Genomic DNA, 56328 nt, shown 5'->3' on the forward strand with positions numbered 1-56328 from the left:
CCTGGAGTGTGGCCTTCTCGCTGCTGACCGACATCAACGACCAGCTGTCGCACACCCTGGCCCTGGAGTACCAGAACGAAAGCGTCGACAGCCCCTACTGGGGCAGCCCGGTACTCAACCCGCTGGGTGGCGAAATGAAGGTCGACGAAAGCCGCCGCTTCGAAAACTACAACGTCGAGGACGGCCGCTACGAACAACGCGTGCGCTGGCTGCGCTCGATCACCGAATACCGCTTCAACGACGACACCTCGCTGCGCAATACCCTCTACCACTACAACACCGAGCGAAACTTCCGCAACCTAGAGACCTACGCCTACAACGCCGACAACACTCAGGTCAAACGCTCCAACGCGCTGCTGCAGCGCCATGACCAGGAGCTCAACGGCAACCGTATCGAACTGCTGCACCAAGGCCAGTTGTTCGGCATGAACAGCCAGTGGTCGAGCGGCGTCGACTACAGCCACAACGTGCAGATGAACTATCCGCGCTCGGTCACCGGGGTGTTCGACAGCGTCGACCCGGCGCACTTCGAGCCCGGTCATTTCTACGACCTCAAAGGCATGGTCCCGGGCTATCAGAAGAACCGCCAGAACACCGTCGACACCTGGGCTGCGTTCCTTGAAAACCGCCTGCAACTGACCGATCGCCTGTCGCTGCTGACCGGCCTGCGTCACGACCACATCGACCTGCAGGTCCACAACTACCGCACTGTCGATGCCAACAATCCGCGCGACTTCAAGCGCATCTACGAACCCACCACCGGACGTGTTGGCCTGGTCTACGAACTGACACCGGCGGCCAACGTCTACGTGCAATACAGCACCGCCGCCGACCCGCCCGCCGGCATCCTCACCACCGCAACGTTCGCCCAGGTGCGCGACTTTGACCTGAGCACCGGCAAACAGGTCGAAGTGGGCAGCAAGTTCAGCTTCCTCGACGGCCGCGGCGCTGCCACCGTTGCCGCCTACCACATCGAGCGCAAGAACCTGGCCACCGCCGACCCGGCCAACCCCGGCGTCACCCAGCCGGTGGGCAAGCAATCGTCACGCGGCATCGAACTGGCCGCCTCCCTGCGCGTTACCCCGCAACTGCTGGCCGAGGGCAACTTCGCCTACGTCGATGCCCAGTACGACGAGTTCAATGAAAACGTCGGCGGCACCAGCGTCTCGCGCAAGGGCAATACCCCGACCAACATCCCCGAGCGAGTCGCCAACCTGTGGCTGACCTACGACATCGACCCCAGCTGGCAAGTGGGCGGCGATAGCCGCTACGTGTCGTCGGTGTATGCCGATGCGGCCAATACCCGTTATGCACCGGCCTACACCGTCTTCGGCGCCTTCGTTGGCTACAAGGTCGATGACGACACCCGCATCACCGCCCGGGTGCGCAACCTGACCGACGAGGTGTACGCGCGCTGGACCAGCTCGAGCATGCTCTACCTCGGTGCGCCGCGGACCCTGGAGCTGGCCGTGCAGACACGTTTCTAGGACGCCGACGATGAAACGTTACCTGTACCTGTGGCACCGCTGGCTGGGCATCGGCCTGTGTCTGTTCATGGCCCTGTGGTTTTTCTCGGGCGTGGTCATGCTCTACGTTGGCTATCCCAAGCTGACACCGCGAGAGCACCTGAGCCATCTGCCGGTGCTCAGCCTGCAGGACTGCTGCGTCGACCTGGCCGTCGCGCTGGCCGCAGCCGATCCGCAGCGAGCCCCCGCAAGCATTCGCCTCAGTACCGTGGCGGGTGAGCCGCGCTACCTGTTCAGCTATCCGGGCCGCAGCAATGTCGCGGTAGATGCCCGCACGGGCCAGCGCGTGGGCTTCACCGACCGCGAGTGGGCCCTGGCCGCTGCTCGCCAGTACGATCCATTGGCAACACCGGTTTATCGGGGGCCGGTGCAGGAAGACCTCTGGAGCCATTCCCGTGCGTTGGATGCCGACCGTCCCTTGCAGCGGGTGCAACTTGCAGATGCCGACGGCACCCTGTTGTACATCTCGGGGCAAACCGGCGCAGTGGTCCGCGATGCCAGCGCGCTGGAACGCGGCTGGAACCGGGTCGGCGCCTGGCTGCACTGGTTGTACCCGTTGCGTGGCATCGGTGTGGATGGGTGGTGGAGCAATCTGGTGATCTACCTGTCGCTGACGGCCACGGTCATGGCGGTGCTTGGGGCGGTGATCGGTGTGCTGCGCTGGCGCATCAGCAAACCCTACCGCAGCGGCTCGCGCTCGCCCTATCGGGGCTTTGCCCGCTGGCACCATATCGGTGGTTTGCTGTTTGGTGTGCTGGCGATCACCTGGATCTTCAGTGGCTTGATGTCGATGAATCCCTGGCGGATTTTCAGCAGTTCAACGCCACTGGATACAGCGGCGTATCAAGGTGGGCCGTTGCAGGACCAAGCCTTTCCTGTTTCCGCGCCCGAGGCGCTTTCAAGGTTTGCCGATGAAGGATTGGTGGCGCGGGAGCTGGAGTGGCGTCTGGTCGGTGGTCAGGGTTATCTGATCGGGCATGACGGTGGGGGGCGTACCCGGGCGCTGTCGATGGTCGACGGGCAGGTGCATAACCGCTTGCCGAGGGAAGTGCTGGAACGCGCTGCGCAGGCGATTTTGCCGCAGGGGCGGATGCACAGTGAGTTACTCGATAGCTACGACTTTTACTACTACGCACGGGCTGAGCAGAGCATGCTCGGGCATCTGGAAAAGCGTTTGCCGGTGTTGCGGGTGCGCTTTGATGATTCGCAACAGACATGGTTGCATCTGGATCTGTACACCGGGGAAGTGCTTGGTGTGCTCGATCAACCCAAGCGGGTATCACGCTGGTTGTTTGCCTTGTTGCATAGCTGGGACTGGTTGCCGTTGCTGCAGCGGCGGCCGGTTTGGGATATCTGGATGATCGTCTTCAGCGTTGGAGGGCTGGTTCTCAGCGTCAGTGGGGTGGTGTTGGGATGGCGGCGATTGCGTAAGTAGTTGAGTTTTTTTGGGGGGGCGTTGGATTTTTTGAGCTGATCCATTTGCCATGGCGGCTTTGAGTCACCTTTCCGCCCTTACGGCGGGTCCCTTTGGCAAACGCCGGTGTGCCGGCCCAGCCCAAAGGAACACAAAGGGCTTGCCCCACCAGGGGCCCTACGCTGCGCTTCGGGTCCCCTCGCTGCGGCGTCGCTACGGGGTATCGCGAGCTACGAGTTGCAAGCAACTCTACGCTTCGCGACTTCGGCTACGCCGAAGGTGCTGCGCACTCACCCCTTCGCAACGCCTCCGCTCGGCCCTTCTGGTTAACGGGGCAGTAGATCAAGATCAAAAGCACAATTCGCTTCGCTCTTGCCTATCGCAGGTGTGCCGACAATCTGTGTGGCTACCGCTCTGAGAAAAGACAACTGGCTCAATATAAAACGGAGCCCTCCACCAAAAACAAGAGCGCAGCGAATTGTGCTCTTGATCTTGATCTGCTTTTGATCTTGATTTTGATCCACCGGCCCCGTTAACCAGTAGGGCCGAGTGGAGGTGTCGTGGAGGGGCTAGCGCGCAGCGCCTTCGGCGTAGCCGAAGTTGCGAAGCGTAGAGTTGCTTGCAACTCGTAGCTCGCAATGCCCCGTAACGACACCGGAAGGAGGGAACCCGGAGCGCAGCGCAGGGCCCCTGGTGGGGCGAGCCCTTTGCGTTACTTTGGGGCGTTTGCCAAAGTAACCCGCCGTAAGGGCGGAAAGGTGAATCAGCGCCACCATCGCCAATGGATATGCCCACAAACCGAGGGGCCTCATCGCGGGACAAGCCCGCTCCCACCCTAGCGGAACACCAACGCCTTGAGCCCACCCTCGGGATCGTTATCGGGAAACTCCGGTGGGTTGGCCAAACGCTCAACAAACACCAGATCCGGCGCCTCCTCAGCCATACCTTCAATCAAAAACCCAGGCCCGATGGCCGGATCATTGACACACGCCAACACCGTCCCACCCTCAGTCAACAACTCAGGCAACCGCCGCAAAATCTTGCGGTAATCCTGAGTCAACACAAAGCTGCCTTTCTGAAAGGTCGGCGGATCGATAATGATCAGATCATAGGGCCCGGACTTACGCACCTTGCCCCACGACTTGAACAACTCATGCCCGAGAAAACTCACCCGCCCCAGGTCATGACCATTGAGCCGATGATTATCCCGCCCGCGGCTCAGCGCCGAACGCGCCATATCCAGATTGACCACCTGCTCGGCCCCACCGGCAATCGCCGCCACCGAAAACCCACAGGTATAGGCAAACAGATTCAACACGCGCTTGCCCGCCGCCTGCTCACGCACCCAGCGCCGCCCGTAGCGCATGTCGAGAAACAACCCGGTGTTCTGCTTCAAACCAAGATCCAGTTGATAGCGCAAACCGTCTTCATCAATCAGCCAGTGCTCACTTGGTGAGCCCAGCAGCCACTGCCCGGGACTGTCGGGCAGGTAGCGATGCTGGATCAGAATGGCTTGCCCACTCCAGCACGGCGCCTGGGCCAGCGCCAACAGCATCTGCTCCAGCTCCGGCAATTGACCCTCCGGTGGCTCGCGAAACAGCGACACCAGCAGCACACCCTGCAACCAGTCCACAGTGATCTGCTCAAGCCCCGGCCAGCAGCGCCCGCGGCCATGAAACAGCCGGCGGGTTTCGGCCGGCGCCGGGTCAAGCGCCGCAAGCAGGTGTTGCTGGAGGGTGTCGATCACAGAATTCATGGATAGATTCTATAGGGCAAAGCTGACTATTCTACCCTACCCAATAGCCAAGCTCAGCTCGGCTGATTTCATTGATCTGCCTAGCTCTGAAAACGCCGCAAAAGAGATGGCCGATGAGGCGGTGCAGACCCTATACACAGAGTCCGTCAACGCCTCGTTTGATATCACCCGTAGTATCTTCAACTACTGATTGGTAATGGCAAGACCATCTGCTTTGAATTGAAGGCCGCCGTTCGGCGCCAACTTCACCGCCACCACATCATTAGAGATGTTAATGCCAGGACCCGCTTTCAACTCGGCCACCGCAGCGTTACCTTTCACCAGCAATTTGTGGAGACATTCTAAACTTTCAATAACTTTCCCAGAAACTTCCTCCTTCAAAACCTTCCCACTTTTCAAATTATCGATTATCTCTCGGCTCTTGGCTTCAAGCTCGGAACTACTCATAGACTGACTCATGCAAGCTCCTTTTATCCATAATTATTTAAACACCATAAATTTCGCCTTGGTGTGACATATCTATAAACACGATAACCCGCTATCGCAACTGACATAATTGTCAGCTATCCAACTCCCTATCCCCATGAAATACTGGCAAGGACCGCGCCCTATAGAAAGTTCGTTGAAAGTTTCCAGACATTGCCCAAGTGATGGTCTTCACCTTGGCCTCTGAGCAACAGCTATCCACCCGGTGTGATCCTTCAACCGCACACAGAAGCATCTACACTGCCTATCCCACCCTCATCTGCTGGACAACCACCATGAGCGAAAAACCTAGCATTGTCCTGGTCCACGGCTTCTGGGGCGGCGCCGCCCACTGGAGCAAAGTCATTCTTGAATTGTCGCGCCTGGGTTACCGCGACCTGCACGCCGTGGAAATGCCCCTGACCTCGCTGGCCGATGACGCCGAACGCACACGCAAAATGGTCGCGTCCATTCCTGGCAAGGTGCTGCTGGTCGGTCACTCCTATGGCGGCGCGGTGATTACCCAGATGGGCAATCTGCCCAATGTCACCGGCCTGGTGTACATCGCCGCCTTCGCCCCTGACGACGGCGAAAGCCCTGGCAGCATTACCGGACAAAACCCGCCTGAGGCAGCCGCCAACTTGCAGCCGGACGCTGACGGCTACCTGTGGATCAAACCGGATAAGCTCCACGAAAGCTTCTGCCAGGACCTGACCAAGGACGAAGGGCTGGTCATGAGCGTGACCCAGAAAGCCCCGCTGGCCAGCACCTTCGGTGACACCATCAGCAACCCGGCGTGGAAGCACAAACCTACCTGGTATCAGCTCTCCACTCACGACCGGATGATCGCCCCGGCCAATCAGGAAATGATGTCCAAACGCATGAACCCGAAAGAAGTGCTGCGTCTGGACGCCAGCCACGCCTCGCTGGCCTCGCGGGCTGCCGAAGTGGCAGCGCTGATCGACCGCGCGGCGCTCAGTCCGGCTTGACCGCCGCAACCTTGACCGCTGGTTTGAACCACCAGCCTTGCTGCATTCCGGCGGCGGCCAGCAGGATCGTCGCCACCCCCAGCCACTGCAGCGGCGCCAGGCGGTGGTCGAAGGCGAACCAGTCAACGAAGATCGCCGCGATCGGGTAGATGAACGACAACGCTCCGGTCAACGCAGTCGGCAGTTTCTGGATGGCACCGTACAGCAGCACATACATCACCCCGGTGTGAACGATCCCTAGTGTGACCAGTGAAGCCAGCGCACCGGCCTCGCTGGGCAGGCCCGAGGTGTTGGCCCAGGGCGCCAGCAACAGGATGCCGGTGCACACCTGGATCAGTGCAATCAGGTGCGGTGGCGTGCCGCTCAAACGCTTGATGATCAACGCTGCCACGGCATACAGGAACGCCGCGCCCAGGGCCAGGCCGATCCCCAGCAGATAGTCATTGCCGCTGCCGCCCTGGCTGCCGTGGGCGCTGACAATCGCCAGCATTCCGGCAAACGACAGCGCCAGCCAGAACAGCTTCTGCACGGTGATCTTCTCACCAAGAAACACTGCCGCCAGCCCCACCAGCATGAACGGCTGGACGTTGTACACCGCCGTACCGATGGCAATCGAAGCCCGTGAGTAGGAGGCGAACAACAACACCCAGTTGCCGACGATCGCCACGCCGCTGAGCACTGCCAGGGCGAAGCTGGCCAAGGTCAGAATACCGGGCTTGAGAAAGCCCATGGCCAGGCAGATCAACAGCAAGGTGCCAGCGCCAAACACGCAGCGCCAGAACACCACATCCAGCACCGGTTGCCCGGACACCAGCACAAACCAGCCAATAGTCCCCGAGATCAGCATCGCGGCGACCATTTCCAGCGAACCACGGCGTATTGAACTGTCCATCACTCACCTCCTGAACGATGGCTAAATTATGCGAGCCTGGTGCTGCCTGCTCCAGTGGATTAAACAAGCTAAACTGCAAAGACACCTTTACTATCAAGGCAGATTTCGCAATCTGCCTAACGAGACTGAGATGACCGACGATATCGACCAGTTGTTGATAAAGGCGCTGATGGAAGACTCGCGCCGCTCGCTCAAGGCCCTGGCGCAGCTCAGCGGTTTGTCTGCACCCAGCGTCAGCGAACGCCTGCGCCGCCTGGAAGAACGCGGTGTACTCAAAGGCTACACGGTCGAAATCGACCCGCGCTGTTTTGGCTATCAACTGCAGGCAATCGTGCGGGTGCGACCGTTGCCGGGGCAGTTGCAGGAAGTGGAGCGGCAGATCATGGCGATCCCTGAGTTCACCGAATGCGACAAGGTCACCGGTGATGACTGTTTTATCGCCCGCTTGCATGTGCGCTCGATGGAGCAGCTGGACACGGTGCTGGACAAGCTCAACAGCCATGCCGAGACCAACACCGCAATCGTGAAAAAAACACCGGTCAAGCGGCGCTTGCCGCCGATGGGGTAACCCGCTCCCAGCCTTTGATCAGCTTGGGCAACTATGCTCGCCGTTGTTCAGGCCTTGCTTGTAGTTGCGGCTAAGCAGACTGGCCTTGCCGTCGTGCCAGGTCAGGGTCAGGACGTACAGCGAGTCAAAATCGTCGCCATCCCAGTCCTCTGTAATCACCCGCTTCTCACCCAGGGCCTTGCCGGCCACGGTATTGATCAGTTCGGGCAGGTAACCGTGGGACCAGGCGGTGTAGACGGTGGCATTGCGGTATTTGTCCTGCAGCAACTCGTCGGCCAGTGCGCCGGTGTCGTTGGCGCCAAAGTCGATGTTCACCGGCAGGCCAAGCTTGATGGCGCTCGGGCTGATGGTCATCAACGGGCGGATGTAGCTGTAGGCGTCGTCCTTGCTGCCTTCTTCAACATGGCGAGACGGGTTGGCGGCGAACACATAGTCGGCCTTGCCGAACTTCTCCGGGAGCAAGGTGGCCAGGTCCAGGGCGCGATTCAGGCCTTGGCAGTTAAGCTGCCCCAGACCTTCCCCCGGCTTTTCCGCATGGCGCAGGAACACCAGGGTCTGGATGCCGTCCACTGGCTCGGCGCGGCTTTCGACGGCCTCCACGGCCAGCAGCGTGACACCACCGAGCAGGGCCATAGAACACAAGGCATGGCGGTGGCGTTTGAACAGGGTCGACAACTTCATGGTGCGGGCTCTTTACGACAAAAAGGGATAACGCTGGCCCGCGTATGACACGCCGCGGCCGAGGCCGCGGGTGATCCCTGTCTGTTGTTCCATCCGTGGAGCGGGCTAACTGAGAGTGCGAGAATCCCGTTTGGTTCGATCCCTGATTGCTCAACCCTGAGCACGAGTGACTTTAGTGCCGTGATGTTGCCGGATTAAGACAGGCGCCTGTCACTCGTCGCGGGTCAGGACTTCCAGCAACTCGATCTCGAACGTCAGGTTCGAATGTGGCGTGATCGCCCCCATGCTGCGCTCGCCATAAGCCAGGTGAGACGGCACCAGCAGCTTGCGCTTGCCGCCGACCTTCATGCCCATCAGGCCCTGATCCCAGCCCTTGATGACCCGGCCAGTGCCGATCACACACTGGAACGGTTTGCCGCGATCGTAGGACGAGTCGAATTTCGTGCCGTCTTCCAGCCAGCCGGTGTACTGGGTGGTAATCAGCGCGCCCTTGACCGCTTCCTTGCCTTCGCCCAGCTGGATATCGATGATTTGCAGTTCGCTGCTCATGCGTGACCTCGTTGATGCATGTTTCGTGGCTGCCTTTTCTCAGGAATGCACGGGTTTGGCAAGGTTTGCCGGTGTGCCGTGCTGACGCATCGACCAGCAAACGCCGCCGATCACCAGGAGGATTGCCGCAGCCTCCAGCAGGCTCGGCCCGCTTTGCCGCCAGATGAAGGCGTAGAGCAAGGCAAACAGGGTTTCGAAGACGATCAGTTGGCCGCTCAAGGTCAATGGCATGCGTTTGGACGCGGCATTCCACAGCAGCGCCGCCAGCCACGAGCCAAAAACCGCGCAGCCCAGGCTGTAAAGCCAGAACAGCCACCAGCGCTCGGCCGACGCCTGCACCTGAAGCTGTGACGGCTGCCACAGTGCGATAACCGCCACCAACACCAGGCTGAACACCCCGGTCATCACGCCGCACAACACCGACCACTGATGGCTGTCGAAATGCCCGCACTGTTTGAGATAACGGCTGTTGTTAACCGCGTACCAGGTCCAGCAAGCCAGGGCTGCCAGGGCGTAGAGCACACCCGCGACTTTGTCGCCCACCGCACCCGGTTCAATGGCAAAGGTCTGCAGGTTGATGCACAGCATCCCGGCAAGAATCAGCAATAGCGGCGCGAACAGCTGTTGGAGCGTTACCCCGCCGCTGTCATGGCGACCATAGAGGGTGATGGTCAGCGGCAACACTCCGACAATCAGCGAAGCGGGCGCTACGCCAAGGCGCTGGATAGCCGCCACCAGACAAATGAAATACAGCAGGTTGCCGACCAGGGCCAAGCGCCCTAGCATCCACAGGTCGGCCAGGGTCAGTTTTCCGAGGGCTTTGCGCATCGGCAGCGCGAGCACCAGCGTCACCCCCCCGAACAGCACAAAGCGCGCACAACAGAGCAGCACCGGACTGAACTCTGGCAACAACTGCGGCACCATCAGCACCAGCCCCCACATCGCCCCGGCTACCCCGGCGTAGGCCACACCCTGTTTCACTTGCCTGCTCCTGTTCAAAGAAGTGCGCAGGCTACCGTTTGGCCGTCGTCCGGACAAAAGATCATTAGGCATGCAGGCATTCCTGCAGAGAATGTCTTTCAGCCTGAAAGCATCGACTTTATGATGCAGCCATTCCTCAGAACGGATTGCCAGCATGAGTCGTTTCAGCCGCCACCTGCCCCCGCTGGACACCCTGATCGCTTTTGAAGCAGTGGTGCGCACCGGCAGTTTCACCCGTGCCGCCAGCGAGCTTTACCTGACGCAAAGCGCAGTGAGCAAACAGATCAAGCTGCTGGAACAACACCTCGGCGCCGTGCTGTTCGAACGCCGGGCCCGCGGCATCGCCCTGACCTCGGCCGGAGAAGGCTTCAACGCAATTGTCGAACCGATGCTGGAGAGCCTGCTGGCCAACGTGCTGCGCCTGAAAGCCGGCCATAGCAGCCGCAATGTCAGCGTCATCTGCACCCATGCCGTCGCCCAGTACTGGCTGTTCCCGCGCCTGCTGCGCTTCAACGAACAACACCCTGAACTGACCGTGAACATCCACGCCAGTAACGAGATCAGTGAAAGCGATATTGCCCACTACGATTTCGGCATTCTCTATGGCCATGGCCACTGGAGTTCACTCAAGGCCGACAAGTTGTTCGACGAAACCATCTACCCGATCGCCAGCGTCAAGCGCGCCCTACCCGCGATCGACTCGCTGCAGGCGCTGCAAACCTTGCCGCTGATTCAACTGGATGCCTCGGCCTGGAACTGCCTGGACTGGCAGGACTGGTTCAGCCACCAAGGGCTGCGCTACCGGGCGCCCGCCGATGCGGTGACCTTCAACCAGGTCAATCTGGTGTTCGAAGCAGTGCTGCAAGGCATGGGGGTGGGGCTTGGCTGGGAATTCATGGCCCGCGAGCGCATCGACCAGGGTTCGATCCGCCAGGTATCGGGCTTTGTCGTGCACACCGGGCAAGCCGACTATCTGGTGCACGACAAACAGGCCCCCTGCTCGTCAGCGGCGCAGGTGTTTGCAGACTGGTTGCTGGCGCTCAGTTGAACTGCGCTTCGACTTCGGCCCGGGTCATGGTTTTCGTATCGTTGGCAAAGCAGTAGTACGCTGGCTTCTCGTCGATGTACACCTGCAGGTCGAAGACCCAGTCGGTATCACCTTCCAGCGCCCCCACCGATACCGACTCGAACTTGCCACTCTTCAAGCGGTACAGCAGATGCGTACCGCACTTGCCGCAAAAACAGCGCTGCGCCCACTCGGAAGAGTCATAGAACACTGGCGTCCCGGCCGTAAATGTCACCGGTTCCGAACAGAGCACCGAAAACAGCGGTCCACTACCCCATTTGCGGCACATGCTGCAATGGCAGGCGTCGACACTGGCTTTTTCCAGGCTGACACTGAATTTGACGGCGCCGCACAGGCAGCTGCCGTGTTTGATCAGGGACATGATCAAGGCTCCTTGCTGGGATGGAGGGACTCAGTCTAGCAGCTGACTGGACGCCCCCTTCGCCGGCTAAGCCGTCACGGGCGTCAGTACCGGTTTACCGGCAAAGAATGCCTGCAGATTTTTCAGCACCAGCTGTACGGTGTCGTGAGCCGCATCCGGCGACTGTCCTGCTACATGCGGGGTCAAGACCACATTGCCCAGGGCCTTGAGGGCCTCCGGCACCGCCGGCTCGTCATCGAACACATCCAGCGCCGCCCCGGCAATGACACCCGTGCGCAGCGCCTGGACCATGTCTGCAGTACTGACCACACTGGCGCGGGCGATGTTGACCAGAAAGCCATCCGCGCCCAGCGCTTCAAGCACCGGGGTGTCGATCAATTGACGGGTAGTGGCGCCACCGGGCGTCGCGACAATCAGAAAGTCCGAGGCCTGAGCCAGCGCCAGCGGGCTCTCGCAGTAGTCGTAGGGCACATCCTGGCGTGGATTGCGATTGTGATAGTTGACCTGCATGTCGAAGCCCAGCGCAGCGCGTTTGGCGATAGCCAGGCCAACAGCGCCGAGACCGAGGATACCCAGGCGCTTGCCACTGACCGACGGGCTGATGACCCGGTTCCATTCGCCACGACGGGTCGAGGCATCGGCACGCGGAATGTCACGGACCACCGCCAGCAGCAGCGCCATGGCATGGTCAGCCACCGCATTGGCATTGGCACCGGCGCCATTGGTGACGGTGATGCCACGCGCTGCCGCTGCCGCCAGGTCCACCTGTTCGTAACCGGCGCCGATCACACAGATGATTTTCAAATTCGGCAAGGCCGCGATTTCATCGGCGGTCAGGCCCAATGGGCCACGGGTCAGCACGGCGTCGATTTCATTGGCGTGGTGGGCGATGGCCTCGGCGCGCCGTTGTGGCGTCTGCGCGCGGATCAGGCGATAACCCGCCTGTTCCAGTAACGGCAGGTAATCGTCAACGGTTTCCACCAGTACCAGGACTGTCTTGCTCATGCCACCCTCCGGCTCAATGCGAGGGAGCATTATGCGCAGCTTGGGCTATTGCGCGAAAGCCCGGCCCAGACCGCCTGGCACACCACTGCTGTCGGTTTCCTGCCAGGGGCCGTTGAGGTTGGTCGACCAGCTCCAGCCGTTGTTCCAGCGGTAGTAGGTACGCTGGCGGTAGAAGGTATTGGTCTGGCCTTCAAGCACATACACGCCCAGGCGCGGATCCCAGTGGCTGGCACCACCGGGTGGCGGTGCGAAGCTGGCGGAGGTGCGCGGCATGGGTTTGGGCGCCGGGGTGCTTACCGCCGGCTTGCTCGGTACTGTGCTTGGCCGCGGCGCCGGTTTGGTGCTCGGCCCCGGCGGCAGGCTTTCGATCGGTGGCGCCGTCGGTTCCGAGGGCTGATGAACAGTACACGCGCTCAGGCCTACGGCCAGGGAAAGAAGGGCAAGGCGTGCGATGCTGTTCATAGTGATTCTCTTACTGGTCCGGGCTGTCGATGGTCAGGTGCTGCGCGGCAGTGGTGCTGCTGGCCAGCGGGCTGCTGTGACCGATCCACTCGCCCTGGGTCGGCTTGCCAGCACGCGAGACGCGCGCAACCAGTTGGACTTCGGGAAAGCTCGACAGTTTCATGCTCGGCATCATCGCATCGCTGTCGCTGAGCTCCACTTCAATCGGCAACTGCGCCACGGTCACGCGCTTGGCCGCCAGCGGCATGGGCGGGCCGGAACTGGCGCGGGCGAAGATGAACACCGTGTCGTCAGGCTTGACCTTGTCTTTGAGCGCTGGCGCCAGCTCGACCCGTACTTTCAGCCGTGCGCCAGCTGCAGCCACTGCCGGTGCAGAGGCGACTTTGCCTTCGCCCGCCTTGAGTTTTTCCTGTGCGCGCTCGATGCCGCCCTGCAACGCAGCCCGCGAGGCATCGCCTTCAGGCAATTGCACCAACAGGCGATTCCAGTAATCAATGGCTTGCTGGTAATGCTCGCTCTCGAAGGCTGCGATACCGAGCAGTCCCAGGCTGGTGACCTCGTTAGGGTCGGCCTTGAGCGCCTCGTCGGTCAGAGACTGCAATTGCGCAGTCCACTGCTTGTCATTGGCGAAGTACAGCGCCTGGGCCCATTGCCCGAGCAGCTCGGGTTGCCGATCGGCCAGGGCGGCGGCACGTTCGAAGACTTTGGCGGCATCGGCTGGGCGCTCCTGGGCCATATAGGCGCGACCGAGGAAGTACAGGCCTTCGGCCGAATCCGGTTGCGCTTCGACGGCACGCTCAAGACGCGTGGTCATCTCTTCCATCGACTGCGGCGCCTTGGCGAATTGCTGGGTCAGTTCGACCTGCTCGCTGGCACCGAAATGCAGGTACAGGCCCAGGCCCATCAGCGGCACCAATACGGCGGCCAGCAACGGCAGCGGCTTCCCCAGACGGCCCAGGCGCTGGGGTTCGGCGTTTTCGGTGTCGGCCAACAGCTCGCGGGCAGCTTCATCCCGGCCTTTGGCCAGTTGCGCCTGATCAAGCACGCCAGCCGCCTGTTGGGCAGTCAGCTCGGCAACGCGCTCCTGGTACAGGGCGACGTTGAGTGCGGTGCGGTCTTCTTCCAGTTGCGCACGACGGCCGCGCAACACCGGGATCAGCAAAAAGCTCAGGGCCACCAGCAACAGCAGGCCTGCAGCAAGCCAGAAATCAGTCATGGGTCTGTTCTTTGTCCAGCAATTTGGCGAGGCGCTCGCGCTCCTCGGGGGAAAGGTCGACAGGGCCACCAGTGCTCTGCGCCCGACGCTTGCGCACGATCAGCGCGAGCAGGCCGAAGCCGCCCACCAGCAACACGCCAGGGCCGAACCACAGCAACCAGGTGCGGGCGCTCAGCTCGGGCTTGTAGCGCACGAAATCACCGTAGCGATCGACCATGAAGTCGATGATCTGCTGGTTGCTCTTGCCTTCGCCGAGCATCCGGAAGATCTCCCGGCGCAGGTCGGCGGCAATCGGCGCGTTGGAGTCGGCAATGTCCTGGTTCTGGCACTTGGGGCAGCGCAGTTCCTTGGTCAGGTCGTGGTAACGCTCGCGTTCGGCGTCATCGGCGAACTGATAGGTATCGATCGCCGCCTGAGTCACCCCGGCCAGGCTCAGGCCGAGCACAGCGGCTGCTAGCCAGCGCTTCATGGTTTGGCCTCATCGACCAGGCCCTGATACAGCGGCGCCAGCTGTTCGCGCCAGACTGTAGCATCAACCACACCGACGTGCTTGTAACGGATGATGCCCTTGGCGTCGACCAGGAAGGTTTCCGGCGCGCCGTACACCCCCAGGTTCAGGCCCAGGCTGCCTTGGTCGTCGCTGATATTGAGCTGATAAGGGTTATGGAACTCGGCCAGCCACTTGATCGCGGCCGCGTTGTCGTCCTTGTAATTGACCCCATGGATAACCACGCCCTGCTCGGCCAGCTTGTTCAGGTACGGGTGCTCGACCTTGCACGACGGGCACCAGGTGGCCCAGACATTGACCAGCGCCGGCTTGCCGATCAGGTCGGCCTGGGTCAAAGGTTTGCCATCCTGCACCGTTTTCAGCGCAAAGGTCGGAAACGGCTTGCCGATCATCGCCGACGGCAACTCGGTGGGGTCGAGGAACAGACCGCGGTAGAGAAACACCGCCACCAGCAGAAACACCGCCAGCGGCAGCACCATGATCCAACGCTTCATGCAGTTGCTCCAGACATGCCCAGTACTTCACGCACCCGGGCTTTGACCTTGACTCGATATCGTCCATCCATGGCCGCCAACAGGCCGCCCAGGCCGGTCAGCAGACCGCCCAGCCAGATCCAGCGCACGAAGGGTTTGACGTGTACACGCACAGCCCAGGCGCCGTTGTCCAGCGGCTCGCCGAGGGCGACGTAGAGGTCGCGGGTGAAACCGGCGTCGATGCCGGCCTCGGTCATCATCGACTGCTGCACGGTGTACAGGCGTTTTTCCGGATGCAGCACGCTGATTTCGCGGCCGTCTTCGACGACCCGCACGGTGCCTTTGTCGGAGGTGAAGTTCGGCCCTTCGAAGTGCTTGGCGCCTTCGAAGATGAACTGGTAACCGGCCAGCTCAACCGACTCGCCCGGCGCCAGGCGCAGGTCGCGCTCGGCACTGTTGTTGCTCGACAGCACCACGCCCAAGGCACAGACCGCCAGCCCCAGGTGGGCGACATGCATGCCCCAGTAGCTGCGATTGAGACCGCGCAGGCCCTTGAACAGCCCCTTGTGGCGAGTTTTGTCGAAGATGTCGCGCACACCGGCCAGCACGATCCACGCAGCCAGCGCAAAAGTGGTCAGCACCTGCCAGTCGAAGTCATCGACCAGCAGACCGCCGATCGGTGCCAGCACGGCACTGGCAATCAGCACCGGGGTCAGCATGCCCAGCAGCCATTTGCTTGGCGTGTCTTTCCAGCGCACCAGCACACCGATGGCCATCACCGCCATGAGCAAGGCCATCAGCGGGATGAACAGCGCGTCGAAGTACGGCGGACCGACCGACAGTTTGGCGCCGGTCAGGGCATCGAGGATCAGTGGGTACAAAGTGCCGAGGAGGATCATCGAGGCGGCGACCACCAGCACGATGTTATTGGCCAGCAGCAGTGTTTCACGCGACCACAGGGCAAAACCGACCTGGCTCTTGACCACCGGTGCGCGCAGGGCGAACAGGGTCAGCGAGCCACCGACGACAAACAGCAGGAAAATCAGGATGAACACACCGCGCTCCGGATCGGAAGCGAAGGCGTGCACCGAGGTCAGCACCCCGGAACGAACCAGGAAGGTACCGAGCAGGCTCAGCGAGAACGCGGCGATCGCCAGCAGTACGGTCCAGCTCTTGAACACACCGCGCTTTTCAGTAACCGCCAGCGAGTGAATCAGTGCGGTGCCTACCAGCCAGGGCATGAACGAGGCGTTTTCCACCGGGTCCCAGAACCACCAGCCGCCCCAGCCCAGTTCGTAGTAAGCCCACCACGAGCCGAGGGTGATACCGATACCCAGAAAGGCCCAGGCAACCAGGGTCCAAGGCCGCGACCAGCGCGGCCCAGGCGGCGTCCAGGCGACCACCGAGCAAGGCGGCGATAGCGAAGGCAAAGGCCACCGAGAAGCCCACATAGCCCATGTACAGCATCGGCGGGTGAACGATCAGGCCGATGTCCTGCAGCAGCGGGTTGAGGTCGGCGCCGTCAGTCGGCACCTGCGGCAGCAGGCGCGTGAACGGGTTGGAGGTGACGATCAGGAACGACAGGAAGCCGACGCTGATCATGCCCATCACCGCCAGCACGCGGGCCAGCATCACCTGTGGCAGTTGTCGGGAAAACACCGATACCGCGAAGGTCCAGCCGCCGAGGATCATCGCCCAGAGCAGCAAAGAGCCCTCGTGCGCGCCCCATACCGCGCTGAACTTGAAGTACCAGGGCAAGGCGCTGTTGGAGTTGTTGGCGACATAGGCGACCGAGAAGTTGTCGGTCATGAACGCATGGGTCAGGCAGGCAAAAGCAAACGCCAGGAAGGCAAACTGCCCCCAGGCTGCAGGCCGTGCCAGGCTCATCCACAGGCTGTCGCCGCGCCAGGCACCGAGCAACGGTACCGTGGCCTGGACGGCGGCAAAGCAGATCGCCAGGATCATGGCCAGCTGGCCGAGTTCGGGAATGATCAGCGCGGCGTTCATGGCTTGGCTCCCGCATCGGTGGCAACCTGACCGCTTTCCTTGAGGGCTTTGGTCACCTCTGGCGGCATGTACTTCTCGTCGTGCTTGGCCAGCACTTCATCGGCCACCACCACGCCCTCGGCATTGAGCTTGCCCAGGGCAACGATGCCCTGCCCTTCACGGAACAGGTCGGGAAGGATGCCGCGATAGGTGATCGGCACCGACTTGTTGAAGTCAGTGACCACAAAGCGTACGTCGAGCGAGTCGCCCGAACGTTGCAACGAGCCCTTCTCAACCATGCCGCCGGCGCGAATACGGGTATCGAGCGGCGCTTCGCCGTTGGCGATCTGGGTCGGGGTGTAGAACAGGTTGATGTTTTGCTGCAGGGCGCTCAAGGCCAGGCCCACGGCGATGCCAACCCCGACCAGCAGGCCGAGGATGATGAACAGGCGCTTCTTGCGTTGCGGATTCACTGGTTGTTCTCCCGGCGCAGACGACGCGCCTCTTCTTGCAGGTAACGGCGCCGGGCCAGCAGGGGCAAGGCAACGTTGACGGCCAGCACCAGCAGACAGATGCCGTAGGCCGACCAGACGTACAGGCCGTGATGGCCCATGGCGAGAAAATCACTGAAAGAGGCAAAACTCATCGTGCCATCTCCCGACCCAGGCTGCTCAATACCTCCTCCCTGACCCAACTGGTGCGCGCTTCGCGCTTGAGCACTTCAAGGCGCATGCGCAGCAACAGCACGGCACCGAAGAAACAGTAGAAACCCAGCACGGTCAGCAGCAGCGGCAGCCACATCTCCGCCGGCATGGCGGGCTTTTCGGTAAGGGTGAAGGTGGCGCCCTGGTGCAGGGTGTTCCACCACTCCACCGAGTATTTGATGATCGGGATGTTGATCACCCCGACAATCGCCAGCACTGCGCAGGCCTTGGCCGCGCTCTCGCGATTGCTGATGGCCTGGCCCAGGGCAATGAGACCGAAGTACAGGAACAGCAGGATCAACATCGACGTCAGGCGCGCATCCCAGACCCACCAGCTGCCCCAGGTCGGCTTGCCCCAGATGGCCCCGGTGACCAGCGCCACGGCGGTCATCCAGGCGCCGATCGGCGCGGCACACTGTAAGGCGACGTCGGCAATCTTCATCTTCCACACCAGCCCGACCACCCCGGCCACGGCCAGCATCACGTAGCAGGACTGCGCCAGCATGGCGGCCGGTACGTGAATGTAGATGATGCGAAAACTGTTGCCCTGTTGATAATCCTGGGGGGCGAAGGCCAGGCCCCAGATCACGCCGATGCCGATCAACAGGATCGCGGCCACCGTCAGCCACGGCAGCATGCGCCCGCTGATGGCATAGAACCATTTGGGCGAACCCAGTTTATGAAACCACGTCCAGCTGATAACGCTGCTTTTCATCACGGTACATCCAGGGTCTTTGCTGGGCAGGGCCCAGACCTCATTATTCGCCGACGCTGATCTTCAGGCCAGCCGCTATTGCAAAGGGTGCCAGAGTTACTGCCAGGGCGGTCAGGCTACCCAGCCAAAGCAGATAACCGGTCGCCGGCATAGCTTGCAATGCCGCCTGCAAGGCGCCACTGCCCAGGATCAATACCGGGATATATAACGGCAGAATCAGTAGCGCCAGCAGCAGGCCGCCACGTTTCAGACCGACTGTCAGGGCTGCACCCACAGCGCCCAGCAGGCTCAGTACCGGAGTACCGAGCAGCAACGATGCCAGCAGCACCGGCAGGCAGGCCGAAGGCAAACCTAGCATCAGTGCCAGCAAGGGTGCCAACAATACCAGTGCCAGGCCGGAAAAGGCCCAGTGTGCCAGTACTTTTGCCAGTACCAGAAGAGGCAGGGGGTGCGACGAAAGGACCCACTGCTCCAGCGAACCATCCTCGAAATCACTGCGGAAAAGCCCGTCCAGCGAGAGCAAAACCGATAAAAGGGCCGCTACCCAGACCAGTCCCGGAGACAAGGTTTGCAACAATTGAGTCTCGGGACCGACCGCCAACGGGAACAGTGCGATGACGATGGCGAAAAACACCAGCGGGTTGGCCAGCTCCGCCGGACGGCGGCACAACAGACGTGCTTCACGACGCAACAACAGGACAAAGACACTCATGCGGCCCACTGCCCCAGGTTCAGTTCACGGTAACCGGACGGTTTGCGCTCCAGCGTGTGGTGGGTGGTCAGCACGACCATCCCGCCCTGCTCGCAGTGCGCTGCCAGGTGCGCCTCAAGCTGGGCCACGCCCTGCTTGTCGAGGGCGGTAAAGGGTTCGTCGAGAATCCACAACGGCGGACTGTCCAGATACAGGCGCGCCAGCGCCACCCGGCGCTGCTGGCCAGCCGACAGGGTATGACAGGGAACATCCTCGAAACCGCGCAGGCCGACCGCCTCAAGGGCTTTCCAGATCGCCTCAGGTTCGGCCGGGCGATGCAGGGCGCAGAGCCAGGCGAGGTTCTCTTCGGGGCTGAGCAGGTCTTTGATACCGGCGGCATGGCCGATCCACAGGAGGATCTTCGCCAGCTCGTGGCGCTGTTCAACCAGGGGCTTACCGTCGAGGCGAATCTGCCCGGCAGTCGGGCTCATGAGCCCGGCCAACAGGCGCAACAAGCTGGTTTTGCCGCTGCCATTGGGGCCGCTGATCTGCAGCATGTCGCCAGCAGCCAGGTGCAATTCGAGGTTTTCGAACAGCATTCGCCAGTCGCGCTCGCAGGCCAGGCCCACGGCTTCGAGATGAGGGGTCACAGTTTCGCCTTATGCTTGGGATACCTGTCTCAAGTCGGCCCCGGCGCTGCCGTTATACTGGCAGTGCAGATACAGCCCGGCCGCTCTGATCGCGAAAGATCGGGCGGCATTATACATGTGATGTCCTACTGCAAAGAGGGCTATTTCAACAGGTTGCCAGCTGATGACAGGCGAAATTAACAACCTTGGCGCGCAGATTCCGGCCGCCCCCCAGTTGCGTTCGGCGATGACCGGCGAACTGTTGCGCCTGCTGCAACCGCAACAAGCCTTGCTGGCCCCCGGTGAAACCGCCAAGGCCGAAGTGCTGGCGCTGCGTCAGGTTGGCCAGGACTTCCAGATGCTGCTCAAACTGACCCAGGACAACGGCAAGCAGACCAACATCCAGGCCAGCAGCAACCAGCCACTGGCGCAAGGCAGCCAGCTGGCGGTGAGCCAGAGCAGCAGCTCGAACCTGACCATCAGCGTGCAACAGGCGATCGCCAGCAACGTTGCCAGCCTGACCCGCATCGATACCCGGGAAATGCCCGTCGGCACCTTGCTGCAAGGCAAGGTCCTGACCAGTCAGGCGCTGCCTCAGGTGGTCGGCCAGCTCGCCCAGTTCCGCTCGCTGGTGAGCCTGCTCAGCGGCCCTCAAGCAGGCGCCACCCTGACCATCGACAGCCCACGCCCACTGCCGGTGGGCAGCCTGCTCAGTGCCCGGGTGCAGGGCGATCAGTCGCTGACGTTCGTGCCGTTGAGCGGGCGCCAGGAGCAGTTGGCTATCACCCAGCACTTGAGCACCCAGCAGAGTCGCCAGGCGTCGCTGCAAGGCTTGCTCAGCGCCCTGCAGCAGGTGCGCGACGACAACAGCTCGTCCAGTGAATTGCGCGCCACGGTGGACAAGCTGCTGGCCAGCCTGCCGGACGTGCGCCAGCTCAGCGACCCCAAGGGTGTTGCCCAGGCCTTGAGCAACAGCGGTGTGTTCCTGGAGGCCAAGCTGATTGCCGGTATGCCCGCCAACCTCGCCCCCGACCTCAAGGCGCAGGTGGTGCGCCTGGTAGCCCAGCTGTTGCCGGGGTTGCCTGGTAACGCTCAGTTCAACCCGAGCGCCGCCGCCAGCACCCTGGCCCAGGTGATGCCCGGCATGGTCCGCAACGCCCTCGGCATGCTTGGCCAGGTCAGCCCGCGCCCGCAGCCCGGCGGCTTTCCCCTGCCCTCGCGGCTGCTGCAGAGCCAGGACGGCGAAGGCGATCTGGAACACCTTCTACGCCTGGCCGCCGCGGCCATTTCCCGCCTGCAAAGCCATCAACTGGCCAGTCTGGAACAAACCGGTACCACCGCCGATGGCAACCTGCAGACCACCTGGCAATTGGAAATCCCCCTGCGTAGCGGCCAGGATTTCCTGCCCCTGCAAGTCAAACTGCAACGCGAAGAAACCCCGGAGCAGCAAGCCGACCCTGAGCGCGAACGCCGCGACCCGCTGGAAATGCTCTGGCGTGTCGAACTGTCCTTCGACCTGCACCCACTGGGGCCACTACAGGTTCAGGCGCAGATCAGCCAGGGCGCCCTGTCCAGCCAGCTGTGGGCTGAGCTGCCGAGTACCGCGCAATTGATCGAAGGTCAGCTGGGTAACTTGCGCGAACGCCTGCTGGCACGCGGCCTTAACGTAACTGAGCTGCATTGCCATCACGGTACCCCGCCACAAGGACCACGCACCCGACTGGAACAACGCTGGGTGGATGAAACCGCATGATCGATAAGAACCCTCGCCAGGCCATTGCCTTGAGCTACGACGGTCAACAGGCCCCGATCCTGAGTGCCAAAGGTGACGACGAGCTGGCCGAAGCCATTCTGGCCATTGCCCGCGAACACGAAGTACCGATCTACGAGAATGCCGAACTGGTGCGCCTGCTCGCGCGCATGGAGCTGGGTGAGCGGATTCCCGAGGCGCTGTACCTGACCATCGCCGAGATCATCGCCTTTGCCTGGCAACTGCGCGGCAAGGTCCCCGAGGGCTTCACCGACACGCCCGCGCCAGAGCGCGACATCACCCCGTCACAGCATTATCTACCACCCTGAGTACGGCACGCCGGGCAAGCCTGTCGGTTCCATTCGCATCACGGTGACCGACATGCCCACAACCTGTATCAACACCGCCGGCGTGCAATACGTACGCAAGCATCTGGCCAACTTTCCCCGCCCTGACCGCGAAGCCACCCGGGCCATCCGTGGCTGGGCAGCGACACACAATCTGACCCTCGATCCCGACCAGGTCGATGTGGTGACCCTGCATTACCACCCCGATGGCGCCTATGGCTATCAGGCCGTGGTTATCAGCCGCATGAGCCTGACCCAGGCCGTCCTGTCCAACTGGCAAGGCGAGTCCAATAACGATCTGTTTGGCGACTTGTTTTCGGCGCCCTGGGCCGGGACTTTCCCCGATGGACCGGTCAGGATCGTCGAGCGTCTGCCCACACCTGAGCTGATCCAGTACGGCGCGTCCTTTCAGGTCTTCAACGGGCTGTTTCGCCGCACCGAGCCTGCCCGCTATGACCATTCAACGCACCTGCAGATCCCGGCCGAAGGCTTTCAGCGCTTCATCGAACAGCTGGACTTCCACAGCCGCTACAAATCTCTGCTCGACAGCTACTGGCGCGACCACCTGGAAGGCCACCGCGTGTCCGCCAAGCTCGGCTTTGTCGCGGCCTGCAACAAGCAGGTCGGCGAAGGCAGCCTCAGCGATGCGGCAAGGAAACTGGCCTGGCAAGCGGCCGGCCTGATGCCGCGCAGTTCCAGATTGCGCCTGAGCACCCTGAGTATCTATGGCTATGCCGCCACCGATCTGCTGTACATCAACGACGCCGACAGTGACCTGACCTTGCTCTACATGCCTGGAAACAGCTCACCGCTGCTGGAGTTCATCAGCGAAGTCCAGCTCAAGGACTGGGTCGGCCGCCAATGCCAGGACCCGCTCAAACGTGAGGCGCTGAAGCAACACTTCAACCTCGCCGATGCGCCCGATGGGCTCGACTTCAGCGGCCTGGATACTGCCCTCGCAGGATTGGGGGAATACCCTGCAGTGCACCGGTTGTCCTCGAATCGTCCCGGTTTCACCACCGACGGCCGCTGGTCGCCGCGCGACTACGTCAACTATCGACCGAAAAAATACAACCCGCGGCTCAGCGGTGATGTGTTCCAGGCCCTGGCAGAACGTCAGCAGCAACGCAGCTACGCCGACGCCGATTTCATCATCACCAGCAACAGCGAAGTGACCAAGGCCAAATGGCGCGGATACCTGACCTCGGCACTCAACCTGCTGACCCCACTGGCCTTCGTGGTACCCGGGCTGGCGCCGCTGCTCGCAGTCGGCGGAATCGCGCAGCTGGGCCTGGGGCTGGACCAGGCGATCAATGGCAAGACCCTGCAGGACAAGGCGGACGGAGTCGGCAACATTGCCTATGGCCTGTTCAATGCCACGCCTCTGGTTGTAGAGGGCCTGGCCAAAGGGAGTGCATTGTTCCGGGTCAAGAGCGACGGCTTCGTCTTGCCTAGCCGGGTCAACGACCAGCTGGGCTACCCGCTCAGCCCGGTCGACCCGCCACGCCTGCCTGAACTGGAGGTTGCCCCCTACTTTCACCGCCCCGAGCGCATTGCCCCTCTGGATAACGGCAATGCCGCCGTCACCAGCTCAGTGCGCCGCTACCCTCGATACACTGGCCAGCCAGATCATCTGGCCGGTTATTTCGTGCCCCATCCAGACTACGTGGTGGAGCTCGATCTGGCCTATGACATGGAATTTGACCTGTTTCTCGAAACCGATAGCCTGAACAACGTAGACCCCACCTACTATGAAGCCCAGGCCGGCAGCGACGCCCTTGCACCTACCGATCCCTATGCCCGGGCAGTCACCGACCAGATGCGCTCGTCCACCCTGCGCGCCTTGGGCATCGACCTCCCACTGCCGGTCGAACTGCCCGTCCCCACTCGAGGCGCCCGCCCGATTCCGAAAACGATTTCCGCCCTCTGGGTCGGTGACAAAGCCATCAGCGCCGAACTGCTGGAAAACCTCGGCAAAAACGCGAACAAGTTGAAGAACAGTCAGTACCAGTACCGTTTGTTCCTGTCCCGCAGCAACCCATCGGTGTACGCGCAAAACCTGCGTCAGCTGCAGCTGAAAGCGCCCGGACTGACCGTCCTGCCGCTAGAGGAGCAGGCGTTCTTCAGGGCATTCGAGCAAAGCAAGTACTTCGACCAGTACCAGGCTGCCCTGGACGGCAATGGCGGCGTGGCCACCAACTACGCCTCGGCCTCGGACGTGTTGCGCTATCCGATGCTGCATCATGAGGGCGGCTTGTACATCGACGTCGACGACGAGTTGCTCGCGCCGGGCAGCAACCGCTCCGGCTGTATCGGTTGGTTGACGCCGTGCGGGGCGCAGGGCGTCGATGAAGTGGAACTTGCTGCCACCGAGGATGGCCTGCTGCTGCACCCGGCCATGTCCAATGAAAAACTGAGCATGGACCAGCAGTACAACACCAGCATGATCGGCAGCCACCCTGGCAACCCTACGCTGATCGCCATTTCCGAGGAAATGCACGGGCGCTATCAGGCCGAACCGGACTTTTACCAATCCAGGCCAGACAAAGACGACGACCCGGCAGGTTTCTACGCTTATGCCAGTCGACTGAACCGGCTTACCGGCCCGGGCATGCTGACCGCCGTGGTCGACCGCCTGCTACCGGACCTGTACCGATTGCGCCAACTCAGAAACCTTTACGCCATACCGCGAACCAAAAGCTGGTTGTACGTCGACCTGCAAGCCTGGAGTGCGATCGAGCGCGAGCTGCTGCCGCTTGGCCGTTTCGCCAAGGTTGGTGGCCAGCATTCGTGGGCGCATACCTGAGTCACGAAAAAGGCGACCTGATGGTCGCCTTTTCTTGTCTCACTCGCTGCGGTGCACCTTGCTCATCAGCTCCGCCTCAGCCTGGGTCAGGCCGCAGGACTGGGTGAGTTCATCTACGCTGGCACCCATGCCCACCAGCCGCGCCGCCTGGGCGAACGACAGGCTGTTGGGGTCGCGCTGCTCCAGTTGCAGGAGCTTGTCCGGCAAGGGCGCGACCGTCGCGCGCAATTCGTGCAGGGCTTCGCCCATGCGCACGCTGCCGTTCTGGTAGTCGTCCAGACGTTTGGCCAGGTCTTTGATGCGTTGATCACGCAGCGCATCACCCTGGGCCTGCTGGGCGGCCAGCTCGCGCTGACGCTTGCTGTAGTTGAGGAAAAACCACAGGCTCAGCGCCCAGAGCAGCGCCAGAAATATGACTGCAACCTCAAGGATCAACTCAGATGTTCTCCAGCTCGGACCACTCTTCCTCGGTCATCATCTTGTCCAGCTCGACCAGGATCAGCAGTTCGTTGTTCTTGTTGCACACGCCCTGGATGAACTTGGCCGACTCTTCGTTACCGACATTCGGTGCGGTCTCGATTTCCGACTGGCGCAGGTAAACCACTTCGGCAACGCTGTCGACCAGGATACCGACCACTTGCTTGTCGGCTTCGATGATGACGATGCGGCTGTTGTCGGTGATTTCACTCGACATCAGGCCGAAGCGCTGACGGGTATCGATCACGGTGACCACGTTGCCGCGCAGGTTGATGATGCCCAGTACGTAGCTCGGCGCACCCGGGACCGGGGCGATCTCGGTGTAGCGCAGGACTTCCTGCACCTGCATCACATTGATGCCGTAGGACTCGTTGTCCAGCTTGAAGGTTACCCACTGCAGGATCGGATCTTCGGAACCTTGTGCAGACGACTTTTTCATTCCCCTATCCCTCAAAATCCGCCTTTGGCGGAGTGCTCAGTGCGATCGCAGGCGCGACCGATTAGTTATGCTTGGCGTGCAGTTGCTTGACCGCGCCGCTGGCGATCAACTCGGCCAGTTCGGCAACGTCGAGCAACGCGCACATGTGTTCGATAACGGTACCGGCCAGCCACGGGCGTTGACCACGCTGGCTGCGCCATTTGATCTCGTTGGGGTCCAGGCGCAGCGAGCGGCTGACCTGATGCACCGCCAGCCCCCACTCATAGCCCTGGACCGAAATCACGTATTGCAGGCCCTGGCGAAAGTCCTCGCGGTAGCGGTCGGGCATGACCCAACGCGCAGTGTCCAGCACCTTGAGGTTGCCGCTCTGGCTCGGCAGAAGGCCCAGGAACCAGTCTGGCTGGCCGAACAGCGGCGTCAGCTCGTGCCCCGCCAGCGAATAGATCGAACCCAGACACACCAGTGGCACCGCCAGGGTCAGCCCGGCGACGTCGAACAACAGGCATTCGAACGGCTCGGCAGCCCAGGCCGGACGCCCGTCAACGGTGGCCGGCGGTACCGGCTGGTTGGGCGCTGGAGGCAGATGGACTTCCACCAGCGGCTCGACCGGTGCAGGCAGGTCGGCGGCGACTTCGACACGGACGGGTTCGGGTTCGGGTTCGGGTTCGGACTCAGGCTCGAGCGCTACAACCGGCATGACCGCCGGGAGCACCACAGGCGCAGGTTCGGCGAAAGGCAAAGGCGCTGCCTGAGCTACCACCGGCTTGTGCAGACGCGCAACCTGGGCATCGCGTGCCTGCTCCTCAAGCACCGCCGCCTGGAACTCATCGATCTCAACCAGCGGCTCGACCCGATCAAGTACCTCGGTGGCTTCGTGGAGCAAGCCGTCAAGGTACGACTGCAGCGCCAGTTGCGGGCCGGTAGCAAGCTTTTGCGGGCGATTCATCAGGCCACCTGCTGAGCGATGTTGTGCGTCAGCAGGTGCTTGAGCAGCGCCCGGTAGGCCACCACCCCGCGGCTCTTGCCATCGAACTGCGACGGCGTCAGCCCGGCACGGCTGGCATCACGCAGGCGGGTATCGACCGGGATGTAGCCTTGCCAGATGTTCTCCGGGTAAGCGTCGCGCAACACCCGCAAGGTGCCCATGGAGGCCTGGGTGCGGCGGTCGAACAGGGTTGGCACGATGTGGTAGGGCAAGGCCTGCTTGCGCGACCGGTTGACCATCGCCAGGGTACTGACCATGCGTTCCAGGCCCTTGACCGCCAGGTACTCGGTTTGCACCGGGATCACCAGTTGCTGACTGGCCGCCAGCGCGTTGACCATCAGCACGCCAAGCAAGGGCGGGCTGTCGATGATGGCGTAGTCGAAATCCTGCCACAGCTGCGCCAGAGACTTGGCGATCACCAGGCCCAGGCCACTTTGCCCCGGCGACTGGCGCTCGAGCACCGCCAACGCGGTACTGGACGGCAGCAGGGATATTTTTTCGTCACTGGTCGGCAGCAGCAATTGCCCGGGCAAGCCTTCGGGAACCGTACCTTTGTGCAGGAACAGGTCGTAGCAGCTGTGCTCCAGCACGTCCGGGTTGTGTCCGAAGTAGCTGGTCATCGACCCGTGGGGGTCGAGGTCGACCACGACCACGCGCTTGCCCGCCTCGGCCAGCAAGCCGGCCAGGGCGATGGACGTGGTGGTCTTGCCGACACCACCTTTTTGATTGGCTACTGCCCAGACTCTCATTCGTTGCTTCCTCCCGGTACGGCAACCTGCCCTGCCGGGAACGGTTATAGGGTCGGTGACGGAGGATTGACGCGATTGCCCCCCACCGTCGGTGATAGCGCTGGCGGTGCAGTTTGTGTGCCAGCCCGCTTCATTGCCGCATCTGGCGTCGCGTTGGCGCTGCCAGTTCCGGTCAGGCTGCGGCGTACTTCGAGATTGCGTGAAATCACCAGTACCACCCGACGGTTGCGCGCGCGGCCCTCGGCGCTGTCGTTAGTGGCAATCGGCTGGAACTCGCCATAGCCGACCGAGGCCATGCGCGCCGGGTTGACCCCTTCCATAGCCAGCAAGCGGACAATACTGGCGGCGCGTGCCGAGGACAGTTCCCAGTTGGTCGGGTACTGCGCGGTGCGGATCGGCAGGTCATCGGTGAAACCTTCGACATGCACCGGGTTGGCGAACGGTTTGAGGATCTTCGCCACCTTTTCGATGATGTTGAACGCAACATCGCTGGGCATCGCATCGCCACTGCCGAACAGCAGCGAGGAGTTGAGCTCGATCTCGACCCACAACTCGTTACCGCGCACGGTCATCTGGTCGGACTTGATCAGGTCGCCAAAGGCGTCGCGCACGTCATCGGTGATGGTTTTCAGCGGATCGCTGCTGGTTTGCGCAAGGCCGGCATCGACCTGGTCACTGTCCTTGATCAGCGGCTCGGCCGGTTTTACGGTCAGCGGCCGCTCATCGCCGATGGGGATCGGCCGCATGCTCTTCTCGGGGTCGTTGAACACCCCGATCAGCGCCTGGGAGAGGATCTTGTACTTGCCCTCGTTGATCGAGGAAATCGAGTACATGACCACGAAAAAGGCGAACAGCAAGGTGATGAAGTCCGCGTAGGACACCAGCCAGCGTTCGTGGTTTTCGTGTTCCTCAGGTTGTCGACGGCGTGCCATGTGTTACTCCATGAAGCCCTGAAGCTTCAGCTCGATCGAGCGCGGGTTCTCGCCCTCGGCAATCGACAGCAGGCCTTCCAGGAGCATTTCCCGGTAGCGCGACTGACGCATGGCCAGCGCCTTGAGCTTGTTGGCAATCGGCAGCAGGATCAGGTTGGCACTCGCCACACCGTAGATGGTGGCGACAAAGGCGACGGCAATACCGTTACCCAGTTGCGAAGGGTCGGCCAGGTTGCCCATGACATGAATCAGGCCCATGACCGCACCGATGATACCGATGGTCGGCGCATAGCCGCCCATGCACTCGAACACCTTGGCAGCCTGGATGTCGCGGCTTTCCTGGGTATAGAAATCCACTTCGAGGATGCTGCGGATGGCTTCAGGTTCGGCACCGTCGACCAGCAGCTGCAAGCCCTTGCGCGCGTAAGGATCGGGCTCGGCATCGGCCACGCCTTCCAGGCCCAACAGGCCTTCCTTGCGTGCGGTCATGCTCCAGTTGACCACCCGGTCGATACCGCCAGCCAGGTCGATACGCGGCGGAAAAAGAATCCAGCGCACGATCTGCAGCGCCCGCTTGAAGGCACTCATGGGTGACTGCAGCAGCGCCGCAGCCAAGGTGCCGCCGAGCACGATCAAGGCCGCAGGGCCGTTGAGCAGCGCCGAGAGGTGACCACCCTCGAGGTAATTGCCGCCGACAATCGCGACAAACGCCAGGATGATCCCGATAAGGCTCAAGACATCCATCAGACGCACGCCTCGACCAGGTGCTTGCCGATCTCGTCCAGGCTATAGACCGCGTCGGCCAGGTTGGCTTTGACGATGGCCATGGGCATGCCGTAGATCACGCAGCTGGCCTCATCCTGGGCCCAGACCGTGCTGCCGCCCTGCTTGAGCAGGCGCGCACCCTCGCGGCCATCGGCGCCCATGCCAGTGAGCACCACCGACAGCACCTTGTCGCCGTAGGATTTGGCCGCCGAGCCAAAGGTGATGTCCACACACGGCTTGTAGTTCAGGCGCTCGTCACCCGGCAGGATCTTCACCGCACCGCGGCCGTCGATCATCATCTGCTTGCCCCCCGGGGCCAGCAAGGCCAGGCCGGGACGCAGCATGTCGCCGTCTTCGGCTTCCTTGACGCTGATCTTGCACAGCTTGTCGAGGCGCTCGGCAAAAGCCTTGGTGAAAGCAGCGGGCATATGCTGGATCAGCACGATCGGTGCCGGAAAATTGGCTGGCAGCTGGGTCAGGACCCGCTGCAGCGCCACCGGGCCGCCGGTGGAGGTACCGATGGCCACCAGTTTGTAAGGCTTGCGCTTGGGTGCAGGCGAGGCAGCAGAAGCCGCCGCCCGTACCGGTGCTGCAGCCCGTGGTGCAGGGCTGCTGCCCAGGCTGCTGACGCTCGGCTGGGTATGGCTGGCCGGTTGCGGCACTGGCGCGGCATAGCTGATTGAACGGCGGTTACTACGAGAAATGGTATGGACCTTTTCACACAGCAACTGCTTGACCTTCTCCGGGTTGCGGGAGATGTCTTCGAAGTTTTTCGGCAGGTAGTCGACGGCACCGGCATCCAGGGCATCGAGGGTCACCCGCGCGCCTTCGTGGGTCAGCGAGGAGAACATCAACACCGGGGTCGGACAGCGCTGCATGATGTGACGTACAGCGGTGATGCCATCCATCATGGGCATTTCGTAGTCCATGGTGATGACATCGGGCTTGAGCGACAGTGCCTGGTCGATCGCTTCCTTGCCGTTGGTCGCGGTACCGACGACCTGGATAGTCGGGTCCGCTGAAAGAATTTCCGAGACTCGGCGGCGGAAGAAACCGGAATCATCCACCACCAGGACCTTGACTGCCATAAACACTCCATTAGGGGGCGCGGCGTGCGGGCCGCGCCACCAGAATCAAATACGCCGGGCGGCGTAACGCTTGAGCATGCTCGGAACGTCGAGGATCAGCGCAATGCGCCCGTCACCGGTAATGGTGGCGCCCGACATGCCCGGCGTGCCCTGGAGCATCTTGCCCAGCGGTTTGATGACCACTTCTTCCTGGCCGACCAACTGATCGACGACGAAGCCGATCCGCTGGGTGCCGACCGAAAGGATCACCACGTGCCCTTCGCGTTGCTCTTCATGAGCGGCGGAACTGACCAGCCAGCGCTTGAGGTAGAACAGCGGCAAGGCTTTGTCGCGAACGATGACCACTTCCTGGCCGTCGACCACATTGGTGCGCGACAGGTCCAGGTGGAAGATCTCGTTGACGTTGACCAGCGGGAAGGCGAACGCCTGATTGCCGAGCATGACCATCAGGGTCGGCATGATCGCCAGGGTCAGCGGCACCTTGATGACGATCTTCGAACCCAGGCCCTTGGTCGAGTAGATATTGATCGAGCCGTTGAGCTGGGAGATCTTGGTTTTCACCACGTCCATGCCCACGCCGCGCCCGGAGACATCGGAGATCTCGGTCTTGGTCGAGAAACCCGGGGCGAAGATCAGGTTGTAGCACTCGGTTTCGCTCAGGCGGTCGGCGGCATCCTTGTCCATCACCCCGCGCTTGACCGCAATGGCGCGCAGGACGTTGGCGTCCATGCCCTTGCCGTCATCGGAGATCGACAGCAGGATGTGATCGCCTTCCTGCTCGGCCGACAGCACCACTTTGCCGCCGCGGGATTTACCCGCCGCTTCGCGCTCTTCCGGGGTTTCGATGCCGTGGTCGACGGCGTTGCGCACCAAGTGCACCAACGGGTCGGCCAAGGCTTCGACGAGGTTCTTGTCGAGGTCGGTTTCTTCACCGACCAGCTCCAGGTTGATCTCTTTCTTCAACTGCCGGGCCAGGTCACGAACCAGGCGCGGGAAGCGCCCGAAGACCTTCTTGATCGGCTGCATGCGGGTTTTCATCACCGCGGTCTGCAGGTCGGCGGTCACCACGTCGAGGTTCGACACCGCCTTGGACATGGCTTCATCGCCGCTGTTCAGGCCCAGGCGCACCAGGCGGTTACGCACCAGCACCAGTTCGCCGACCATGTTCATGATCTCGTCCAGGCGCGCGGTATCGACCCGCACGGTGGTTTCCGTTTCGCTGGCGGCCTTGTCGCCAGCTGGCGCGGCCTGGCGCGCCGGGGCTGGCGCTGCGGCTTTGGCCGGTGCGGCGGCAGCGGGTGCGGCGGCAGGCTTGGCAACAGCTGGAGCTGGAGCTGGAGCTGCAGCAGGCTTGGCGGCAACCGCAGCAGCTGGCGCAGCGGCCGTTGCAACGCTGTCCGCGGCGAACTTGCCCTTGCCGTGCAGCTCATCGAGCAAGGCTTCGAATTCATGCTCGGAAATATGATCGCCCGACGCCGCAGCGGCCGGCTCTGGAGCGGGCGCTACTGCACCCGGCAAGGCATCGGCGGCGAAGCTGCCTTTGCCATGCAACTGGTCAAGCAACGCCTCGAACTCATCATCGGTGATTTCGTCGCTGGCGCTCTGGGTGGATTGCGCCACCGGCGCAGGTGCGCTGACGCTGTCAGGAGCAAACTGGCCCTTGCCGTGCAACTGGTCGAGCAGCGACTCGAACTCGGCATCGGTGATTTCGTCGCTGGCCGCAGCCGGCGTCTGCACCTGGGCTTCGGCCTCAGCCTTGACCGCATTGAGCGAGTCGAGCAGCTGTTCGAATTCGGTATCGGTAATGTCCGCTTCGGCGGGCGCTTCTGGCGCCTGCTCCAGCACCGGCTCAGCTGCGGCGACCGGAGCAGGTTCAGCCAGACGCGACAAGGCCGCCAGCAGCTCAGGCGTGGCCGGCGTGATATCGCTGCGCTCGCGCACCTGGCCGAACATGCTGTTGACCGTGTCCAGGGCTTCCAGGACCACGTCCATCAGTTCGGCATCGACGCGTCGCTCACCCTTGCGCAGGATGTCGAAGACGTTTTCGGCGATGTGGCAGCACTCCACCAGCTCGTTGAGCTGGAGGAAGCCGGCGCCCCCTTTTACAGTGTGAAAACCGCGAAAGATCGCATTGAGCAGATCGGCATCATCCGGACGGCTTTCCAGCTCGACCAGTTGCTCGGACAGTTGCTCAAGAATCTCGCCGGCTTCTACCAGGAAATCCTGAAGGATTTCTTCATCGGCGCCGAAGCTCATTAAACGTGCTCCCTAAAAACCCAGACTGGACAGCAGATCGTCGACATCGTCCTGACCGGACACAACGTCTTCACGTTTATCGGCATGAATCTGTGGACCTTCACCCCGAGTCGGATGTTTTTCTTGATCTTTTTCAGCGCGCAGCTGCTGGTGGTCATGTTCGATACCGGCAAAGCGGTCGACTTGACTGGCCATCAGCACGAGCTTGAGCAGATTGCTTTCTACTTCGGTGACCAGTGCCGTGACACGTTTGATCACCTGACCGGTCAGGTCCTGATAGTCCTGAGCCAGGAGGATGTCGTTGAGGTGGCCGGCGACCTTGCGGCTGCCTTCCTCACTACGCTCCAGGAAACGGTCGACACGGTGCATCAGCTCGCGGAACTCCGGCGCGGCCACTTCACGGCGCAAGAAGCGCTGCCAGTCGGCGCGCAGATCGCGGGCTTCGTCACTCAGCTCGTGGAGGACCGGGGTGCTCTCCTCGACCAGATCCATGGTCCGGTTCGCCGCGCCCTCGGTCAGCTTGACCACATAGGACAGGCGCTCGGTCGCATCGGTGATCTGCGAGACTTCCTCGGCCTGCGGCATTTGCGGATCGATCTGGAAACTGACGATCGCACTGTGCAGCTCACGCGTAAGCTTGCCGACTTCCTGGTACAGGCCACGGTCACGGGTCTGGTTCAGCTGATGGATCAGTTGCACCGCGTCGCCGAATTTGCCCCGCTCGAGACTGTCGACCAGTTCGTGGGCATGCTTCTTCAGTGTCGACTCGAAGCCGTCCAACGATGAATGTGTTTGCTCCATAGCGCCCCCGTGGCGTGTCTTAGCTGTTGACGCGCTCGAAGATCTTCTCGATCTTTTCTTTCAGCACCTGGGCAGTGAACGGCTTGACCACATAGCCGTTGACGCCGGCCTGGGCCGCTTCGATGATCTGCTCGCGCTTGGCTTCGGCAGTCACCATCAGCACCGGCAGGTGCTTGAGGCGCTCGTCGGCACGCACTTTGCGCAGCAGGTCGATACCGGACATGCCCGGCATGTTCCAGTCGGTCACGAGAAAATCGAAATGACCGCTTTCGAGCATCGGCAGCGCCGTGTTGCCGTCATCGGCTTCCTGGGTATTGGTGAAGCCCAGGTCACGCAGCAGGTTCTTGATGATCCGCCGCATCGTCGAAAAATCGTCGACGATGAGGATTTTCATGTCTTTGTTCAATTAGACCTCCAAGCAGTCTTTAACGCGCTCAGCGCTGAACGCGCATTCAATCAATTCGGGCACTACATTTCGCGACTGCATTGAACCTGCGTTCAACGCGCCCGCCATTCCCCCAGGCGACCACGCAAACGCGCCGCGCACTGGCTGTGCAACTGGCTGACGCGCGACTCGCTGACACCCAGGACCTCACCGATTTCCTTGAGGTTCAGCTCTTCGTCGTAGTACAGCGCCAGGACCAGACGCTCGCGTTCAGGCAGGTTGGCGATGGCATCGGCCAGGGCTGCCTGAAAACGCTCGTCTTCCAGATCGCGCGAAGGCTCGAGCTGGGCACTGGCGCCGTCCTCGTGCAGGCCTTCATGTTCGCCGTCCTGTAACAGGTCGTCGAAACTGAACAGGCGGCTGCCCAGGGTGTCATTCAAAATCCCGTAGTAATCATCGAGACTCAATTGAAGTTCGGCAGCAACCTCGTGATCTTTAGCGTCACGGCCGGTTTTTGCTTCAATTGCACGAATCGCGTCACTGACCATGCGGGTATTGCGGTGGACCGAGCGCGGAGCCCAGTCCCCTTTACGTACTTCGTCAAGCATTGCCCCACGGATACGGATACCGGCGTAGGTCTCAAAACTGGCACCCTTGCTCGCGTCATACTTGTTGCTGACTTCGAGTAGGCCGATCATGCCGGCCTGGATCAGATCCTCGACCTGGACACTGGCCGGCAAACGCGCCAGCAAGTGATAGGCGATACGCTTGACCAACGGCGCGTAGCGCTCGATCAACTCGTACTGACCATCGCGAGACGCGTTGCTGTACATCCGGTATCCGCTGGCGTTCATAGCACAGGTCCCGCGCTCGTCGGCTGCACCAGGCGTTCGACAAAAAACTCCAGGTGACCACGCGGGTTGGCAGGCAGCGGCCAGGTATCGACCTTCTGGGCAATGGCCTTGAATGCCAGCGCGCACTTGGAACGCGGAAAGGCTTCATAGACCGCTCGCTGCTTTTGCACCGCCTTGCGCACACACTCGTCGTAAGGCACCGCGCCGACGTATTGTAGGGCAACGTCGAGGAAGCGATCAGTGACCTTGGTCAACTTGGCGAACAGGTTGCGCCCTTCCTGCGGGCTTTGCGCCATGTTGGCCAGGACCCGGAAGCGGTTCATGCCGTAATCGCGGTTGAGCAGCTTGATCAGCGCGTAGGCGTCGGTGATCGAGGTCGGTTCGTCGCACACCACCAACAGCACTTCCTGGGCTGCGCGGACGAAACTGACTACCGAGTCACCAATACCGGCAGCGGTATCGATCACCAGCACATCGAGGTTGTCGCCGATCTCGCTGAAGGCCTGAATCAGACCTGCATGCTGGGCAGGCGCCAGGTGCACCATGCTCTGCGTGCCGGAAGCGGCGGGCACAATGCGCACGCCACCCGGCCCCTGCAGCAGCACATCGCGCAGCTCGCAGCGGCCCTCAATCACGTCGGCCAGGGTGCGCTTGGGCGTCAGGCCGAGCAATACGTCGACGTTGGCCAGGCCCAGGTCGGCATCCAGCAGCATGACCCGACGGCCAAGCTCTGCCAGCGCCAATGACAGGTTCACCGACACATTGGTCTTGCCGACGCCACCTTTGCCGCCAGTCACGGCGATCACCTGTACGGGATGCATGCTACCCATGTTTGTTCATTACCTTGTCTTGCTTAGACCGAGGCCACATGACCGGCTGCGCTTTCAACACCTGAAAAATGCCTGGCAGTCCATCAATGCAGATACTTTGCAACGTCTTCACAATCACCTCAGCCAACACGCTTGCCGGGGCTGTGGTAGAGATCAGCGAACATATCGGCCATTGCCTCTTCGCTGGGCTCGTCCTGCATCTGCACACTCACCGCGCGGCTGACCAGCTGGTGCCGGCGCGGCAGGTGCAGATCGTCAGGAATGCGCGGCCCATCGGTTAGATAGGCCACTGGCAATTCGTGACTGATGGCCAGGCTCAGGACTTCGCCGAGGCAGGCCGTTTCATCAAGCTTGGTCAGGATGCACCCGGCCAGCCCGCAGCGCTTGTAGCTGTGATAGGCGGCAGTGAGCACCTGCTTCTGGCTGGTCGTCGCCAGCACCAGATAATTTTTAGACGCAATACCGCGTCCTGCCAGGGTTTCCAGCTGCATGCGCAGGGCCGGATCACTGGCTTGCAGGCCAGCGGTATCGATCAGCACCACACGCTTGCGCAGCAACGGCTCCAGCGCCTGGGCCAGCGACTGGCCGGGATCGACGTGGGTCACCGAGACATTGAGGATCCGCCCCAGGGTCTTGAGCTGCTCCTGAGCACCGATGCGAAAACTGTCCATGCTCACCAGCGCCAGATTCTGCGCGCCATACTTGAGCACATAACGCGCCGCCAGTTTGGCCAGGGTGGTGGTCTTGCCCATGCCCGCCGGCCCGACCATGGCGATCACGCCGCCCTCTTCGATCGGCTCGACTTCCGGCACATCGATACGCCGCGCCAGATGCGCGAGCAGCATGCGCCAGGCATGACGAGGCTCTTCGATGCCGGCGATCTGCGCCAGCAGCTCATGCGCCAGCGGGCCGGACAGACCGATACGCTGCAAACGGCGCCAGAGGTTGGCCTGCTGCGGCTGGTTACCCTGCAGCTGACTCCAGGCCAGCGAACCGAGCTGAACTTCGAGCAACTCGCGCAGGCCGCTGAGCTCGGAGCGCATGGCATCGAACAGGCGCGGATCAACCGGCGCGGCAGCCGCGGCAACCGGTGCCACCGGCGTCTCCACAGGCGTCTCGACCAGCGGCTCGGAGGCGGTCAGCGGCAAGCCGGCAAACAGCTGGCGGTTGCCGTCTTCGCTTTCGCTGCGGCTACTGAGCTCGGCCTGGGCGGTGACGATGCGCGACTGGGTCTTGCGCAGTTCATCTTCGAGCTCGACATTCGGAACCCGTGGCGCCAGGGCGGACAGCTTGTAGTCCAGCGCAGCCGTCAGCTCGACACCGCCAGCAATCCGTCGGTTGCCGATGATGGCGGCATCAGCCCCCAGCTCATCTCGAACCAGCTTCATGGCCTGACGCATATCGGCGGCGAAAAAACGCTTAACTTGCATAACCCACTACCTCAGCCGTTGGGGCCTACTGTGGCAACGATGGTAACTTGCTTGTTGTCAGGTATTTCCTGATACGCCAAAACATGCAAATTCGGTACAGCCAGGCGGCCGAAGCGCGACAGCATCGCCCGTACCGGTCCTGCGACCAGCAGGATCGCCGGTTGCCCTTGCATCTCTTGACGCTGGGCAGCCTCGATCAACGAACGCTGAAGCTTTTCGGCCATGCTCGGCTCAAGAAGAACACCGTCTTCCTGACCTTGCCCGGCCCTTTGCAGACTATTGAGCAAAATCTGTTCCAACCTTGGCTCAAGGGTGATCACAGGCAGCTCGGACTCAACGCCGACAATGCTTTGCACGATAGCGCGACACAATCCGACGCGCACCACCGCCACCAGCGCGGCGGTATCTTGACTCTTGACCGCATTGTTGGCGATAGCTTCGGCAATGCTGCGGATATCACGCACCGGCACCTGCTCGGCGAGCAACGCCTGCAGGACCTTGAGCAGCCCCGACAACGAAATGACGCCCGGCACCAACTCTTCGGCAAGCTTGGGCGAGGCCTTGGCCAACACCTGCAGCAGTTGTTGGACTTCCTCGTGGCCAATCAGTTCGTGGCAGTGCTTGTGCAGAATCTGGTTCAGGTGGGTCGCAACCACGGTACTGGCATCCACCACGGTGTAACCCAGCGATTGCGCCTGACTGCGCTGATTGACATCGATCCACACCGCTTCCAGCCCGAACGCCGGGTCGCGGGCGGCAATACCGTTGAGGGTGCCAAAGACCTGCCCGGGGTTGATGGCCAGCTCGCGGTCCGGATAGATCTCGGCTTCGGCCAGGATCACCCCCATCAGGGTCAGGCGATAGGCACTGGGCGCCAGGTCGAGGTTGTCACGGATATGCACCGTGGGCATGAGAAAACCCAGGTCCTGGGAGAGCTTTTTGCGCACCCCCTTGATCCGCGCCAGCAACTGCCCACCCTGATTGCGGTCGACCAGGGGAATCAACCGATAGCCGACCTCCAGGCCGATCATATCGATCGGCGTGACATCGTCCCAGCCCAGTTCCTTGGTTTCCATGGCGCGCTGCGGCGAGGGCAACAGGTCCTGCTGGCGCTGAACTTCTTCCTGGGCTTTGACCTTGGCCAGGTTCTGCTTGCGCCACAGCCAATAGGCACCGCCAGCGGCCACCAGCCCCAGGCTCAGGAAGGCGAAGTGCGGCATGCCCGGCACCAGGCCCATGACGATCATGATCCCCGCCGATACCCCCAGCGCCTTGGGCGAAGTGAACATCTGCCGGTTGATCTGGTTACCCATGTCTTCGGAACCGGAGGCACGGGTCACCATGATGGCTGCAGCGGTGGACAACAGCAGTGATGGCAATTGCGCCACCAAACCGTCACCGATGGTCAGCAAGGCATAGACTCTACCGGCATCGCCGAAGGTCATGCCGTGCTGGAACATACCGACCAGCATGCCGCCGATCAGGTTGATGAAGAGGATCAGCAGGCCGGCGATGGCGTCACCGCGAACGAACTTGCTGGCACCGTCCATCGAACCGTAGAACTCGGCCTCCTGGGCCACTTCAGAGCGTCGCGCCTTGGCCTGGGCCTGATCGATCAGACCGGCGTTGAGGTCGGCGTCGATGGCCATCTGCTTGCCCGGCATTGCATCGAGGGTGAAACGTGCGCTCACCTCGGAAATACGCCCGGCACCCTTGGTCACCACCACGAAGTTGATGATCATCAGGATCGCAAACACCACGATACCGACCACGTAGTTGCCGCCGATCACCACTTCACCGAAGGCCTGGATCACTTTACCGGCGGCGGCATGGCCATCTTGACCATGGAGCATGACCACCCGCGTAGAGGCCACGTTCAGCGCCAGGCGCAGCAAGGTTGCCACCAGCAGGATGGTTGGAAACGCAGCGAAATCGAGGGGGCGCAGGGCGTAGACGCAGACCAGCAGGACCACGATCGACAGCGCGATGTTGAAGGTGAAAAACACGTCGAGCAAAAACGGCGGGATCGGCAACATCATCATTGCCAGCATCACCAGCAGCAACAGCGGCACACCCAGATTCCCCCGGCCTAACCCGGCCAGGTTGTTACGGGCATTGCTGATTAACTGAGAGCGATCCACCGGTATTCCTCGTCTAGCTCAAGCAAAACTTTGACGCGTTTCTGACGCGCGCTGCGCTGCCTTTGCAAGAAGCTTTCCAACTTTGAGGAATGCGGCGTTTTTGTGTGGAGGCGGGCTTACGGTGGGAGCGGGCTTGCCCCGCGATTGCGATCTGTCAGCCATATCGCATCGCGGGGCAAGCCCGCTCCCACCGAGCCTTAGTCGTGCTGTAGGTCCGGCGGAATCGGCAGATCCTTGAGCGGCTCCGGCGGTTTGCCCTTGCCCGCCCGGTACTGGCGGATCTGGAAGACATAGGCCAGCACCTGGGCCACGGCCAGGTACAGCCCGGCAGGAATCTCTTCCTCAAGCTCCGTTGAGTAGTAAATCGAACGCGCCAACGCCGGGGACTCAAGCACCTGGATCTTGTGCTCATTGGCAATTTCACGGATTTTCAAGGCAATGAAGTCGGCACCCTTGGCCAGCAGCAAAGGCGCAGCGCCCTTCTCCGGGTCGTACTTGAGCGCCACGGCATAGTGGGTCGGGTTGGTAATGATGACGTCCGCTTCGGGGATCGCCGCCATCATCCGCCGCTGCGACGCTTCGCGCTGGAGCTGGCGGATACGCTGTTTGACCTCCGGCTTGCCTTCGCTGTCCTTGTACTCGTCACGCACCTCTTGCTTGGTCATCAGCATCTTTTTGTGCGTCTGCCAGAGCTGGAGCGGCACGTCCGCCGCTGCGATCAACAGCAAACCGGCAGCCATCCACAGCGCACTCCAGCCCACCACCTGAACGCAGTGGATAACCGCCTGGTCCAAGGGCTCGTTGGCGATCGCCAGCAGATCGTCACGGTCCGCCGACAACACCACCAGCGCAACGATCAGAATCATGAAGAACTTGGCCAGCGCCTTGAGCAACTCGGACAAAGCGTTGACCGAAAACATCCGCTTGATCCCGGCCAGCGGGTTCATTCGACTGAACTTGGGCTGCAACAGACTGCCGGAAAACAGGAAGCCGCCCAAAGCCACCGGACCGATGATCGATGCCACCAGCAAGACCAGCAACACCGGCTGGACGATGACCAACGCAGACTTACCGGCAGCCATGAGGAAAATCCCCATGAAGCGCTCATCAGTGATCACTTCGCGAGACAAAATGAAGTTGCTGCGCATCAACTCCATCAAGGCTTCAGCCATGCCACCACCAAACGCCAGCAATGCGCCGGCGCCAGCCAGGGTCACCGCCACTGTATTGAGTTCTTTGGAGCGCGCGATCTCGCCCTTTTTCCGCGCGTCCTTCTTGCGTTTGTCGGTGGGGTCTTCTGTTTTGTCCTGACCGCTCTCGCTCTCTGCCATGCTCAGCGCGCCCTCGCCAGCTCACGCATCCATTGCAAGGCCTCGGAGGCCAGTGCGTGGTAGTGCGGAAGAATGTCAGCCAGGGTAATCCAGAAGATCCCGAGCCCCAGCACCAGGGTCAGCGGAAAACCGATGGAGAAGATGTTCAACTGCGGCGCCGCACGCGTCATCACACCAAAAGCGATGTTGACCACCAGCAACGCGGTGATGGCCGGCAGCACCAGCAACAGCGCAGCACCCAGCACCCAACTCAGGCGCCCGGCCAGATCCCAGAAATGATTGACCAGCAAACCACTGCCCACCGGCAAGGTGGTGAAACTCTCGGTGAGCACCTCGAACACCACCAGATGACCGTTGATAGCCAGAAACAACAAGGTCACAAGCATGGTCAGGAACTGGCCGATCACCGCAACGTTGACGCCGTTGGCCGGGTCGACCATGGAGGCGAACGCCATACCCATCTGGATCGCGACAATCTGCCCGGCAACCACGAAGACCTGGAAAAACAGTTGTAACGACATGCCGAACAGCGCACCGATGATGACCTGCTCGGCAATCAGCAGCAACGCACTGAGGTCAAGCGCATGGACCTCAGGCATCGGCGGTAAACCGGGCACGATCACCACGGTAATTGCCAGGGCAAAGTACAGACGAACGCGCGCCGGCAGCAGAGTGGTACCGAACACCGGCATGGTCATCAGCACGGCGGTCACGCGAAACAGCGGCAGGATGAAACTGGCCACCCACGTGCTTATCTGCGCATCGGTCAGCTCAAGCATGGACACGTCAGCCGATCAGCTGCGGAATGCTGCCGTACAACGACAGGATGTATTCCATGAACTTCTGCACCAGCCACGGCCCGGCCACGATCAGCGTCACCAGCATCACCAGCAGACGCGGCAGAAAGCTCAAGGTCTGTTCGTTGATCTGCGTGGCCGCCTGGAACATCGCCACGACCAAGCCCACCAGCAAGCTCGGCACCACCAGCACGGCAACCATCAGAGTGGTCAGCCACAGCGCATCACGAAACAGATCGACGGCCACTTCAGGGGTCATGGTCTACTTCTCCTTGCGGCGTCAGACGCCGCCGAAACTGCCGGCCAGGGTACCCATGATCAGGGCCCAGCCATCGACCAGCACGAACAGCATGATCTTGAACGGCAACGAGATGATCAGCGGCGAGAGCATCATCATACCCATGGCCATCAGCACACTGGCCACCACCAGGTCGATGATCAGGAACGGAATGAAGATCATGAAACCGATCTGGAAGGCGGTTTTCAGCTCCGAGGTGACGAATGCCGGCACCAGGATGGTCAGCGGCGCCTGATCGGGGCTGGCAATGTCGGTGCGCTTGGACAGGCGCATGAACAGGTCCAGGTCACTCTGGCGAGTCTGGGCGAGCATGAAGTCCTTGAGCGGCACCTGCGCCTTGGCAATCGCCTCCTGAGCCACCATCTGTTCGTTCAGGTAGGGCTGCAGGGCATCCTTGTTCACCCGGTCGAACACCGGCGCCATGATGAACATGGTCAGGAACAGCGCCATACCGGTGAGGATCTGGTTCGACGGCGTCTGCTGCAGGCCCAGGGCCTGGCGCAGGATGGAGAAGACAATGATGATGCGGGTGAAGCTGGTCATCAGAATGACGAACGCCGGAATGAAACTCAGCGCCGTCATGATCAGCAGAATCTGCAGGCTGACCGAATACTCCTGCTGCCCGTCCGCACCATTGGACAGGGTGATGGCCGGGATCGACAAGGGATCGGCGGCCTGGGCCAGTGGCGCTGCCAACAGCAACAGCAGCGTCAAGATCATGCGCAACGCGCCCATTACGACCTACCCTTCTGATCCTTGCCCATCAGCTCCATCAGGCGCTGGGCGAATTCTGGTGTTGCCTGACGCGCACCGACAGGCACCTCGACCGGTTCGGCCAAAACGTGCAAAGCCTCGATGCTGCCAGGCGTATGACCGATCAGGATCTGCTCTTTGCCGACCTGTATCAGCAACAGGCGATCCCTGGGACCCAAGGTGCGACTACCGAGAATTTCGATGACCTGGCCTGAGCCAGGCGCGGCGTTCTGCACCCGGCGTAACAGCCAGGCAAGCAGAAAAATCAGCCCCAGCACCAGCAGCAACCCCAGCACCAGCTGGGTCAGTTGCCCGGCAGCGCTGCTGCCACTGCCTGGCACCACCACAGCGGCAGCCGGCTGCACAGTGGCCAGCGCCACGTCCATGTACAGGGCGCCAGCCAATGCCAGGCCGCGCGACAGGAAGCGGCTCACTCAGCGCAGCTTCTTGATACGTTCGCTCGGACTGATCACGTCAGTCAGGCGAATGCCGAACTTTTCGTTGACCACTACCACCTCACCATGGGCAATCAGCGTGCCGTTGACCAGCACGTCAAGCGGTTCACCAGCCAGACGATCCAGCTCGATCACCGAGCCCTGATTGAGCTGCAGCAGGTTGCGGATATTGATCTCGGTGCTGCCGACTTCCATGGAGATGCTCACTGGAATGTCCAGGATCACGTCCAGGTTCGGGCCATCGAGGGTCACCTGCTCGTTACTGCGAGGAGAGCTGCCGAACTCTTCCATTGGCAGGCGATTGGAGGACGAACCGCCGCCACCAACGTCTGCCGCCAGCAAAGCATCAATATCGGCCTGGCCGGCGTCGCCGGTTTCTTCCAGGGCAGCCGCCCACTCATCGGCCAGAGCCTGCTCTTCCGGAGAGGTGATGTCGTTTTCGTTAACCATTTTGTCCTCGACGGGCAATCAATTCGGAGTTGGAACAACCGGCGCCACTCAGCGGCGCTCGATCGGATCGATAATCTGCAGGGCCAGGGTGCCTTTGTGCGAACCCAGCTTGGCCTTGAACGACGGCACGCCGTTGGCCCGCAGGATCAGCTCATCAGGCAGCTCGACCGGAATCACATCACCGGGCTGCATGTGCAGGATGTCGCGCAGCTTCAACTGACGACGGGCGACCGTGGCGCTCAGCGGCACGCTGACATCCAGCACGTCTTCGCGCAGGGCCTTGATCCAGCGCTCGTCCTGGTCATCCAGGTCGGACTGGAAGCCGGCGTCGAGCATTTCGCGTACCGGCTCGATCATCGAATACGGCATGGTCACGTGCAGGTCGCCGCCACCGCCATCGAGTTCGATGTGGAAAGTCGAGACCACCACTGCCTCGCTCGGCCCGACAATGTTGGCCATCGCCGGGTTGACCTCGGAGTTTATGTACTCGAAGTTGACCGGCATGATCGCCTGCCAGGCTTCCTTGAGATCGACGAACGCCTGGTCGAGGACCATGCGCACCACGCGCAGCTCGGTCGGAGTGAACTCTCGCCCCTCGATCTTGGCGTGACGACCGTCACCGCCAAAGAAGTTGTCTACCAGTTTGAACACCAGCTTGGCGTCGAGAATGAACAGCGAAGTACCGCGCAGCGGCTTGATCTTCACCAGGTTCAAACTGGTCGGCACATACAGCGAGTGCACATATTCACCGAACTTCATCACCTGCACACCGCCAACCGCGACGTCGGCAGAGCGACGCAACAGGTTGAACATGCTGATACGGGTGTAACGGGCGAAACGTTCGTTGATCATTTCCAGGGTCGGCATGCGTCCGCGAACGATGCGATCCTGGCTGGTCAGGTCATAGCTTTTGACGCTGCCAGGTTCGGCGTGGCTCTCGGTTTGTACCAGACCATCGTCAACGCCATGCAGCAAGGCATCGATTTCATCCTGGGACAGCAGGTCCTGCACGGCCATCGGTGGCTCCTACTGCAATACGAAATTGGTGAACAGCAACTGGTCGATGACCGGCTTGCCGACTTCCTTCTGGGCGACTTCCTGAATGCTGGCGGTCGCCTTCTGCCGCAACATCTCCTGGCCAACGGGGTTTGCCAGAGCGTCGAAACCCTGCCCGGAAAACAGCATCACCAGGTTGTTGCGAATCACCGGCATATGCACCTTCAAGGCGTCCAGCGCGGCCTGGTCGCGCCCCTGCAGAGTGATGCTCACCTGCATGTAGCGCTGACGACCGTTCTGGTTGAAGTTGACCACGAAGGCTGGCGCCAGGGGCTCGTAGATCGCCGCCGGCTTGAGGTTGCCGGCCTGCGCCGGATCTGCCGCCGGCTTGTCATCTGACTTGTGCAGGACGAACCAGGTAGCGCCTACCGACAGACCGATGGCCAGCAGCAATGCCAGCACCAGCAGCAGGATCAGCTTGAGTTTGCCTTTAGCGGCGGGGTCTTTCTCTGCGTCGCTCTTCGCCATGCCAATATTCCGTCATTCATCGGAGAATTCAGTCACATGGCGTGGGTTGAGCAAGTGTTATGCCAGATCCGGCAAAAACTGCTGTAGGAGCGGATTCATCCGCGAAGGACTGCAGAGCAGTCCCTGTGCATGGGGCCGCGATGCGACCCATCGCGGATGAATCCGCTCCTACAGAGAGTGGTCGATCAAGCGTAGTAGTCGACTGCGCTGGAGCCGATCACGTTCTGCTGCTCGACAGGGGCAGTGCTTGCAGCAACCTCACCCTCTTCGCCCGCCGTATTGCGCCGCGCCGCCACACCGCTCAAACGCGGCGAATCAGGGCTGCCCTGCTGTTGCTGCTGGCCACGCGATTGATCGGCGACATTCACATCCGGTTGTCCGAGCCCTTGCTGGGCGAACATTTCCCTGAGGCGGTGCACCTGGTTTTCCAGCGCTTCGCGAACGCCGGCATGGCCACTGGTGAAGGTGATCTGCGCCTGCTGCTCAGGCGCGAGGTTGACGCGGATGTCCAGGCGCCCCAGCTCTGCCGGCTCCAGCTGGATGTCGGCCGACTTGAGGCTCTGGCTGGACAGGTACATCACCCGGTTGACCAAGCCCTCGGTCCAGCCACCCTGGTTCATGGCTAGCGGCTGATGCAAAGGAGCCGGTGCCACTGGCACGGCGTTGGCAGTTTTTGGCGTGGCCGCCTGCGTCAAGGCGCTCAGACGCTCGGCAAAGTTATCCACCCGTGTGTCACTGGAAGCACTCTTGAGGTCCTTGAGCCCATCATCCAGCAACCCGGAAAATGCCTTCTCCCCCGCCTCGCCCTGCTCGGCATCAGCGCCCGGCTTATCGAGCAATGCCGCCAGGGTATTGACGGCAGGCTGGGCTGGAGCTGCTTCAGGCTGAGCGGTCGCCGGTTTAGTGGCGGCATGCGCCGAGGTGGTCCCCTGCGCCTGCGCACTCTGCTCAAGTGCCATGCGCAAGGCGGGCAGGTCGGCCAGCGGGTCGGCCTCCGGATCGAATTCAGGCGCTGCAGGGAGGGTAGCCGCCGGCACAGCCTGGGCTTGTAGCTGAGCTGCCTGGACTACCGGCGCCACCGCTTCGGCCTGGGCCTGAATCAGTTGGGCACCCGGCTGCGCATCGGTCACTTGACCGGCCACCAGATTGGGATCAAGCAGCGTCGGATCTGTACTTGCGCCGTCAACGGCAAGCGTGCTGTCCTGATCCTCAGGCAAGGCCTTGCCGCTGTCGGCAAGTTTCGGCTGCTCAGCGGCAGCGCCCTTGCCAGCAGCAACGTCTTTCCCGGCCGGGACGTTCTTGTCGCGACTCAGGGCGTCGGCGGCCGTAGCAGGCTTTTCCCTGGACTGCTGCGCATACACGCTGGAAAAGCCCGAGGTCTTGTCGTTCGCCGTCTGCAGCGGTTTGTCCGACTGGCTGGAGGCAGCGCGCGAAGCCTTTGTCGCAGCACTGACCTGCAGCAATGGATTGGAAGCGACCGGCATGTGGGATTCTCCGCGACAGAGGGTCTGGAAGGTTGATTAGCGTAGAATTTGCAAAAGTCGCGCCAAGTTCAACGAAGCGGCCTTAACCAATCAACACTCGCTGACGCTCTTCGCTATACAAGGCACGAACAGCCTCGTACTCCTGGTCGATCTGATTGATCAGAACCTCGATATCATTCAACGGTGGTTGCTTGACGCGCTCCTCCAGCTGCCGGCACAACTCGGCCAGGGCCTTGGCGCCCATGTTGCTGCTGCTGCCCTTGAAGCTGTGCGCGGCATAGCCGAGCTCTTCAGGGCTGGTCGCTTTGTGCAACTGGCTGAGGCGGACTTCGGAGTCTTTAAGAAAGGTATCGAGCAACGTCAGGTAGTCATCTTCCATGACCTCCTGCAAACCGCTTAACACCTCGTGATCGATGTGGATATTGGACACTTGCTCACTCCTTGATCAAGTTGGATTATGCCAGAGCCTCCCAGGCGAACTCCACGCATACGCGGCGCCCTTCGTCAGCCCACTCGGCACGTCGGCTCAGCCGGCGTATCAGGTTCAGCCCGCGGCCATACAAGCCCTGCTCCACCAGCGGACGGGCGAGCACTGTACCGACATTGAAGCCCGTGCCGCTATCTTCGACCTCAATGCATAGACGCCCGCCCAAGCCTTGTGGTTCAACGCGCAAGCCTATTCGAATATAGCCGCTGCTCAGCGCCTGCAAACGCTCATTGCGCTGACGGTAGTATTCGCCGAAGCCCTGGGCATCGCGCTTGAGTCCTGAATCAAGCCCCAACACCCCATGCTCCAGAGCATTGGAATACAGTTCGCTCAGCACGCTGTGCAACGCCCCGCTCTGGGCCCGCAAGCCATGTATCTCCTGGAGCAGTTGCAACAGATACGGTAACGGATTGAAACGCTTGAGCGTCTCGGCGCGAAACTCGAACTGCAGCGACCAGTCCAGCGGTGTGGATTGCCCGCTGTCAGAATAGATCACCGGTGGTGGCGCCAATGCATCCGGCTCGACGACCGTAATCTCCAGCAGGCTCACATCATCACGCGAGCAGCCGCGAAACGCCTCCAGTGCCTGATTTATCTCTTCAAACAAAAGATCCGGCTGGCGATTATCGCCAAGCACCTGCAGCAGCCGCTCGACCCCGAACAGCCGGTCGTACTCGTCACTGGTATCGACCACGCCGTCGGACAGCAACAACAAGCGTTCGCCCGGAGCCAGGGGCAGGACCTGGGTTGAATCATCGAAGCGCTCCGGTGCCAGCACACCCAGCGGCAAGTGCCGGGACACCAACGGCAACGGCGCCCCGCCGTCAGCAGACAGCAGGTAACCATCGGGCATGCCGCCGTTCCACACCTCGACCATACGCCGCTGGAAACTCAGGTTGAGCAGCAGCGCACAGCAAAACATATCCACCGGCAGGATGCGTTTGAGCTTGGCATTCATCTCGCGCAGGGTTTCGGCCAGACCATAACCCTTGGCCGTCATGCCGTAGAAAACCTCAGCCAGCGGCATCGCGCCAACGGCGGCGGGCAAACCATGCCCGGTGAAGTCGCCGAGCAGCACATGCATGTCACCGGACGGGGTAAATGCCGCCAGCAGCAGGTCACCGTTGAAAAGCGCATAAGGTGACTGCAGGTAGCGGATATTAGGGGCATTCAGACAACCGGCGTGGGCGACTTTGTCGAACACCGCCTTGGCCACCCGCTGCTCATTGAGCAGATGATGGTGATGCCGGGCGATCTGGTCACGCTGCTCAAGCACCGTGGCCTGCAAGCGGCGCAGGCGATCCATGGCCTTGATCTTGGCGGCCAGGATCACCGGGCTGTAGGGTTTTGCCAGAAAATCGTCACCGCCCGCCTCCAGGCAGCGCACCAGCGCTTCGCCTTCACTGAGCGAGGTCAGGAAGATGATTGGCACCAACGCCTCACCGGCCAGCAACTTGATTTGCCGCGCCGCCTCGAAACCGTCCATTACCGGCATCAGTGCATCGAGCAGCACCAGTTGCGGACGCTGTTCAGCGAACAATGCCACCGCCTGCTCGCCGTTTTCAGCGGTGAGCACGGCGTGGCCCTGCTTGCTGACGATTCGTGCCAACAGCAGACGATCCGCCGCGCCATCTTCGGCGATCAGCACGGTCAGGCGCGATTCAGGCATGGCCTGGATCAACTGATGTCGAACAGTTTGTCAAAGTTGGAGATGGCGAGGATCTTGCGCACATCCGAACTGGTGTTGACCACCCGGATCTCGGAGTCGTCACCGCCAACGTGATCGCGCAGCATCAACAGCATGCCGAGCGCCGAGCTGTCCAGATATGTGGCTTCCTTGAGGTCGACCACCACCGAGTCAGGGTGATTGCGCTCATAGGCCTCACGAAATTCCAGATGCTTGCCAAAGTCAAAGCGACCCTTGACCTTGATCGTCAGTTTCCCGTCCTGGGACATTTCAGATTCAACTGCCATGCTGGCGATTCCTTCCATTACGACGATTGCAGACACCAAGAAGGTTTAGCAGCCCGACGGCCCGGCGGCAACCCTTCCCGGTCAAAGCCTGCGTCAATAGCGATCATGTCGCGGCAAGCGCTGGGACAATTCATCGAGCAGTTTTTGCTCGCGCTTGTCTTCGATCATCCGTGCTTCGTCGATATAACGCTGGACCAGCTTGCGCAGCCCTTCGACCCGGGCATAGGCCTGCTGCCAGGTGCCACGGGCGTTGTTGAGGTTGTTCTGGTGCCAGGCCAGACTCTGGCGCTGCTGGGTCATGGCGCTCTCCAGTTGCCCGAGAAAGCGCTGATAGTTGACCAGCCAGCTACCGGACACACCCTGCCCGCCGCGGTCGATCCATTGCAGCTGGTAGTCTTCACGAAAGCGGTCGAGCTCGGCGAGCTTGGCCTGCGCCAGATTCACCTGTTGCTGGAACTGCCCCAGGCGCTGAGCAGCCTGACGCTCGGCATTTTCGGCCATCTCCACCACAGGGGTCAGACGCGCGGCACGACTAGGCTGGGCCATGGCCTATCAGCCTGCGTCGGATTTAGGCTGGGCGAACACGCTACCGAGGTGCTCACGACTCTGCTGCATACCCACATTGTCGTTCAGGCCCTGACGCAGGAAATGCACCAGTTTTGGTTGCAGCGCGATGGCCAGGTCAGTTTCGGCATCACCACCGGCCACGTAAGCGCCAACGCTGATCAGGTCACGGCTCTGCGACAGGCGCGACCACAGCTGCTTGAACTGTTGCGCCTCGCGCATCTGCTCAGGGCTGACCACCTGAGGCATGACCCGACTGATCGAGGCTTCGATATCGATGGCCGGGTAATGCCCTTCTTCAGCCAGCCGCCGCGACAGCACAATATGCCCGTCGAGCACACCGCGCGCCGAGTCGGCGATCGGATCCTGCTGGTCGTCACCCTCAGACAGCACGGTATAGAACGCGGTAATCGAACCACCGCCCGCCTCGCCATTACCGGCTCGCTCCACCAGCTTGGGCAGCTTGGCAAACACCGAGGGCGGATAACCCTTGGTCGCTGGCGGCTCACCGATGGCCAGGGCGATTTCCCGCTGGGCCTGGGCGAAACGGGTCAGCGAATCCATCAACAACAGGACGTTCTTGCCCTTGTCGCGAAAGTATTCGGCAATCCGCGTGCAATACATGGCGGCACGCAGACGCATCAACGGCGCATCGTCAGCCGGCGATGCCACGACCACCGAGCGCTTGAGGCCCTCGGTGCCGAGAATATGCTCGATGAATTCCTTGACCTCACGACCCCGCTCGCCGATCAAACCGACCACGATGATGTCGGCCTCGGTGAAGCGGGTCATCATCCCCAGCAGCACACTCTTACCCACGCCGGTACCGGCGAACAGGCCCAGACGCTGGCCACGACCTACGGTCAACAAGCCGTTGATGCTGCGGATACCAACATCCAGCGGCACACTGATCGGGTCGCGATTGAGCGGGTTGATGGTCGGGCCATCCATCGGCACCCAGTCTTCGGCCTTCATTCCGCCCTTGCCATCCAGCGCCCGGCCAGCACCGTCGAGGACCCGGCCGAGCATGCTCATGCCCATCGGCAGACGGCCGTTGTCGGCCAAGGGCACGACTCGTGCTCCAGGCGCGATCCCGGCGACGCTGCCGACCGGCATAAGGAACACTTTGCTGCCGGCGAAGCCCATGACTTCCGCCTCGACCCGCACCGGGTGGTAGCTGTCGTCGTTGATCACCACGCAGCGGCTGCCAATCGCGGCACGCAGGCCTTCGGCTTCCAGGGTCAAGCCGACCATGCGCAGCAGGCGACCCTCGACGACGGGCTGGGCAGGCAGCTTTACGGTGTCGGCATAGGTGCCCAGGCGCTTGCCGAAACTGGTGCGTTCAAGGCGCATGGGTGTCGTCCAGATCGACCGTCAGATCAGGCGCCGCTGGATGCAGGCCCTGGTCATGCAACTGATCGAACAGTTGCGCCAGGGCCTTGTCGATACGGGTTTCCATGGTCGCATCGATGCGGCTATGGTCGGTTTCGATACGGCAGCCACCCGGCAGCAGCGCCTCGTCTTCGAGCAGTTTCCAGCGCTCTTCGTGACGCTCGCGCAAGGCCTTGGCCTGCTCGAAGTCCTGCGGGTTGATATGAATACGGATGTTGTCAGCGCCCATGGGCAGCAGCTTCAACGCTTCGCGCAAGACCTGAGCGATCTGGCTGGAGTCACTGCGCAGCTCGCGGCCGATGACTTCACGGGCCATGTGCGCGACCAGGTTGACCAGGGCTTTCTCGATCTGGCTGTCCTGCTCGGCAATCGGCTCCAGCAGGTTGCCCATCAGCTGTTCGAGGCTGGCCAGTTTGGCCGCCAACGCGACTTCAGCTTCCTGACGGACCTTGAGCTGGGTGCTGTGGAAGCCTTCACGCTCACCAGTGGCAAAGCCTTCGTTGTAGGCTTCCTGACGAATGCTTTCGAGCTCTTCGAGGGTCAGTGGCTGGACTTCCTCCAGCGGTACTTCCTCGACTTCTTCCTGAACCACTTCAGGTTCGGGCTCAGGTTCAGGCTCGGGCTCGGGGTCAAAGCTGGGCAGCGCCCAGCGATTGAAGGCCTCGACTTCAGCGGCGCGAATCAGCTCACTCAGGTGCTCGTTGGTTGACATGATTGCACGCACTCAAAAAAATCGCGGGGCAAGCCCGCTCCCACAGGGAAGCTCTGTGGGAGCGGCGGTGCGACGACTCGACTTGCCCCGCGATAGGTTTTAGATCATCTCTTCGCCGCCCTTGCCACCGAGCACGATCTCTCCGGCTTCGGCCATACGGCGGGCGATGGTAAGGATTTCCTTTTGCGCCGTCTCGACATCGCTGACCCGTACCGGCCCTTTGGCCTCCAGGTCGTCGCGCAGCAGCTCCGAGGCACGCTTGGACATGTTCTTGAAGATCTTGTCCTTGACCTTCTCGTCGGCACCCTTGAGGGACACCACCAGCACGTCGGAGGAAACCTCGCGCAGCAGCGCCTGGATACCGCGGTCGTCGACATCGGCGAGGTTGTTGAAGACGAACATCAAGTCTTCGATCTGCTCGGAGAGATCGCCATCGATATCGCGGATCGCGTCCATCAGCTGGCCTTCCACGGAGCTGTCGAGGAAGTTCATGATGTCAGCGGCACGCTTGATACCACCCAGGGTGGTACGCGCAGCGTTGGAGTTGCCGGAGAATTGTTTCTCGAGGATCTGGTTGAGCTCCTTGAGCGCCGCCGGTTGCACGGTATTGAGCGAGGAAACGCGCAGGATGATATCCAGGCGCACCTTGTGGTCGAAGTTGCCCAGCACTTCACCGGCCTGGTCAGGGTCCAGGTAAGCCACCACGATGGCCTGGATCTGCGGGTGTTCGTAGCGGATGACGTCAGCCACGGCACGCGGCTCCATCCACTTGAGGCTGTCCAGGCCGCTGGTGTTGCCACCGAGCAGGATGCGGTCGATCAGGCCGTTGGCCTTGTCTTCACCCAGGGCCTGGGTGAGCATCTTGCGGATGTAGCCGTCGGAGCCGACACCCAGGCTGGTCTGGTCGCCGACGATCTCGACGAACTCGCTCATCACTTGCTCGACCTGCTCGCGATGGACGTTGCCCATCTGCGCCATGGCCACACCGACCCGCTGCACTTCCTTGGGCCCCATATGGCGCAATACCTGGGCAGCGTCGGTTTCACCCAGGGACAAGAGCAGGATCGCAGCCTTGTCGACCCGGGTCAGTTTCGCGGTAAGGGCTCGGTTATCACTCATCGGCGTTGATCCACTCTTTCACGACCTGGGCCACACGACCCGGATCTTCGGCCACCAGGCTCTTGATTGCGTTGAGCTGCGCGTCGTAGCCCTCGCTCGGGCTCGGCAGCAGAATGCTTTGCGGACCACCCAGGCTCACGCGGTCGTTGGCCAGATCGCCATCCAGACCGAGCACGCCCAGTTCCATGTCGCCATCGGCACCGGCGTTCTGCTTGCCGTTGCCGGTGATATTGTTGAGGACCGGACGCAGCACGCCGAACACCAGCACAAGGATGAACAGTACACCCATGACCTGCTTGATGATGTCCCAGAACCACGGCTGCGAGTAGAACGGAATCTCGGCGATCACCTCGCCACGGTCAGCGGCGAACGGTACGTTGATCACGCTGACGCTGTCGCCACGGCTGGCGTCGAAGCCCACCGCGTCCTGCACCAGGCGGGTGAAGCGCGCCAGATCTTCGGCGCCCCAGGGGGCACGGGTGCTGTCACCGGTGGCCGGGTCGATCTTGACCTGATCATCGACCACCACCGCCACCGACAGGCGATTGAGGCGGCCTTGTTGCTGACGGGTATGGCTGATGGAGCGATCCAGCTCGAAGTTCTTGGTCGACTGCAGGCGCTTGTCCGCAGGATAAGGTGCAAGCATCGGCTGGCCGGTAGCCGGATCCATGATCTGCTGACCATTGGCATCGAGCAACGGCTGACCAGGCTGGATGGCCGCTGCGGCGGTTTGTGCGCCACCGGTGGTTTGCGGGGCGGATGCCGGACCAGGCGGCTGGTTGCTCAGCGCACCCGGCACACCTTGCGGGCCCATGCTGCTGGAACGCTGTTCGTTGACCGACTGCTCGCTGCGCAGCGCCGGCTGATCCGGGTTGAACTGCTCGGAGGTGGATTCGACGGCACTGAAATCGACATCGGCCGACACTTCGGCCTTGTAGCGATCATTGCCCAGCACTGGCTGCAGGATGTTATGCACACGCTGGGTAAGCATGCCTTCCATGCGCCGACTGTAGTCGAACTGCTTGCCGGCCATGGTCAGTTCGGAATTGTTGATCTGGTCGGAGAGCAGGTTGCCCTTCTGATCCACCACGGTGACCTGGGACTTGTCCAGCTCCGGCACACTGGTTGCCACCAGGTTGACAATCGCCATCACCTGGCCGGCTTCCAGGGCGCGGCCCGGATACAGCTCGACCAGCACCGAGGCACTCGGCCGACGCTCGTCACGGACGAACACCGAGCTCTTCGGAATCGCCAGGTGCACGCGTGCGGCCTTGACGTTATTGAGGCTGGAGACGGTTCGCGCCAGTTCACCTTCAAGACCACGGCGATAACGGGTGGCCTCCATGAACTGACTGGTGCCCAGCCCCTGTTCCTTGTCGAGAATCTCGAAGCCGACATTGCCATCGCTCGGCGCCACACCGGCGGCGGCCAGTTTCAGGCGGGCACGGGAGAGATCATCGGCCTTGACCAGCAAGGCGCCGGAATTGGGTTCGACGTTGTAGGGAATATCGGCAGCGGCCAGGGTTTCCATGACCTGCTTGGTGTCCATACCCGCCAGGCTGCCGTACAGCGGACGGTAGTCGGGCTGCTGCGACCAGAGCACCACGGCAAAGCCGATGGCCACACTCGCGGCCAGACCGACCAGCAGGCCAACCTGCCGCAGCATGGGCATCTGCGAGATGTTTTCCAGGAACGACATGCCGAACAACGGCGGCTTGGGCGCTGATGCGCTGCCTTTGGCGGGCACGTTATCGACGACTGCTTCGGCCATGACTCAATCTCGCCCTTATACCGGCATCTGCATGATGTCTTGATAGGCCTGGACCAGCTTGTTACGCACCTGGGTCAAGGCTTGAAAGGATACCGAGGCTTTCTGTGAAGCAATCATCACGTCGGTCAGGTCGACCCCGCTCTTGCCGATCTCGAAGGCGTTGGCCAGTTGCGTGGAAGCCTGCTGGGTGTCGCTGACCTTATTGATGGCCTGCCCCAGCATGTCGGCAAAATTGCTTGAACCGAGCTCAGGCGCAGCTGCCGCTTTCGGCATCGACATAGCGTCCATTTGCATGGCCCGCATGTCCAACATCAATCGATTAAACTCAACACCTTGGCTCATGAACTTCTCTCTCCGACGGCCCGCATTTTTTTGACACTCACGCAGCGGATACGCAGGACTTAGCAACAAAAGTGCCAGCTATGCGTAAAAGCCGAACAAAAAAACGAATATTCCTACCCTTCAACTGGCGTACAGACTGGCCTCGACGTCCATCCCAGCATCACGCATCTGCGCCAGCTTGTAGCGCAGGGTCCGCGGACTGATGCCCAGGCGCTCAGCCGCTTCCTTGCGCCGTCCGCGCTCGGATCGCAGGGTATCGATGATCATCTGGAACTCGTGACGGCGCATGTCATCACCCAGACCACCCGGCGCCTCAACCGCCGGCTGCGCTGGCGTTACGCTCAGCGGGGCGGCGGTAAACATCGGCATGGCACCGGCCAGACAAAAGTCCACCGCTTCGATCACCCCGCCCTGCTGCAGGATCAGCGCCCGCTGAATGGCGTTATCCAGCTCGCGCACGTTACCCGGCCAGGCATACCCCTGCAGGCAAGCTTTGGCCTCAGGCGACAGGCGCACCGGAGCATGCTTCATTTTATTGACGTGACGCGCCAGCAGGCGCTCGGCCAGCGGCAGAATATCGGCGCTACGCTCGCGCAGCGGTCGCCACGCCAGGGGGAATACCGACAGACGATAGAACAGGTCCTCACGGAAACGCCCGGCCGCCACCTCGCCCGCCAGATCACGGTTGGTGGTCGCTACGACACGGATATCCAGAGCAATCGGCTTGCGCCCGCCGACCCGCTCCACTTCCCGCTCCTGCAACACGCGCAGCAGCTTGGCTTGCAACCCCAAAGGCATTTCCGAGATTTCATCGAGCAGCAAGGTGCCGCCGTCGGCCTGTTCGAACTTGCCCGCCTGGGCGGCGATGGCGCCGGTGAAAGAGCCCTTCTCGTGACCGAACAGGGTCGCTTCGAGCATGTTGTCTGGAATCGCCGCGCAGTTGATCGCCACGAACGGCTGACTGGCCCGGGTTGATTGCTGATGAATGAACCGCGCCAGCACTTCCTTGCCGGTACCCGACTCGCCGGAGATCAACACCGTGGAATCGCTGCGCGCCACCCGCGTGGCCAGCTCCAGCAATTGCGCACTGGCCGGCTCACAAGCAACCGGGCCTTCATCAGCCACACCGGCGACCACGCCAAGAGCATGGCGCGCCACCAACTCAAGCAACGCCCGCGGCTCAAACGGCTTGACCAGATAGTCCACCGCGCCTTGACGCATGGCTTCGACCGCACGCTCGACAGCCGCATGAGCCGTCATCAACAACACCGGCAATTGCGGCTGGTTCGCACGCAAGCGGGCCAGCAACTGATGCCCGTCCATGCCCGGCATATTGACGTCGCTGACCACCAGGCTGAACGCCTCTTCAGCCACAGCCTCCAGCGCCTCTTCGGCCGAGCCGACGGCACGATAAGCAAAACCACCCAGTTCCAGGGTATCGCCCAAGGCCTGACGCAGTGCCCGATCATCCTCGACCAGCAGCACCTTGATTGCCTTCATTGCTCATTCTCCATTTTCAGCGCATCAATCAGCGGCAGCGTAACCAGCGCACAGGTGCCACGACCCGGCCGCGAACGTAACTGCAAAGTACCCTGATGCGCCCGCGCCACTGCCTTTACCACTGCCAGGCCAAGGCCGGTACCGGTGGCCTTGGTGGTGAGGAACGGCTCGCCCAGACGCGCCAGCAAAGCACTGTCGATTCCTGCACCGGCATCGCTGACACACAGGCGCAGCAGCTGGCCGCGACGATACAGGTGCACCTTCAGGCGCACCGGCTCGCTGCTGGCCTGCAGGGCGTTTTCAATCAGGTTGAGCAAGGCGCCGACCAAGGTGTCGCGATTGCACAGCAACTCACCCAGGTGACTGTCGCACTGCCAGCGCACCGCATGCCCCTGGACGTGGGCCTGGGCGGCCTGCTGCAAGGCCTGGAACAGCGCCTTTGGGGTCACCCGGTCCGTCAGCGGCAATTCGCCGCGCGCGAACACCAGCATGTCGCGCACCTGATGCTCGAGCTCATGCAGACGCTCCTTGAGGCTGCCGGCAAAGCGCTGCTGAGTCTCTAGCGGCAGGCTCTGCTCGGCCAGGTGACTGGCATACAGCAAAGCCGCCGACAACGGTGTGCGAATCTGATGCGCCAGCGAGGCGACCATCCGCCCCAGCGACGACCAAGCGCTCATGGCGG

At 61.8% G+C, this 56328-nt stretch carries 58 protein-coding genes and 2 pseudogenes (2 of these 60 running past the window's edge); 8 read left to right on the forward strand and 52 right to left on the reverse strand.

Translation table 11 applies throughout. The annotated features are described in order from the left end of the window. On the forward strand, positions 1-1487 hold the 3' portion of the coding sequence (locus ACVI9W_RS04735; RefSeq protein ID WP_461529338.1) for a TonB-dependent receptor. The gene continues 682 nt to the left of window position 1, outside the view; 1487 of the gene's 2169 nt are visible here — the last part of the coding sequence; the start codon falls outside the window, past its left edge; the stop codon is at positions 1485-1487. A gap of 10 nt (positions 1488-1497) precedes the next feature. Next, positions 1498-2961 carry a PepSY domain-containing protein gene (locus tag ACVI9W_RS04740; protein WP_461529339.1) on the forward strand — a complete coding sequence of 488 codons (1464 nt, stop codon included), beginning with the start codon at positions 1498-1500 and terminating at the stop codon, positions 2959-2961. An 814-nt stretch (positions 2962-3775) separates the two neighbouring features. Here the strand turns inward: ACVI9W_RS04740 and ACVI9W_RS04745 are convergent. Next, complete coding sequence (locus tag ACVI9W_RS04745; RefSeq protein ID WP_461529340.1) at positions 3776-4696, reverse strand: class I SAM-dependent methyltransferase; 921 nt, start codon at positions 4694-4696, stop codon at positions 3776-3778. A gap of 183 nt (positions 4697-4879) precedes the next feature. Continuing rightward, positions 4880-5155: a hypothetical protein gene (locus tag ACVI9W_RS04750; protein ID WP_461529341.1), complete on the reverse strand. Its 276-nt coding sequence runs from the start codon at positions 5153-5155 to the stop codon at positions 4880-4882. Positions 5156-5457: 302 nt separating this feature from the next. Here ACVI9W_RS04750 and ACVI9W_RS04755 point away from each other — a divergent pair, with 302 nt between their 5' ends. Then, the gene (locus ACVI9W_RS04755; RefSeq protein WP_461529342.1) at positions 5458-6150 is read left to right on the forward strand and encodes an alpha/beta hydrolase; all 693 of its coding nucleotides are present in this window, start codon (positions 5458-5460) and stop codon (positions 6148-6150) included. On the opposite strand, the gene ACVI9W_RS04760 is transcribed toward ACVI9W_RS04755, so the two are convergent. Further along, the gene (locus ACVI9W_RS04760) at positions 6137-7042 is read right to left on the reverse strand and encodes a DMT family transporter (protein ID WP_461529343.1); all 906 of its coding nucleotides are present in this window, start codon (positions 7040-7042) and stop codon (positions 6137-6139) included. The genes ACVI9W_RS04755 and ACVI9W_RS04760 overlap by 14 nt on opposite strands. Positions 7043-7172: 130 nt before the next feature. Here ACVI9W_RS04760 and ACVI9W_RS04765 point away from each other — a divergent pair, with 130 nt between their 5' ends. Continuing rightward, complete coding sequence (locus ACVI9W_RS04765) at positions 7173-7610, forward strand: Lrp/AsnC family transcriptional regulator (protein WP_038613283.1); 438 nt, start codon at positions 7173-7175, stop codon at positions 7608-7610. A gap of 18 nt (positions 7611-7628) precedes the next feature. Here the strand turns inward: ACVI9W_RS04765 and ACVI9W_RS04770 are convergent, their stop codons facing one another. The 3 genes from ACVI9W_RS04770 to ACVI9W_RS04780 form a co-directional block, all read right to left on the reverse strand. Further along, a complete protein-coding gene (locus tag ACVI9W_RS04770; protein WP_461529344.1) occupies positions 7629-8291 on the reverse strand; it encodes a histidine phosphatase family protein in 663 nt (220 codons plus the stop codon). A gap of 210 nt (positions 8292-8501) precedes the next feature. Continuing rightward, positions 8502-8840 carry an FKBP-type peptidyl-prolyl cis-trans isomerase gene (locus ACVI9W_RS04775; RefSeq protein ID WP_461529345.1) on the reverse strand — a complete coding sequence of 113 codons (339 nt, stop codon included), beginning with the start codon at positions 8838-8840 and terminating at the stop codon, positions 8502-8504. 39 nt (positions 8841-8879) lie between these two features. After that, positions 8880-9821 (reverse strand): DMT family transporter, encoded by a 942-nt coding sequence (locus ACVI9W_RS04780; RefSeq protein WP_461529346.1) that lies wholly within the window; start codon positions 9819-9821, stop codon positions 8880-8882. A gap of 154 nt (positions 9822-9975) precedes the next feature. Between ACVI9W_RS04780 and ACVI9W_RS04785 the strand changes: the two genes are divergently transcribed. After that, positions 9976-10869 (forward strand): LysR substrate-binding domain-containing protein, encoded by an 894-nt coding sequence (locus ACVI9W_RS04785; RefSeq protein WP_461529347.1) that lies wholly within the window; start codon positions 9976-9978, stop codon positions 10867-10869. On the opposite strand, the gene ACVI9W_RS04790 is transcribed toward ACVI9W_RS04785, so the two are convergent. The 12 genes and pseudogenes from ACVI9W_RS04790 to ccmA all read right to left on the reverse strand — a co-directional run bounded on the left by ACVI9W_RS04790 (position 10862) and on the right by ccmA (position 19679). Continuing rightward, on the reverse strand, positions 10862-11269 hold the full coding sequence (locus ACVI9W_RS04790; protein WP_461529348.1) for a GFA family protein: 408 nt from the start codon (positions 11267-11269) through the stop codon (positions 10862-10864). The genes ACVI9W_RS04785 and ACVI9W_RS04790 overlap by 8 nt on opposite strands. A 66-nt stretch (positions 11270-11335) precedes the next feature. Then, complete coding sequence (locus tag ACVI9W_RS04795; protein ID WP_461529349.1) at positions 11336-12274, reverse strand: 2-hydroxyacid dehydrogenase; 939 nt, start codon at positions 12272-12274, stop codon at positions 11336-11338. Between the two features lie 45 nt (positions 12275-12319). Then, positions 12320-12736 (reverse strand): superantigen-like protein SSL4, encoded by a 417-nt coding sequence (locus tag ACVI9W_RS04800; RefSeq protein WP_342622862.1) that lies wholly within the window; start codon positions 12734-12736, stop codon positions 12320-12322. 10 nt (positions 12737-12746) lie between these two features. After that, the gene (gene ccmI, locus ACVI9W_RS04805) at positions 12747-13952 is read right to left on the reverse strand and encodes a c-type cytochrome biogenesis protein CcmI (protein WP_461529350.1); all 1206 of its coding nucleotides are present in this window, start codon (positions 13950-13952) and stop codon (positions 12747-12749) included. Then, a complete protein-coding gene (locus ACVI9W_RS04810; protein ID WP_157193472.1) occupies positions 13945-14421 on the reverse strand; it encodes a cytochrome c-type biogenesis protein in 477 nt (158 codons plus the stop codon). The genes ccmI and ACVI9W_RS04810 overlap by 8 nt, the downstream gene beginning before the upstream one ends. Next, on the reverse strand, positions 14418-14954 hold the full coding sequence (locus ACVI9W_RS04815; protein ID WP_461529351.1) for a DsbE family thiol:disulfide interchange protein: 537 nt from the start codon (positions 14952-14954) through the stop codon (positions 14418-14420). Before ACVI9W_RS04815 ends, ACVI9W_RS04810 begins: the two co-directional genes overlap by 4 nt. Then, positions 14951-16925 (reverse strand): annotated as a pseudogene (locus ACVI9W_RS04820) (heme lyase CcmF/NrfE family subunit). Before ACVI9W_RS04820 ends, ACVI9W_RS04815 begins: the two are co-directional and overlap by 4 nt. Before the next feature lie 11 nt (positions 16926-16936). Further along, positions 16937-17392: a cytochrome c maturation protein CcmE gene (ccmE, locus tag ACVI9W_RS04825; RefSeq protein WP_422417615.1), complete on the reverse strand. Its 456-nt coding sequence runs from the start codon at positions 17390-17392 to the stop codon at positions 16937-16939. Beyond that, positions 17389-17565 (reverse strand): heme exporter protein CcmD, encoded by a 177-nt coding sequence (gene ccmD / locus ACVI9W_RS04830; RefSeq protein WP_038613310.1) that lies wholly within the window; start codon positions 17563-17565, stop codon positions 17389-17391. Before ccmD ends, ccmE begins: the two co-directional genes overlap by 4 nt. Further along, positions 17562-18338, reverse strand: a complete 777-nt coding sequence (locus ACVI9W_RS04835; RefSeq protein ID WP_157193475.1) for a heme ABC transporter permease — start codon at positions 18336-18338, stop codon at positions 17562-17564. The genes ccmD and ACVI9W_RS04835 overlap by 4 nt, the downstream gene beginning before the upstream one ends. Before the next feature lie 43 nt (positions 18339-18381). Continuing rightward, entirely contained in the window at positions 18382-19050 is a 669-nt protein-coding gene (ccmB, locus tag ACVI9W_RS04840) for a heme exporter protein CcmB (RefSeq protein ID WP_038616869.1), read from the reverse strand. Beyond that, entirely contained in the window at positions 19047-19679 is a 633-nt protein-coding gene (gene ccmA / locus ACVI9W_RS04845; RefSeq protein ID WP_422417618.1) for a cytochrome c biogenesis heme-transporting ATPase CcmA, read from the reverse strand. The genes ccmB and ccmA overlap by 4 nt, the downstream gene beginning before the upstream one ends. A 163-nt stretch (positions 19680-19842) precedes the next feature. On the opposite strand from ccmA, the gene fliK reads away from it, so the two are divergent. The 3 genes from fliK to ACVI9W_RS04860 are packed head-to-tail and all read left to right on the forward strand — an operon-like array spanning position 19843 to position 24561. Continuing rightward, positions 19843-21411 carry a flagellar hook-length control protein FliK gene (gene fliK / locus ACVI9W_RS04850; RefSeq protein ID WP_461529352.1) on the forward strand — a complete coding sequence of 523 codons (1569 nt, stop codon included), beginning with the start codon at positions 19843-19845 and terminating at the stop codon, positions 21409-21411. After that, positions 21408-21737: an EscU/YscU/HrcU family type III secretion system export apparatus switch protein gene (locus ACVI9W_RS04855; RefSeq protein ID WP_157193477.1), complete on the forward strand. Its 330-nt coding sequence runs from the start codon at positions 21408-21410 to the stop codon at positions 21735-21737. The genes fliK and ACVI9W_RS04855 overlap by 4 nt, the downstream gene beginning before the upstream one ends. Positions 21738-21789: 52 nt before the next feature. After that, the gene (locus tag ACVI9W_RS04860) at positions 21790-24561 is read left to right on the forward strand and encodes a dermonecrotic toxin domain-containing protein (protein ID WP_461529353.1); all 2772 of its coding nucleotides are present in this window, start codon (positions 21790-21792) and stop codon (positions 24559-24561) included. Between the two features lie 39 nt (positions 24562-24600). Here ACVI9W_RS04860 and ACVI9W_RS04865 read toward each other — a convergent pair whose 3' ends face one another. The 34 genes and pseudogenes from ACVI9W_RS04865 to ACVI9W_RS05030 all read right to left on the reverse strand — a co-directional run. Then, positions 24601-24996 carry a DUF2802 domain-containing protein gene (locus ACVI9W_RS04865; RefSeq protein ID WP_203475736.1) on the reverse strand — a complete coding sequence of 132 codons (396 nt, stop codon included), beginning with the start codon at positions 24994-24996 and terminating at the stop codon, positions 24601-24603. Position 24997: 1 nt separating this feature from the next. Further along, positions 24998-25477: a chemotaxis protein CheW gene (locus ACVI9W_RS04870; RefSeq protein WP_028945467.1), complete on the reverse strand. Its 480-nt coding sequence runs from the start codon at positions 25475-25477 to the stop codon at positions 24998-25000. A 61-nt stretch (positions 25478-25538) separates the two neighbouring features. Next, positions 25539-26423, reverse strand: a complete 885-nt coding sequence (locus tag ACVI9W_RS04875) for a CheW domain-containing protein (RefSeq protein ID WP_461529354.1) — start codon at positions 26421-26423, stop codon at positions 25539-25541. After that, positions 26423-27211, reverse strand: coding sequence for a ParA family protein (locus ACVI9W_RS04880; protein ID WP_038613320.1), 789 nt, complete (start codon positions 27209-27211; stop codon positions 26423-26425). Before ACVI9W_RS04880 ends, ACVI9W_RS04875 begins: the two co-directional genes overlap by 1 nt. Before the next feature lie 44 nt (positions 27212-27255). Next, on the reverse strand, positions 27256-28143 hold the full coding sequence (gene motD / locus ACVI9W_RS04885) for a flagellar motor protein MotD (protein WP_038613321.1): 888 nt from the start codon (positions 28141-28143) through the stop codon (positions 27256-27258). A 3-nt stretch (positions 28144-28146) separates the two neighbouring features. Continuing rightward, positions 28147-28887, reverse strand: coding sequence for a flagellar motor protein (locus tag ACVI9W_RS04890; RefSeq protein ID WP_461529355.1), 741 nt, complete (start codon positions 28885-28887; stop codon positions 28147-28149). Next, positions 28887-29996: a protein-glutamate methylesterase/protein-glutamine glutaminase gene (locus ACVI9W_RS04895; RefSeq protein ID WP_038613325.1), complete on the reverse strand. Its 1110-nt coding sequence runs from the start codon at positions 29994-29996 to the stop codon at positions 28887-28889. The genes ACVI9W_RS04890 and ACVI9W_RS04895 overlap by 1 nt, the downstream gene beginning before the upstream one ends. A gap of 45 nt (positions 29997-30041) precedes the next feature. Beyond that, positions 30042-32252 carry a chemotaxis protein CheA gene (locus tag ACVI9W_RS04900; RefSeq protein ID WP_461529356.1) on the reverse strand — a complete coding sequence of 737 codons (2211 nt, stop codon included), beginning with the start codon at positions 32250-32252 and terminating at the stop codon, positions 30042-30044. Between the two features lie 12 nt (positions 32253-32264). Beyond that, positions 32265-33053 carry a protein phosphatase CheZ gene (locus ACVI9W_RS04905; protein ID WP_038613329.1) on the reverse strand — a complete coding sequence of 263 codons (789 nt, stop codon included), beginning with the start codon at positions 33051-33053 and terminating at the stop codon, positions 32265-32267. Between the two features lie 19 nt (positions 33054-33072). Beyond that, entirely contained in the window at positions 33073-33447 is a 375-nt protein-coding gene (locus tag ACVI9W_RS04910) for a chemotaxis response regulator CheY (RefSeq protein WP_036990294.1), read from the reverse strand. Between the two features lie 104 nt (positions 33448-33551). Further along, positions 33552-34292 (reverse strand): RNA polymerase sigma factor FliA, encoded by a 741-nt coding sequence (fliA, locus tag ACVI9W_RS04915; protein ID WP_038613331.1) that lies wholly within the window; start codon positions 34290-34292, stop codon positions 33552-33554. Then, on the reverse strand, positions 34289-35122 hold the full coding sequence (gene fleN, locus ACVI9W_RS04920) for a flagellar synthesis regulator FleN (protein ID WP_038613333.1): 834 nt from the start codon (positions 35120-35122) through the stop codon (positions 34289-34291). Before fleN ends, fliA begins: the two co-directional genes overlap by 4 nt. A gap of 119 nt (positions 35123-35241) precedes the next feature. Then, positions 35242-36552, reverse strand: a complete 1311-nt coding sequence (gene flhF / locus ACVI9W_RS04925; protein WP_461529357.1) for a flagellar biosynthesis protein FlhF — start codon at positions 36550-36552, stop codon at positions 35242-35244. 11 nt (positions 36553-36563) lie between these two features. After that, entirely contained in the window at positions 36564-38693 is a 2130-nt protein-coding gene (flhA, locus tag ACVI9W_RS04930) for a flagellar biosynthesis protein FlhA (RefSeq protein ID WP_038613337.1), read from the reverse strand. 197 nt (positions 38694-38890) lie between these two features. Then, entirely contained in the window at positions 38891-40024 is a 1134-nt protein-coding gene (gene flhB, locus ACVI9W_RS04935) for a flagellar biosynthesis protein FlhB (RefSeq protein WP_461529358.1), read from the reverse strand. 2 nt (positions 40025-40026) lie between these two features. Further along, positions 40027-40803, reverse strand: coding sequence for a flagellar biosynthetic protein FliR (gene fliR / locus ACVI9W_RS04940; protein ID WP_038613341.1), 777 nt, complete (start codon positions 40801-40803; stop codon positions 40027-40029). 7 nt (positions 40804-40810) lie between these two features. After that, a complete protein-coding gene (fliQ, locus tag ACVI9W_RS04945) occupies positions 40811-41080 on the reverse strand; it encodes a flagellar biosynthesis protein FliQ (protein ID WP_461529359.1) in 270 nt (89 codons plus the stop codon). A 21-nt stretch (positions 41081-41101) separates the two neighbouring features. Next, positions 41102-41854, reverse strand: coding sequence for a flagellar type III secretion system pore protein FliP (fliP, locus tag ACVI9W_RS04950; protein WP_461529360.1), 753 nt, complete (start codon positions 41852-41854; stop codon positions 41102-41104). After that, the gene (fliO, locus tag ACVI9W_RS04955; protein ID WP_461531793.1) at positions 41854-42258 is read right to left on the reverse strand and encodes a flagellar biosynthetic protein FliO; all 405 of its coding nucleotides are present in this window, start codon (positions 42256-42258) and stop codon (positions 41854-41856) included. The genes fliP and fliO overlap by 1 nt, the downstream gene beginning before the upstream one ends. 48 nt (positions 42259-42306) lie before the next feature. Continuing rightward, entirely contained in the window at positions 42307-42777 is a 471-nt protein-coding gene (gene fliN / locus ACVI9W_RS04960; RefSeq protein ID WP_038613347.1) for a flagellar motor switch protein FliN, read from the reverse strand. Positions 42778-42825: 48 nt separating this feature from the next. After that, entirely contained in the window at positions 42826-43794 is a 969-nt protein-coding gene (gene fliM, locus ACVI9W_RS04965) for a flagellar motor switch protein FliM (RefSeq protein ID WP_038613349.1), read from the reverse strand. Positions 43795-43803: 9 nt separating this feature from the next. Then, a complete protein-coding gene (gene fliL, locus ACVI9W_RS04970) occupies positions 43804-44301 on the reverse strand; it encodes a flagellar basal body-associated protein FliL (RefSeq protein ID WP_422416358.1) in 498 nt (165 codons plus the stop codon). 185 nt (positions 44302-44486) lie between these two features. Continuing rightward, positions 44487-45785: a flagellar hook-length control protein FliK gene (locus ACVI9W_RS04975; RefSeq protein ID WP_461529361.1), complete on the reverse strand. Its 1299-nt coding sequence runs from the start codon at positions 45783-45785 to the stop codon at positions 44487-44489. Between the two features lie 82 nt (positions 45786-45867). After that, on the reverse strand, positions 45868-46215 hold the full coding sequence (locus tag ACVI9W_RS04980) for an Hpt domain-containing protein (protein WP_461529362.1): 348 nt from the start codon (positions 46213-46215) through the stop codon (positions 45868-45870). A gap of 25 nt (positions 46216-46240) precedes the next feature. Further along, on the reverse strand, positions 46241-47941 hold the full coding sequence (locus ACVI9W_RS04985; RefSeq protein WP_461529363.1) for an ATP-binding SpoIIE family protein phosphatase: 1701 nt from the start codon (positions 47939-47941) through the stop codon (positions 46241-46243). Between the two features lie 8 nt (positions 47942-47949). Then, positions 47950-48246, reverse strand: coding sequence for an STAS domain-containing protein (locus tag ACVI9W_RS04990; RefSeq protein WP_461529364.1), 297 nt, complete (start codon positions 48244-48246; stop codon positions 47950-47952). Between the two features lie 93 nt (positions 48247-48339). After that, a complete protein-coding gene (fliJ, locus tag ACVI9W_RS04995) occupies positions 48340-48792 on the reverse strand; it encodes a flagellar export protein FliJ (protein ID WP_038613361.1) in 453 nt (150 codons plus the stop codon). A 6-nt stretch (positions 48793-48798) separates the two neighbouring features. Further along, on the reverse strand, positions 48799-50163 hold the full coding sequence (fliI, locus tag ACVI9W_RS05000; RefSeq protein WP_038613363.1) for a flagellar protein export ATPase FliI: 1365 nt from the start codon (positions 50161-50163) through the stop codon (positions 48799-48801). Next, complete coding sequence (gene fliH, locus ACVI9W_RS05005) at positions 50153-50914, reverse strand: flagellar assembly protein FliH (RefSeq protein WP_422416367.1); 762 nt, start codon at positions 50912-50914, stop codon at positions 50153-50155. The genes fliI and fliH overlap by 11 nt, the downstream gene beginning before the upstream one ends. Positions 50915-51013: 99 nt before the next feature. Continuing rightward, on the reverse strand, positions 51014-52033 hold the full coding sequence (gene fliG, locus ACVI9W_RS05010; RefSeq protein ID WP_038613367.1) for a flagellar motor switch protein FliG: 1020 nt from the start codon (positions 52031-52033) through the stop codon (positions 51014-51016). Continuing rightward, positions 52026-53804, reverse strand: coding sequence for a flagellar basal-body MS-ring/collar protein FliF (gene fliF, locus ACVI9W_RS05015; RefSeq protein WP_038613368.1), 1779 nt, complete (start codon positions 53802-53804; stop codon positions 52026-52028). The genes fliG and fliF overlap by 8 nt, the downstream gene beginning before the upstream one ends. A 15-nt stretch (positions 53805-53819) precedes the next feature. Continuing rightward, positions 53820-54146, reverse strand: a complete 327-nt coding sequence (fliE, locus tag ACVI9W_RS05020) for a flagellar hook-basal body complex protein FliE (RefSeq protein WP_010224994.1) — start codon at positions 54144-54146, stop codon at positions 53820-53822. 120 nt (positions 54147-54266) lie between these two features. Further along, positions 54267-55646, reverse strand: a complete 1380-nt coding sequence (locus ACVI9W_RS05025) for a sigma-54-dependent transcriptional regulator (RefSeq protein WP_461529365.1) — start codon at positions 55644-55646, stop codon at positions 54267-54269. Then, positions 55643-56328: pseudogene (locus ACVI9W_RS05030) on the reverse strand (sensor histidine kinase); it runs 530 nt beyond the window's last position. Before ACVI9W_RS05030 ends, ACVI9W_RS05025 begins: the two are co-directional and overlap by 4 nt.

This window comes from Pseudomonas sp. 210_17 TE3656, assembly GCF_054821965.1.

Excerpts from the sequence above, each read along its gene's own strand:
- ACVI9W_RS04740 (WP_461529339.1), top strand. The coding sequence starts at position 1,498 with ATGAAACGTTACCTGTACCTGTGGCACCGCTGGCTGGGCATCGGCCTG.
- ACVI9W_RS04745 (WP_461529340.1), bottom strand. The coding sequence starts at position 4,696 with ATGAATTCTGTGATCGACACCCTCCAGCAACACCTGCTTGCGGCGCTT.
- ACVI9W_RS04750 (WP_461529341.1), bottom strand. The coding sequence starts at position 5,155 with ATGAGTCAGTCTATGAGTAGTTCCGAGCTTGAAGCCAAGAGCCGAGAG.
- ACVI9W_RS04755 (WP_461529342.1), top strand. The coding sequence starts at position 5,458 with ATGAGCGAAAAACCTAGCATTGTCCTGGTCCACGGCTTCTGGGGCGGC.
- ACVI9W_RS04760 (WP_461529343.1), bottom strand. The coding sequence starts at position 7,042 with ATGGACAGTTCAATACGCCGTGGTTCGCTGGAAATGGTCGCCGCGATG.
- ACVI9W_RS04765 (WP_038613283.1), top strand. The coding sequence starts at position 7,173 with ATGACCGACGATATCGACCAGTTGTTGATAAAGGCGCTGATGGAAGAC.
- ACVI9W_RS04770 (WP_461529344.1), bottom strand. The coding sequence starts at position 8,291 with ATGAAGTTGTCGACCCTGTTCAAACGCCACCGCCATGCCTTGTGTTCT.
- ACVI9W_RS04775 (WP_461529345.1), bottom strand. The coding sequence starts at position 8,840 with ATGAGCAGCGAACTGCAAATCATCGATATCCAGCTGGGCGAAGGCAAG.
- ACVI9W_RS04785 (WP_461529347.1), top strand. The coding sequence starts at position 9,976 with ATGAGTCGTTTCAGCCGCCACCTGCCCCCGCTGGACACCCTGATCGCT.
- ACVI9W_RS04790 (WP_461529348.1), bottom strand. The coding sequence starts at position 11,269 with ATGTCCCTGATCAAACACGGCAGCTGCCTGTGCGGCGCCGTCAAATTC.
- ACVI9W_RS04795 (WP_461529349.1), bottom strand. The coding sequence starts at position 12,274 with ATGAGCAAGACAGTCCTGGTACTGGTGGAAACCGTTGACGATTACCTG.
- ACVI9W_RS04800 (WP_342622862.1), bottom strand. The coding sequence starts at position 12,736 with ATGAACAGCATCGCACGCCTTGCCCTTCTTTCCCTGGCCGTAGGCCTG.
- ccmI (WP_461529350.1), bottom strand. The coding sequence starts at position 13,952 with ATGACTGATTTCTGGCTTGCTGCAGGCCTGCTGTTGCTGGTGGCCCTG.
- ACVI9W_RS04810 (WP_157193472.1), bottom strand. The coding sequence starts at position 14,421 with ATGAAGCGCTGGCTAGCAGCCGCTGTGCTCGGCCTGAGCCTGGCCGGG.
- ACVI9W_RS04815 (WP_461529351.1), bottom strand. The coding sequence starts at position 14,954 with ATGAAGCGTTGGATCATGGTGCTGCCGCTGGCGGTGTTTCTGCTGGTG.
- ccmD (WP_038613310.1), bottom strand. The coding sequence starts at position 17,565 with ATGAGTTTTGCCTCTTTCAGTGATTTTCTCGCCATGGGCCATCACGGC.
- ACVI9W_RS04835 (WP_157193475.1), bottom strand. The coding sequence starts at position 18,338 with ATGAAAAGCAGCGTTATCAGCTGGACGTGGTTTCATAAACTGGGTTCG.
- ccmB (WP_038616869.1), bottom strand. The coding sequence starts at position 19,050 with ATGAGTGTCTTTGTCCTGTTGTTGCGTCGTGAAGCACGTCTGTTGTGC.
- fliK (WP_461529352.1), top strand. The coding sequence starts at position 19,843 with ATGACAGGCGAAATTAACAACCTTGGCGCGCAGATTCCGGCCGCCCCC.
- ACVI9W_RS04855 (WP_157193477.1), top strand. The coding sequence starts at position 21,408 with ATGATCGATAAGAACCCTCGCCAGGCCATTGCCTTGAGCTACGACGGT.
- ACVI9W_RS04860 (WP_461529353.1), top strand. The coding sequence starts at position 21,790 with ATGCCCACAACCTGTATCAACACCGCCGGCGTGCAATACGTACGCAAG.
- ACVI9W_RS04870 (WP_028945467.1), bottom strand. The coding sequence starts at position 25,477 with ATGAAAAAGTCGTCTGCACAAGGTTCCGAAGATCCGATCCTGCAGTGG.
- ACVI9W_RS04875 (WP_461529354.1), bottom strand. The coding sequence starts at position 26,423 with ATGAATCGCCCGCAAAAGCTTGCTACCGGCCCGCAACTGGCGCTGCAG.
- ACVI9W_RS04880 (WP_038613320.1), bottom strand. The coding sequence starts at position 27,211 with ATGAGAGTCTGGGCAGTAGCCAATCAAAAAGGTGGTGTCGGCAAGACC.
- motD (WP_038613321.1), bottom strand. The coding sequence starts at position 28,143 with ATGGCACGCCGTCGACAACCTGAGGAACACGAAAACCACGAACGCTGG.
- ACVI9W_RS04890 (WP_461529355.1), bottom strand. The coding sequence starts at position 28,887 with ATGGATGTCTTGAGCCTTATCGGGATCATCCTGGCGTTTGTCGCGATT.
- ACVI9W_RS04895 (WP_038613325.1), bottom strand. The coding sequence starts at position 29,996 with ATGGCAGTCAAGGTCCTGGTGGTGGATGATTCCGGTTTCTTCCGCCGC.
- ACVI9W_RS04900 (WP_461529356.1), bottom strand. The coding sequence starts at position 32,252 with ATGAGCTTCGGCGCCGATGAAGAAATCCTTCAGGATTTCCTGGTAGAA.
- ACVI9W_RS04905 (WP_038613329.1), bottom strand. The coding sequence starts at position 33,053 with ATGGAGCAAACACATTCATCGTTGGACGGCTTCGAGTCGACACTGAAG.
- ACVI9W_RS04910 (WP_036990294.1), bottom strand. The coding sequence starts at position 33,447 with ATGAAAATCCTCATCGTCGACGATTTTTCGACGATGCGGCGGATCATC.
- fliA (WP_038613331.1), bottom strand. The coding sequence starts at position 34,292 with ATGAACGCCAGCGGATACCGGATGTACAGCAACGCGTCTCGCGATGGT.
- fleN (WP_038613333.1), bottom strand. The coding sequence starts at position 35,122 with ATGGGTAGCATGCATCCCGTACAGGTGATCGCCGTGACTGGCGGCAAA.
- flhF (WP_461529357.1), bottom strand. The coding sequence starts at position 36,552 with ATGCAAGTTAAGCGTTTTTTCGCCGCCGATATGCGTCAGGCCATGAAG.
- flhB (WP_461529358.1), bottom strand. The coding sequence starts at position 40,024 with ATGGCAGAGAGCGAGAGCGGTCAGGACAAAACAGAAGACCCCACCGAC.
- fliR (WP_038613341.1), bottom strand. The coding sequence starts at position 40,803 with ATGCTTGAGCTGACCGATGCGCAGATAAGCACGTGGGTGGCCAGTTTC.
- fliQ (WP_461529359.1), bottom strand. The coding sequence starts at position 41,080 with ATGACCCCTGAAGTGGCCGTCGATCTGTTTCGTGATGCGCTGTGGCTG.
- fliP (WP_461529360.1), bottom strand. The coding sequence starts at position 41,854 with ATGGGCGCGTTGCGCATGATCTTGACGCTGCTGTTGCTGTTGGCAGCG.
- fliO (WP_461531793.1), bottom strand. The coding sequence starts at position 42,258 with ATGGACGTGGCGCTGGCCACTGTGCAGCCGGCTGCCGCTGTGGTGGTG.
- fliN (WP_038613347.1), bottom strand. The coding sequence starts at position 42,777 with ATGGTTAACGAAAACGACATCACCTCTCCGGAAGAGCAGGCTCTGGCC.
- fliM (WP_038613349.1), bottom strand. The coding sequence starts at position 43,794 with ATGGCCGTGCAGGACCTGCTGTCCCAGGATGAAATCGATGCCTTGCTG.
- fliL (WP_422416358.1), bottom strand. The coding sequence starts at position 44,301 with ATGGCGAAGAGCGACGCAGAGAAAGACCCCGCCGCTAAAGGCAAACTC.
- ACVI9W_RS04975 (WP_461529361.1), bottom strand. The coding sequence starts at position 45,785 with ATGCCGGTCGCTTCCAATCCATTGCTGCAGGTCAGTGCTGCGACAAAG.
- ACVI9W_RS04985 (WP_461529363.1), bottom strand. The coding sequence starts at position 47,941 with ATGCCTGAATCGCGCCTGACCGTGCTGATCGCCGAAGATGGCGCGGCG.
- ACVI9W_RS04990 (WP_461529364.1), bottom strand. The coding sequence starts at position 48,246 with ATGGCAGTTGAATCTGAAATGTCCCAGGACGGGAAACTGACGATCAAG.
- fliJ (WP_038613361.1), bottom strand. The coding sequence starts at position 48,792 with ATGGCCCAGCCTAGTCGTGCCGCGCGTCTGACCCCTGTGGTGGAGATG.
- fliI (WP_038613363.1), bottom strand. The coding sequence starts at position 50,163 with ATGCGCCTTGAACGCACCAGTTTCGGCAAGCGCCTGGGCACCTATGCC.
- fliH (WP_422416367.1), bottom strand. The coding sequence starts at position 50,914 with ATGTCAACCAACGAGCACCTGAGTGAGCTGATTCGCGCCGCTGAAGTC.
- fliG (WP_038613367.1), bottom strand. The coding sequence starts at position 52,033 with ATGAGTGATAACCGAGCCCTTACCGCGAAACTGACCCGGGTCGACAAG.
- fliF (WP_038613368.1), bottom strand. The coding sequence starts at position 53,804 with ATGGCCGAAGCAGTCGTCGATAACGTGCCCGCCAAAGGCAGCGCATCA.
- fliE (WP_010224994.1), bottom strand. The coding sequence starts at position 54,146 with ATGAGCCAAGGTGTTGAGTTTAATCGATTGATGTTGGACATGCGGGCC.
- ACVI9W_RS05025 (WP_461529365.1), bottom strand. The coding sequence starts at position 55,646 with ATGAAGGCAATCAAGGTGCTGCTGGTCGAGGATGATCGGGCACTGCGT.